The organism is Campylobacter sp. JMF_06 NA1 (assembly GCF_027737785.1).
Classification (GTDB): Bacteria; Campylobacterota; Campylobacteria; order Campylobacterales; family Campylobacteraceae; genus Campylobacter_B.
The window spans coordinates 1-57,305 of the sequence record NZ_JAOVUA010000005.1; the positions used below are offsets into that span (position 1 = coordinate 1).

52 protein-coding genes, 6 tRNA genes and 1 other RNA gene (1 of these 59 running past the window's edge) are annotated in these 57,305 nt (G+C 41.8%); 31 read left to right on the forward strand and 28 right to left on the reverse strand.

Annotated features, from left to right (window positions below; translation table 11 throughout):
- Window positions 1–302: 302 nt before the first annotated feature.
- Complete coding sequence (locus OFO07_RS05980; protein ID WP_270871301.1) at window positions 303–1,277, reverse strand: DUF475 domain-containing protein; 975 nt, start codon at window positions 1,275–1,277, stop codon at window positions 303–305.
- Window positions 1,278–1,360: 83 nt separating this feature from the next.
- Between OFO07_RS05980 and OFO07_RS05985 the strand changes: the two genes are divergently transcribed.
- Window positions 1,361–2,701: a Na+/H+ antiporter family protein gene (locus tag OFO07_RS05985; RefSeq protein WP_270871302.1), complete on the forward strand. Its 1,341-nt coding sequence runs from the start codon at window positions 1,361–1,363 to the stop codon at window positions 2,699–2,701.
- A gap of 218 nt (window positions 2,702–2,919) precedes the next feature.
- The gene (locus OFO07_RS05990) at window positions 2,920–3,891 is read left to right on the forward strand and encodes an alpha/beta hydrolase (RefSeq protein ID WP_333720488.1); all 972 of its coding nucleotides are present in this window, start codon (window positions 2,920–2,922) and stop codon (window positions 3,889–3,891) included.
- A 38-nt stretch (window positions 3,892–3,929) separates the two neighbouring features.
- Here OFO07_RS05990 and OFO07_RS05995 read toward each other — a convergent pair whose 3' ends face one another.
- From OFO07_RS05995 to ruvC, 3 genes are read right to left on the reverse strand one after another with little or no spacing between them, the layout of a single operon-like run.
- Window positions 3,930–4,457 carry a cysteine hydrolase family protein gene (locus OFO07_RS05995; protein WP_270871304.1) on the reverse strand — a complete coding sequence of 176 codons (528 nt, stop codon included), beginning with the start codon at window positions 4,455–4,457 and terminating at the stop codon, window positions 3,930–3,932.
- Complete coding sequence (locus tag OFO07_RS06000) at window positions 4,454–5,215, reverse strand: nitrilase-related carbon-nitrogen hydrolase (RefSeq protein WP_270871305.1); 762 nt, start codon at window positions 5,213–5,215, stop codon at window positions 4,454–4,456. The genes OFO07_RS05995 and OFO07_RS06000 overlap by 4 nt, the downstream gene beginning before the upstream one ends.
- A 13-nt stretch (window positions 5,216–5,228) precedes the next feature.
- Window positions 5,229–5,708, reverse strand: coding sequence for a crossover junction endodeoxyribonuclease RuvC (gene ruvC, locus OFO07_RS06005; protein WP_270862630.1), 480 nt, complete (start codon window positions 5,706–5,708; stop codon window positions 5,229–5,231).
- A gap of 110 nt (window positions 5,709–5,818) precedes the next feature.
- Here ruvC and dnaA point away from each other — a divergent pair, with 110 nt between their 5' ends.
- The 6 genes from dnaA (at window position 5,819) to OFO07_RS06035 (ending at window position 13,791) form a co-directional block, all read left to right on the forward strand.
- Entirely contained in the window at window positions 5,819–7,156 is a 1,338-nt protein-coding gene (gene dnaA, locus OFO07_RS06010) for a chromosomal replication initiator protein DnaA (RefSeq protein WP_270871306.1), read from the forward strand.
- A gap of 151 nt (window positions 7,157–7,307) precedes the next feature.
- Window positions 7,308–8,390, forward strand: a complete 1,083-nt coding sequence (gene dnaN, locus OFO07_RS06015) for a DNA polymerase III subunit beta (protein ID WP_270862632.1) — start codon at window positions 7,308–7,310, stop codon at window positions 8,388–8,390.
- A gap of 20 nt (window positions 8,391–8,410) precedes the next feature.
- The gene (gene gyrB / locus OFO07_RS06020; RefSeq protein WP_270871307.1) at window positions 8,411–10,726 is read left to right on the forward strand and encodes a DNA topoisomerase (ATP-hydrolyzing) subunit B; all 2,316 of its coding nucleotides are present in this window, start codon (window positions 8,411–8,413) and stop codon (window positions 10,724–10,726) included.
- On the forward strand, window positions 10,726–12,177 hold the full coding sequence (locus tag OFO07_RS06025; protein ID WP_270862634.1) for an EAL domain-containing protein: 1,452 nt from the start codon (window positions 10,726–10,728) through the stop codon (window positions 12,175–12,177). Before gyrB ends, OFO07_RS06025 begins: the two co-directional genes overlap by 1 nt.
- Before the next feature lies 1 nt (window position 12,178).
- Window positions 12,179–12,559 carry a preQ(1) synthase gene (gene queF, locus OFO07_RS06030; protein WP_270858643.1) on the forward strand — a complete coding sequence of 127 codons (381 nt, stop codon included), beginning with the start codon at window positions 12,179–12,181 and terminating at the stop codon, window positions 12,557–12,559.
- Window positions 12,556–13,791, forward strand: a complete 1,236-nt coding sequence (locus tag OFO07_RS06035; protein ID WP_270869859.1) for an HD domain-containing protein — start codon at window positions 12,556–12,558, stop codon at window positions 13,789–13,791. The genes queF and OFO07_RS06035 overlap by 4 nt, the downstream gene beginning before the upstream one ends.
- 3 nt (window positions 13,792–13,794) lie before the next feature.
- On the opposite strand, the gene ffs is transcribed toward OFO07_RS06035, so the two are convergent.
- An RNA gene (ffs, locus tag OFO07_RS06040) (signal recognition particle sRNA small type) lies at window positions 13,795–13,892 on the reverse strand.
- 47 nt (window positions 13,893–13,939) lie between these two features.
- On the opposite strand from ffs, the gene OFO07_RS06045 reads away from it, so the two are divergent.
- From OFO07_RS06045 to OFO07_RS06060, 4 genes are all read left to right on the forward strand, one after another.
- Entirely contained in the window at window positions 13,940–14,359 is a 420-nt protein-coding gene (locus OFO07_RS06045; protein ID WP_270871308.1) for a hypothetical protein, read from the forward strand.
- Between the two features lie 60 nt (window positions 14,360–14,419).
- On the forward strand, window positions 14,420–16,228 hold the full coding sequence (gene typA, locus OFO07_RS06050; RefSeq protein WP_270865702.1) for a translational GTPase TypA: 1,809 nt from the start codon (window positions 14,420–14,422) through the stop codon (window positions 16,226–16,228).
- A gap of 591 nt (window positions 16,229–16,819) precedes the next feature.
- Window positions 16,820–17,407 carry an HAD-IB family hydrolase gene (locus tag OFO07_RS06055; protein ID WP_270871309.1) on the forward strand — a complete coding sequence of 196 codons (588 nt, stop codon included), beginning with the start codon at window positions 16,820–16,822 and terminating at the stop codon, window positions 17,405–17,407.
- A gap of 56 nt (window positions 17,408–17,463) precedes the next feature.
- On the forward strand, window positions 17,464–18,060 hold the full coding sequence (locus OFO07_RS06060) for a hypothetical protein (protein WP_270871310.1): 597 nt from the start codon (window positions 17,464–17,466) through the stop codon (window positions 18,058–18,060).
- A gap of 154 nt (window positions 18,061–18,214) precedes the next feature.
- On the opposite strand, the gene nikR is transcribed toward OFO07_RS06060, so the two are convergent.
- The 3 genes from nikR to OFO07_RS06075 form a co-directional block, all read right to left on the reverse strand.
- Window positions 18,215–18,634: a nickel-responsive transcriptional regulator NikR gene (nikR, locus tag OFO07_RS06065; RefSeq protein WP_270871311.1), complete on the reverse strand. Its 420-nt coding sequence runs from the start codon at window positions 18,632–18,634 to the stop codon at window positions 18,215–18,217.
- Between the two features lie 10 nt (window positions 18,635–18,644).
- The gene (locus OFO07_RS06070; RefSeq protein ID WP_270864646.1) at window positions 18,645–19,916 is read right to left on the reverse strand and encodes a hemolysin family protein; all 1,272 of its coding nucleotides are present in this window, start codon (window positions 19,914–19,916) and stop codon (window positions 18,645–18,647) included.
- Window positions 19,917–20,088: 172 nt separating this feature from the next.
- A complete protein-coding gene (locus OFO07_RS06075; protein ID WP_270871312.1) occupies window positions 20,089–20,904 on the reverse strand; it encodes a M48 family metallopeptidase in 816 nt (271 codons plus the stop codon).
- 93 nt (window positions 20,905–20,997) lie between these two features.
- On the opposite strand from OFO07_RS06075, the gene OFO07_RS06080 reads away from it, so the two are divergent.
- Window positions 20,998–21,693 (forward strand): thiol:disulfide interchange protein, encoded by a 696-nt coding sequence (locus OFO07_RS06080; protein ID WP_270871313.1) that lies wholly within the window; start codon window positions 20,998–21,000, stop codon window positions 21,691–21,693.
- The gene (gene dsbI, locus OFO07_RS06085) at window positions 21,686–22,318 is read left to right on the forward strand and encodes a protein-disulfide oxidoreductase DsbI (RefSeq protein WP_270871314.1); all 633 of its coding nucleotides are present in this window, start codon (window positions 21,686–21,688) and stop codon (window positions 22,316–22,318) included. Before OFO07_RS06080 ends, dsbI begins: the two co-directional genes overlap by 8 nt.
- Here dsbI and OFO07_RS06090 read toward each other — a convergent pair.
- Window positions 22,315–22,908 (reverse strand): Crp/Fnr family transcriptional regulator, encoded by a 594-nt coding sequence (locus OFO07_RS06090; RefSeq protein ID WP_270871315.1) that lies wholly within the window; start codon window positions 22,906–22,908, stop codon window positions 22,315–22,317. The genes dsbI and OFO07_RS06090 overlap by 4 nt on opposite strands.
- Window positions 22,909–23,041: 133 nt before the next feature.
- Between OFO07_RS06090 and OFO07_RS06095 the strand changes: the two genes are divergently transcribed.
- Together OFO07_RS06095 and OFO07_RS06100 are read left to right on the forward strand one after the other, a co-directional pair.
- Window positions 23,042–23,626 carry a cytochrome C gene (locus OFO07_RS06095; protein WP_270871316.1) on the forward strand — a complete coding sequence of 195 codons (585 nt, stop codon included), beginning with the start codon at window positions 23,042–23,044 and terminating at the stop codon, window positions 23,624–23,626.
- A gap of 10 nt (window positions 23,627–23,636) precedes the next feature.
- Window positions 23,637–26,153 (forward strand): molybdopterin guanine dinucleotide-containing S/N-oxide reductase, encoded by a 2,517-nt coding sequence (locus OFO07_RS06100; RefSeq protein WP_270871317.1) that lies wholly within the window; start codon window positions 23,637–23,639, stop codon window positions 26,151–26,153.
- Between the two features lie 523 nt (window positions 26,154–26,676).
- Here OFO07_RS06100 and OFO07_RS06105 read toward each other — a convergent pair.
- Window positions 26,677–27,174, reverse strand: coding sequence for a DUF805 domain-containing protein (locus OFO07_RS06105; protein ID WP_270871318.1), 498 nt, complete (start codon window positions 27,172–27,174; stop codon window positions 26,677–26,679).
- Window positions 27,175–27,183: 9 nt separating this feature from the next.
- Window positions 27,184–28,230: a TM2 domain-containing protein gene (locus OFO07_RS06110; RefSeq protein ID WP_270871319.1), complete on the reverse strand. Its 1,047-nt coding sequence runs from the start codon at window positions 28,228–28,230 to the stop codon at window positions 27,184–27,186.
- A 117-nt stretch (window positions 28,231–28,347) separates the two neighbouring features.
- Here OFO07_RS06110 and tpx point away from each other — a divergent pair, with 117 nt between their 5' ends.
- Complete coding sequence (gene tpx / locus OFO07_RS06115; RefSeq protein ID WP_270862651.1) at window positions 28,348–28,845, forward strand: thiol peroxidase; 498 nt, start codon at window positions 28,348–28,350, stop codon at window positions 28,843–28,845.
- Window positions 28,846–28,900: 55 nt separating this feature from the next.
- Here tpx and OFO07_RS06120 read toward each other — a convergent pair whose 3' ends face one another.
- Genes OFO07_RS06120 through OFO07_RS06155 form a run of 8 tightly spaced genes read right to left on the reverse strand, consistent with a single transcriptional unit; the run spans window position 28,901 to window position 37,979 of the window.
- Window positions 28,901–30,418 (reverse strand): hypothetical protein, encoded by a 1,518-nt coding sequence (locus OFO07_RS06120; RefSeq protein WP_270871320.1) that lies wholly within the window; start codon window positions 30,416–30,418, stop codon window positions 28,901–28,903.
- Window positions 30,406–32,208, reverse strand: coding sequence for a hypothetical protein (locus OFO07_RS06125; RefSeq protein WP_270871321.1), 1,803 nt, complete (start codon window positions 32,206–32,208; stop codon window positions 30,406–30,408). Before OFO07_RS06125 ends, OFO07_RS06120 begins: the two co-directional genes overlap by 13 nt.
- Window positions 32,208–32,540, reverse strand: a complete 333-nt coding sequence (locus OFO07_RS06130) for a hypothetical protein (RefSeq protein WP_270864658.1) — start codon at window positions 32,538–32,540, stop codon at window positions 32,208–32,210. Before OFO07_RS06130 ends, OFO07_RS06125 begins: the two co-directional genes overlap by 1 nt.
- A 9-nt stretch (window positions 32,541–32,549) precedes the next feature.
- Window positions 32,550–33,146, reverse strand: coding sequence for a 4Fe-4S dicluster domain-containing protein (locus OFO07_RS06135; RefSeq protein ID WP_270871322.1), 597 nt, complete (start codon window positions 33,144–33,146; stop codon window positions 32,550–32,552).
- A 1-nt stretch (window position 33,147) separates the two neighbouring features.
- Window positions 33,148–35,406, reverse strand: coding sequence for a molybdopterin-containing oxidoreductase family protein (locus OFO07_RS06140; protein WP_270871323.1), 2,259 nt, complete (start codon window positions 35,404–35,406; stop codon window positions 33,148–33,150).
- Entirely contained in the window at window positions 35,403–36,533 is a 1,131-nt protein-coding gene (gene nrfD, locus OFO07_RS06145) for an NrfD/PsrC family molybdoenzyme membrane anchor subunit (RefSeq protein ID WP_270871324.1), read from the reverse strand. The genes OFO07_RS06140 and nrfD overlap by 4 nt, the downstream gene beginning before the upstream one ends.
- Window positions 36,530–37,075 carry a molecular chaperone TorD family protein gene (locus OFO07_RS06150; RefSeq protein ID WP_270871325.1) on the reverse strand — a complete coding sequence of 182 codons (546 nt, stop codon included), beginning with the start codon at window positions 37,073–37,075 and terminating at the stop codon, window positions 36,530–36,532. Before OFO07_RS06150 ends, nrfD begins: the two co-directional genes overlap by 4 nt.
- Window positions 37,065–37,979, reverse strand: coding sequence for a sulfurtransferase (locus OFO07_RS06155; RefSeq protein WP_270862659.1), 915 nt, complete (start codon window positions 37,977–37,979; stop codon window positions 37,065–37,067). The genes OFO07_RS06150 and OFO07_RS06155 overlap by 11 nt, the downstream gene beginning before the upstream one ends.
- A gap of 247 nt (window positions 37,980–38,226) precedes the next feature.
- Between OFO07_RS06155 and OFO07_RS06160 the strand changes: the two genes are divergently transcribed.
- The 9 genes from OFO07_RS06160 to OFO07_RS06200 all read left to right on the forward strand — a co-directional run bounded on the left by OFO07_RS06160 (window position 38,227) and on the right by OFO07_RS06200 (window position 47,540).
- Window positions 38,227–39,327: an efflux RND transporter periplasmic adaptor subunit gene (locus OFO07_RS06160; protein ID WP_270871326.1), complete on the forward strand. Its 1,101-nt coding sequence runs from the start codon at window positions 38,227–38,229 to the stop codon at window positions 39,325–39,327.
- A gap of 6 nt (window positions 39,328–39,333) precedes the next feature.
- Window positions 39,334–42,480, forward strand: coding sequence for an efflux RND transporter permease subunit (locus OFO07_RS06165; protein ID WP_270871327.1), 3,147 nt, complete (start codon window positions 39,334–39,336; stop codon window positions 42,478–42,480).
- A complete protein-coding gene (locus OFO07_RS06170; RefSeq protein ID WP_270871328.1) occupies window positions 42,470–43,921 on the forward strand; it encodes an efflux transporter outer membrane subunit in 1,452 nt (483 codons plus the stop codon). Before OFO07_RS06165 ends, OFO07_RS06170 begins: the two co-directional genes overlap by 11 nt.
- A gap of 81 nt (window positions 43,922–44,002) precedes the next feature.
- Window positions 44,003–44,090: transfer RNA gene (locus OFO07_RS06175), tRNA-Ser, on the forward strand.
- An 81-nt stretch (window positions 44,091–44,171) separates the two neighbouring features.
- Window positions 44,172–45,593: an SPFH domain-containing protein gene (locus OFO07_RS06180; RefSeq protein WP_270871329.1), complete on the forward strand. Its 1,422-nt coding sequence runs from the start codon at window positions 44,172–44,174 to the stop codon at window positions 45,591–45,593.
- A gap of 95 nt (window positions 45,594–45,688) precedes the next feature.
- On the forward strand, window positions 45,689–46,129 hold the full coding sequence (locus OFO07_RS06185) for a MarR family winged helix-turn-helix transcriptional regulator (RefSeq protein ID WP_270858614.1): 441 nt from the start codon (window positions 45,689–45,691) through the stop codon (window positions 46,127–46,129).
- A gap of 16 nt (window positions 46,130–46,145) precedes the next feature.
- Entirely contained in the window at window positions 46,146–46,676 is a 531-nt protein-coding gene (locus tag OFO07_RS06190; protein WP_270871330.1) for an ester cyclase, read from the forward strand.
- A 19-nt stretch (window positions 46,677–46,695) separates the two neighbouring features.
- Window positions 46,696–47,082 (forward strand): cupin domain-containing protein, encoded by a 387-nt coding sequence (locus OFO07_RS06195; protein WP_270864667.1) that lies wholly within the window; start codon window positions 46,696–46,698, stop codon window positions 47,080–47,082.
- Between the two features lie 113 nt (window positions 47,083–47,195).
- Window positions 47,196–47,540, forward strand: a complete 345-nt coding sequence (locus tag OFO07_RS06200) for a phenylpyruvate tautomerase MIF-related protein (RefSeq protein ID WP_270871331.1) — start codon at window positions 47,196–47,198, stop codon at window positions 47,538–47,540.
- An 80-nt stretch (window positions 47,541–47,620) separates the two neighbouring features.
- Here OFO07_RS06200 and OFO07_RS06205 read toward each other — a convergent pair whose 3' ends face one another.
- The 6 genes from OFO07_RS06205 to OFO07_RS06230 form a co-directional block, all read right to left on the reverse strand.
- Entirely contained in the window at window positions 47,621–48,160 is a 540-nt protein-coding gene (locus tag OFO07_RS06205) for a hypothetical protein (RefSeq protein ID WP_270871332.1), read from the reverse strand.
- A gap of 121 nt (window positions 48,161–48,281) precedes the next feature.
- A tRNA-Ser gene (locus OFO07_RS06210) sits at window positions 48,282–48,369 on the reverse strand.
- A gap of 6 nt (window positions 48,370–48,375) precedes the next feature.
- Window positions 48,376–48,528, reverse strand: coding sequence for a hypothetical protein (locus OFO07_RS06215; RefSeq protein WP_270858610.1), 153 nt, complete (start codon window positions 48,526–48,528; stop codon window positions 48,376–48,378).
- Between the two features lie 18 nt (window positions 48,529–48,546).
- Window positions 48,547–48,620, reverse strand: a tRNA-Cys gene (locus OFO07_RS06220).
- Between the two features lie 18 nt (window positions 48,621–48,638).
- Window positions 48,639–48,728 (reverse strand) — tRNA-Leu (locus tag OFO07_RS06225).
- A gap of 24 nt (window positions 48,729–48,752) precedes the next feature.
- Window positions 48,753–48,827: transfer RNA gene (locus tag OFO07_RS06230), tRNA-Gly, on the reverse strand.
- 115 nt (window positions 48,828–48,942) lie between these two features.
- Here OFO07_RS06230 and OFO07_RS06235 point away from each other — a divergent pair.
- Window positions 48,943–49,018, forward strand: a tRNA-Ala gene (locus tag OFO07_RS06235).
- Between the two features lie 237 nt (window positions 49,019–49,255).
- On the forward strand, window positions 49,256–49,708 hold the full coding sequence (locus OFO07_RS06240) for a type II secretion system protein (protein WP_270862674.1): 453 nt from the start codon (window positions 49,256–49,258) through the stop codon (window positions 49,706–49,708).
- Between the two features lie 59 nt (window positions 49,709–49,767).
- Here the strand turns inward: OFO07_RS06240 and OFO07_RS06245 are convergent, their stop codons facing one another.
- Window positions 49,768–50,574, reverse strand: a complete 807-nt coding sequence (locus OFO07_RS06245) for a transporter substrate-binding domain-containing protein (protein WP_270858608.1) — start codon at window positions 50,572–50,574, stop codon at window positions 49,768–49,770.
- 224 nt (window positions 50,575–50,798) lie between these two features.
- Here OFO07_RS06245 and OFO07_RS06250 point away from each other — a divergent pair, with 224 nt between their 5' ends.
- Together OFO07_RS06250 and OFO07_RS06255 are read left to right on the forward strand one after the other, a co-directional pair.
- The gene (locus tag OFO07_RS06250; RefSeq protein WP_270871333.1) at window positions 50,799–51,797 is read left to right on the forward strand and encodes a putative transporter; all 999 of its coding nucleotides are present in this window, start codon (window positions 50,799–50,801) and stop codon (window positions 51,795–51,797) included.
- A 1-nt stretch (window position 51,798) separates the two neighbouring features.
- Complete coding sequence (locus tag OFO07_RS06255) at window positions 51,799–52,935, forward strand: Mbeg1-like protein (protein WP_270871334.1); 1,137 nt, start codon at window positions 51,799–51,801, stop codon at window positions 52,933–52,935.
- A 77-nt stretch (window positions 52,936–53,012) separates the two neighbouring features.
- On the opposite strand, the gene OFO07_RS06260 is transcribed toward OFO07_RS06255, so the two are convergent.
- Window positions 53,013–55,388 (reverse strand): ribonucleoside-diphosphate reductase subunit alpha, encoded by a 2,376-nt coding sequence (locus OFO07_RS06260; RefSeq protein ID WP_270871335.1) that lies wholly within the window; start codon window positions 55,386–55,388, stop codon window positions 53,013–53,015.
- A gap of 186 nt (window positions 55,389–55,574) precedes the next feature.
- Window positions 55,575–56,903, reverse strand: coding sequence for an adenylosuccinate lyase (gene purB / locus OFO07_RS06265; protein ID WP_270871336.1), 1,329 nt, complete (start codon window positions 56,901–56,903; stop codon window positions 55,575–55,577).
- Window positions 56,904–56,973: 70 nt separating this feature from the next.
- Here purB and OFO07_RS06270 point away from each other — a divergent pair, with 70 nt between their 5' ends.
- On the forward strand, window positions 56,974–57,305 hold the 5' portion of the coding sequence (locus OFO07_RS06270; RefSeq protein WP_442868075.1) for a pseudouridine synthase family protein. It continues 574 nt past the right edge of the window; 332 of the gene's 906 nt are visible here — the first part of the coding sequence; its start codon is at window positions 56,974–56,976; its stop codon lies beyond the right edge, outside the window.

Sequence of the window (57,305 nt, forward strand, 5' to 3'; positions counted from 1 at the left end):
GCCACTTCTAAGGTTTTACAGGGGTGGGGGTTGGTAAGGGGGAGGGTAGCGTCTCCTAAAAAGCGCGCCCTCCCCCTTACGAGAAAAGCAAAATTTCGCCTAAAATTTACAAAATCGTTCAATGCTAAATTTAGGTTGAATTTTGAATTTAAATTTCCCTGGATTGCTTCGTTCGTTACACTCGCTCGCAATGACAAATTAGGCAAAATTTACGCTTGATTTGTCATTGCGAGAATTTTGCGTAAGCAAAATTCGTGGCAATCTACAAGTATAAAAATCAAGGTCAGTATTTTTGCGGAATTTTACCCATTTTTTCTGTTATACAAAATCGAGCAAACAAAGGCAGAAAAAATAAAAAATATCCCCAATGTGCCGGTTATTACCTCGCTGATTTCAAATTCGAGCTTGATAAACATAATCACTGCAAGCGTGCCAATCGCATAATGCGCGCCGTGTTCTAAAAAAATAAACTTCGCCAGCGTGCCACGCTCGACCAAATATATCGTGAGTGAGCGCACAAACATCGCCCCAGCCCCAAGTCCTAGCATGATAATAAAGATATTGTTGCTTAGCGCAAACGCCCCAATCACGCCGTCAAAGCTAAAACTAGCGTCCAGCATTTCGAGGTAAATAAAGCCGTTTAGGCCATTTCTCACGCCACCAGCACTAAAAATTTTATCAAACGACTTTATCAAAATAAACAAAATTATCGCGCTAAAATATGCAATAATCGCCGTTTTTGAGGGGATTAAAACAGCCAAAACTGCGCCTAAAACCACAGCGAGTAAAATTTCAAATTTTGGGAAATTTTTGAGCCTTCTTACCAAAGCATTTTCTTCTAAAACCCGTATCCAAGGCTCTCTGTCCTCATCATCAAAGAAAAAGCTCAAAAACACCATCATCAAAAACGCCCCGCCAAAAATGTAAATGCCGTCTTTGTTTTCTTCTAAAATTTCACTATATCGCGCAGGGTTGTTTAGTGCCAAATTTAGGCTCTCAAAAAGCCCCAAATGCGAAGCAACGCTTACGATGATAATCGGAAATGCGAACCTCATACCAAAAACCGCCACAGGTATGCCCCACACGATAAACCTTTTGCGCCAAATCGCGTTCATATCCGTTAAAACCTTGGCATTTACCACGGCATTATCGAAGCTAAGGCTGATTTCTAAAATAGATAGTAGCGCGCAAATATACGCCCCAGCAAATCCACCTAACCAAAACCCGACCAAAACAGCTATAAATAATATAAAAAATGATGAATAAAAATAACGCAAATTTTTCCTTTTTTTGAGCGATTTTAGCGTAAATTTGCCTTGAATTTAATATAATTTGCCCAAATTTCACACAAAGGCAAAAAATGTTAAGCAACCCAGTGTTTTTAAGCATACTTTTGATGAGTATTTTGTGTTTGCTTCGCTGTAATGTCATGCTAGCTATCCTAATCAGCGCGATTTGCGCGGTGCTGACTAGCCATATCCCGCTAATGGACGCCATAGGCTATTTCATCAACGGCAACCCGCAAACTGGCAGTGTCGGCATGGGCGGAAACTTGGAAACTGCGCTATCGTATATCCTGCTTGGCGTCATCGCAAGTGCCGTAGCACGGACAAATTTGACGGCGATTTTGGTGCGAAGCGTGGCTGGATTTATCAGCGATAAAAAATTTATTTTCATCGCTATGATTGCCTTTATTTCGTGTTTATCGCAAAATTTAATCCCTGTTCATATCGCATTTATCCCGATACTAATCCCGCCACTTGTAAAGATTATGAACTCACTAAAACTCGACCGCCGCGCCATAGCCTGCGCGCTGACATTTGGTTTGCAGACCCCGTATATGGCGTTTCCTGTGGGATTTGGTCTGATTTTTATGGGAATTATCCAAAAAGAGATGAGCAAAAACGGCATGGATGTGGGTATCAGCGATATCGCTGGGGTCATGTGGATGAGTGCCATACCTATGGTAATTGGCCTTGTTTTGGCCATGCTTTACTACCGCAAGCCACGAAGTTACACTCAAACCAAAGAGAGCATTGAGGCGCATTTTGAAGAGTTTAAAATGCAAAAACGAGAATGGGGCGTGCTAGCTGGGATTATAGTGTGCTTCATCGCTCAACTTATCCTTAGCATGGTAATCCAAATCGACGCTGGTTCAATGCCCTTTGCCGCTCTGGCTGGAATCCTTACAATGCTACTTTTAGGCGGTATTCCATGGGGCGAGCTAGATAGCATTTTCGACCAAGGCGTGCATATGCTAGGATACATCGCGTTTTTGATGCTTGTAGCTGGCGGATTTGGCACGATTATCAAAGAAACAGGCGGCGTGGGCGAGCTAGTAAGCGCAGTGGCTAGCCTAAGCGGTGGCAAAATCGGCGGTGCGGTGCTAATGATAGGCATAGGGCTTCTTGTAACAATGGGAATCGGATCTAGCTTTGGCACGATTCCAATTATCGCGACGATTTATTGTCCGCTAGCAGCCGAGCTTGGATTTAGCGTGGCTGCGACGATTTTTATCATCGGTGTGGCAGCGGGACTTGGGGACGCTGGAAGTCCAGCCAGCGATAGCACGCTAGCCCCTACTGCCGGGCTAAACATCGACGGCGAGCATAACCATATCTGGGATACTTGCGTGCCGACATTTATATTTTTCAATATCCCGCTAATCATTTTTGGCGTAATTTTTGCGATAATTTTATAAATTTTTAGGGTTAAATTTCAAAATTTAACCCTAGATAAATTTTGAAATTTGCAGAATTAGGCAATAAATTTGGATAATCTTTCTAACTAAAATTTCTTAAATTTGCTAAAATTTTCTCACTAAATTTCAATCAAGGAGAAAATATGAAAAAAGTCCTAATTTCACTAGCTCTCGGGGCTGTTTTGGCCACCACTGCAAGTGCCAAAGGCGAAGTGGATATGCCAAAAAATGTAGTGAGCGCGTGGGATAAAACCTTTGCAAAAAGCGACAAAGTAAATCACAAAAAAGTAGCCTTCAAAAACCGCTACGGAATTGTAATCGTTGCGGATTTATACACTCCAAAAAATATGAACGGCAAACTCCCTGCAATCGCCATTTCTGGCCCTTATGGCGCAGTCAAAGAGCAATCTAGCGGACTTCACGCGCAAACCTTAGCCGAGCGAGGATTTGTAACTTTGGCGTTTGATCCAAGTTTCACAGGCGAGAGCGGTGGCGATGTGCGCGACATTTCCAGCCCTGATATAAACACAGAAGATTTTAGCGCAGCTGTGGATTATCTGGGCGTGCAAGACTTCGTCGATAGAGAAAAAATCGGAATTTTAGGCATTTGTGGCTGGGCTGGATTTGCGCTAAATGCCGCTATCAGCGATACTCGCATAAAGGCCGTCGCAGTTACTACGATGTATGATATGACACGCGTTACGGCAAAAGGATACAACGACAGCGTGGGTGAAAACGAGCGATATGAAGCCAAAAAAGCTCTAAATTTGCAACGCTGGATGGACTTTGAAAAGGGCGAGGTAGAGTATTTGCCAAGCGGAAATATCGACCCTAAAACCATTACCGAGCAAACACCAAAATTTGTCGCTGATTATGCGCTGTATTATAAAACACCTCGCGGTTACCACGAACGCGCAATCAATTCAAAAGAGCATTTTTGGAGCAAAACAGACGCATTAGCGCGTATGAGCGATAAAATTTTGACCTACGCTAATGAGCTTCGCGCCCCTGTTTTACTAGCGCACGGCGAGATTGCGCACTCACGATATTTTAGCGAGGACGCATTTAAGGAGCTTGGAAGCAAAAACAAAGAGCTTTTTATCGTTCCGGGGGCAAGTCATACGGATTTGTATGATAAAAAAATTCCGTTTAATAAATTTGAAGAATTTTTTAAAGCAAATTTGAAATAAATTTGGCAAATTTGGCGCGAATTTGCGCCAAATTTAACTTAAATCACCAAAATTCCAGCATTTCTCATTAAATCTAGCGCGCACTTTTCATAATACTCGCGCTCATGATTTGGCGCGTCGTATGTCGCCACGCACTCGCTAGGCACCACGATGTCTTTGTTGATATCATTTTCGTTGAAATATGTGCGAAGCGCAAGGGCAAATTGCAAAACGCAAATATCCGTGCAGCACCCCGTAATCACAAATCTATCAAATTCGGCCAAAAGCCCCTTATCAAAGGCATAAAAGCCGTTTGTCGAGCGTTTTTTGGTAGTGTTTTGGGGGGTGGCAAATTCGGCAAGTTCATCGATTATTTCGGCCTCTGGCGAGCCCTCGATACAGTGCGCTGGGTAGCGTTTCATCTCCAAATCCCGCTCGCCGTGTGCGTCGCAGATGAAATGCACGCCTGCGCTTCTGCGGATTTGCGAAGCGATTGCGGGTGCGATTTTAGCGATGTTTGGATCTGCCATTGCGCCAAATTTCGCAAAACCATTTACCATATCGATTACAAAAACTAAATCCTTCATAAAATCTCCTTTAAAATCTCTTTTCTCTCATCTTTTAAAATATCCATTTTAGCCCGAACTAGCGAAATTTGGGCTAGATTAATACCGCAAATTTCACTTTCTTGCCCCACTCCAAGCTCGCACAAAATCTCTCCCTCAGGGCTAATCACGCACGAATGCCCGCCAGAGGCGCTATTTATGGCTACTAAAAAACACTGCGCCTCAATCGCCCTAGCCCGCGCGAGAGTGCGGAAATGCTCTATGCGAGAGTGCGGAAACTGCGCGATGACAAAAATAATTTGCGCGCCATTTTTGGCAAGGTAGCGGAAAATTTCGCCAAATCGCAAATCATAGCAAATCGCAAGTCCGATTTTTAGGGGCTTTCCGCCCTGCGAAATTTCACAAAGCCCGAATCTATCGCCAGCGCGGACAAATTTATTTTCACCTGAATTTGAAAAAAGAAAAATTTTATCGTAATGATAAATTTCACGCCCATTTTGATACACCAAGGCACGGTTGTAAATTTCGCCATTTTCGCTAAGTGCAAGCCCAGCGATTGCGACTTTTTGCGCTGAAATTTCGCGTAAAAATTCGCGCGCTTTTTCGTTTTGTTCTGACGGAATTTCGCTAAAAATTTCAGGCGCAAATCCGCTTAAAAATGTCTCAGGAAGCACGATAATATCGCAATCCCTCGCCTGCGAAGCCAAATTTCGTGCATTGGATAAATTTTGCTTGAATTTTAAAATTTCGCTTTTAATCTGCGCTAGTGCGATTTTCACTTTTTTACCCCTTTTATTTTTCCAGCCCTCTCATAGCGTTTGCGTGAGTGAGCGCAACCGCGATAGCATCGGTTATATCGAGCGGTTTGATCTCGCCTTTGAGCCCTAGTATTCGCTTGACCATGAAGGCGACCTGCTCTTTTGCGGCCTTTGCCTTGCCGGTTACGGATTTTTTGATTTGAAGTGGCGTGTATTCGGCGAAGTTGCCATAAACTTGCAAAATTTTTAGCCCCAAAGCCCCGCGAAACTGCGCTAGTTTTAGCACGGATTGGGGATTATAGGCGTAAAACATACTCTCGATTGCGACCTCGTCGATTTTGTGTTGCGAAAATATAAGATCAATCGCCTCCGCCATTTGTGTCATCTGAAACTGCACATTTTCGGCCTTCATTTTCACTAAACCTGCTTCGACGAGCGAAATTTTATTCACATTTTTTTCTAAAATCGCATAGCCTAAATTTCTAGTTCCCGGATCAATTCCTAAAATTTTCATCACAATCTTTCACTTTAATTCACGCCTTATTCACTTGTGAATTACTTTATAAATTTAACACAAATTTAGCGAAATTTTGCTAAAATTAAGGATTAAACAAAGGAAAATTTATGGCAGAAACTCAACCACAAGAAATTTTATTAAGTTTAGCGGGCGAAATTCCACCGCTTGATTACGAAAGATATATCAAAAATTTAAAATTTAATGAAAAAAACTCTACCTTTGAATTCTTTGTTTATCACGCAAGTAACGAGCTTGTGGCTAGATACATACAGACTAAATACGCTGAGAGGATCAAAAACGCGCTAGTTAAAAAATTTGGCGTTAGCAATATCACGGTCAAAATCACTTCAAAAGCCAAAATTTCCCCAAAAGAAATTTCAAAAATGATCCCACAAGACAAGCCAAAAAGCACGATTGTCAATGATAATTACACATTTGAAAATTTCATTGTGGCTGATTCAAACAAACTCGCATTTTCTAGCGCAGTCAGTGCCGCCAAAAACCCCGGAAACAAAATGTATAATCCGCTGTTTTTATACGGACCGAGTGGGCTTGGCAAGACCCATTTGCTCCAATCAATCGCAAATCATTGTATCAAAAAAAATCTAAGCGTCATTTGCGTAACCAGCGAGCAGTTTGTAAATGAATTTATCTCAAATTTAGAAAATCAAACAATGGATAAATTCAAGCACAAATACCGCAACTGCGATATTTTGCTAATCGATGATATTCAGTTTTTGGTAGGCAAAAGCTCGACGATTGAGGAGTTTTTCTTCACTTTCAACGAACTAAGAGAAAAAAAATGCCAAATCGTCCTAACCAGCGATATCGCGCCAAAATACCTAAAAGGCTTTGAGGAGCGTATGATTTCGAGGTTTAGCGACGGGCTAATCGCTGATATCATGCCGCCAGAGTTAGAAACCAAAATCGCAATCATCAAACGCAAAAGCGAAGAAAATAATTTTTATGTCCCAAACGATGTCATACAATACATCGCCGCGAATATGGGCGATAATATCCGCGAAATCGAGGGCGCACTAAACAAACTAAACGCATTTTCATCGCTTGTAAATGCCAAAATAGATTTAGCATTTGCCAAAACCACGCTTCAAGATCAGATCAAAGAACACTACCAAAATGTCGATTTAGAGCAGATTATAAGCGTGATTTCAAAAGAGCTAAATGTCAAACCAAGCGAGCTAAAAAGCAAAACAAGGGCCAAAAATGTCATCGAAGCGCGTCAAATTTGCATATATTTAGCCAAAATTTTAACCAAAAATTCAATGCCAAAAATCGCATCGTATTTCAATCTCAAAGATCACAGCGCGATTAGCAAAAATATCAAAAAAATCAACGAAACAATTGAGAAAGATGAATTTTTTAAAATCAAAATCGAAGAGTTAAAAAACAAAATAACCCAAAAGGAAAATAATGAAAAAATATGAAATAAAATCAAGATTTGTGAATAATGGTGAATAAAATGGTAAATTTAATTCACAAAGTAAATTTCGCTAAATTCAGCATTTGCGCGGGGTATTCACTAAATCCCACACTCTACTATAACAAAAACAAAAATTTAAAATTTAAAGGACAGCTATGAAAGTCATAATTGCAAAAAAGGTTTTAGAAGACATTGTTTCAAACACCAATCCTTACCTTGACAAAAAGGATTTAAGCTCGATTACTTCTCACATTTTAATCAGAGCTAGAAATGGCGAGCTTAGTATCAAGGCCACAGATCACGAAATTGGCCTTAGCTATGTTTTGCCTTATGCTATGATTGAAGAAGAGGGCGAAGCCACAGCCAATGGCTCAAAACTTCTTAGCGTAATCAAGGGTTTAGGGGACGAAAATGTCACATTAGAGACAATGAACGGAGCGCTTTTTGTAAAACAAAAAAAGTTAAAATACAAACTCCCTATGTTTGACTCAAAAGATTTCCCAAATTTCCCTACAATCGAGGGCAAAAACAGTTTTAATGTAAATGCTTTGGTGCTTGGCAGAAGTCTTAAAAAAATATACTCTTCAATCGATACAAACAACCCAAAATACGAGCTAAACGGAGCTTTGATTGATGTAAAAGATGGGTATTTAAATTTAGTCGGAACCGATACTAAACGCCTTAGTGTCTTTGTGCTAAATACAAATATGGGCGAATTTGCCAAAAAAGATACCCAAATTTTAATCCCTAAAAAGGCAATTGGCGAAATTCAAAAGCTATTTTCAGATAAAATTGAAATTTATTATGATGAAAATGTCCTTTTGGCAGTGAGCGAAAATTTCGAATTTTTCACAAAACTAATCAACGGAAAATTCCCAAATTATGAGCGCGTAATCCCAACTGAGACAAATTTTAAAGTAATTTTACCACGAGATAAATTTGTCGGCGGCGTAAAAGCAATCAACGCAATGTGCGAGGAAATGAAGGTTACGATTAAGCCTGATGGCATTATTTTTGAGAGCATTAACGAGGATAATTCTGAGGCAAAAGCCGAAATCGAGGCAAATATCGCAGTTTCATCAAATTTGATTTTTGGCGTTAAAAACAGATTTTTACTCGATTTTCTAAACAGCGTCGAGGACGATATGTTTGAGCTAGATTTTAACAACTCAGAAACAGCATTTGTGCTAAGCTCAGGCGAGCTAAAAACGGTCGTAATGCCGATCAATAAAATTTAAGAAATTTAAGGGAAAATTTAATGGAACAACAAAATTACGGTGCAGGAAATATTAAAGTTTTAAAAGGTCTTGAAGCGGTTAGAAAACGCCCAGGAATGTATATCGGCGATACAAATATCGGAGGACTACACCACATGATTTATGAGGTTGTGGATAACTCTATCGACGAGGCTATGGCTGGGTATTGTGATACTATCGATGTAGAAATCACGCGCGAAGGTAGCTGTATCGTCACAGACAATGGCCGTGGAATCCCAGTAGATATGCACCCCACAGAGAATTTGCCAGCAGCGACTGTGGTTTTGACCGTTTTGCACGCTGGTGGTAAATTTGACAAAGACACTTACAAGGTGAGTGGCGGACTTCATGGCGTGGGTGTTAGCGTCGTAAATGCGCTCTCATCAAAGCTTGTGCTTACAATCAAACGCCAAGGCAATGTTTATCGTCAAGAATTTGCAAAAGGTAAGCCAACTACCGATTTAGAAATCATAAAATCCACAAACCGCACTGGAACGACTGTGGAATTTTGGCCAGATGGCGAAATTTTTGAAATTTTAGAATTTAATGCCGATACTTTGTCAAAAAGATTTAGAGAATTAGCATATTTAAATCCAAAAATTACCATAAATTTTAAAGACCAAAGAGACGGCAGAAATGAGAGCTTTCATTTCGAGGGCGGATTAGAGAGCTTCGTAACTGATATGAACAAAGCAACGCCTGTTAGCAAGGCAGTTTCATTTAGCGATACCGTCGAAGATGTCGCTGTGGATATCGCGCTAATGTATAATTCAACCTACGATGAAAAATTATTAAGCTTTGTTAATAATATCAAAACCCCAGACGGCGGAACGCACGAAGCTGGATTTAGAGCGGGACTAACTCGCGCTATTACAAACTATATCGCAGCAAACGCAGCCGCACGCGAAAAAGACACCAAAATCACCGGCGATGATGTCAGAGAAGGTCTAATCGCAGTCGTAAGCGTAAAAGTGCCTGAACCGCAATTCGAGGGTCAAACTAAGGGCAAACTTGGTTCAAGCTATGTCAAACCAATCGTGCAAAAAATGACCTTTGAGGTGCTTTGCAAATATTTCGAAGAAAACCCAAATGAAGCACGCGCGATTATGGAAAAGGCTCTTTTAGCAGCCCGTGGTCGCGAAGCAGCGAAAAAAGCGCGTGATTTAACGAGAAAAAAAGATAACATAAACTCAGTCGGCACACTTCCAGGAAAACTCGCTGATTGCACTAGCAAAGATGCTAGTATGAGTGAAATTTTCCTTGTCGAGGGCGATAGTGCGGGCGGATCTGCCAAAGGTGGTAGAGATAGGGAATTTCAAGCGATTTTGCCTTTGCGCGGTAAAATTTTAAATGTCGAAAAAGCGCGCTTGGATAAAATTTTACAATCAGAAGAGATTAAAAACATGATAACCGCCTTTGGTTGTGGCGTGGGTGAGGAATTTAACGCCGATAAACTTCGCTATCACAAAATCATCATTATGACAGATGCCGATGTCGATGGTAGCCATATCCAGACCCTGCTTTTGACATTTTTCTTCCGCTATTTGCGTCCGATTATCGAAAATGGCTATGTTTATATCGCTCAACCGCCACTTTTCAAATACAAAAAGGGCAAAAAAGAAATTTATCTAAAAGATGAGCGCGCACTGAGTGAATTTTTGATCGAAACTGGTATCGATATGGGCGAATTTGAAGGAATTGGCAACCAAGATTTAATCGATTTTCTAAAAATCGTTTCAAACTACCGCTCACTTTTAAACGAGCTTAAAAAGCGTTTTAGCGTCATTTCTGCGATTAGGTATCTAATCGAAAATGACGAAGCGCGCTCTATGGAATATTCTGCGCTTTTTGAAGTGATTAAAACCCGTTTAGAGAGCGAGGGATTTAATATTTTAAATTCAAATGTCAGCGAGAGTGAAATTCGTATCTATGTCCAAACTCCAAATGGTTTGGAGCAACTAAATATCAACGAAGCCTTGCTTACAAATCATATTTTTGCCGAAGCGATCCGTGTGTATGGGCTAATCAAAGAGCGTGAGGTCGATTTTGGCAGGGATTATATCGAGGTTTTGGACGAGATAGAGCGAAATTCGAAAAAAGGTGCGTATATTCAACGCTACAAAGGTCTTGGCGAGATGAACCCAGATCAGCTTAGAGAGACCACGATGAGCAAGGAAAATCGTCGTTTGCTTCGCGTGGGTATAGCTGATGCGCAAAGCGCTAGCGATACATTTAACCTTTTTATGGGTGATGAAGTGGAGCCTAGGCGAAACTATATCCAAGACCACGCAAAAGATGTTAAGAATTTGGACATTTAATGGGTAAATTTATCGAAAACGAAGTAATTCTAGTCTCAGAGCAAAAAGAGCGCGAAACCAGATTTATAACGGCACTTAAAATTTCAGTGCCTTTTACACTCCTGCTTATTGCTTTTGGATATACGATGTTCAAAAACGGTGAGTTTAACAGCGACGATGTGATACTTTTTTCGTTACTTTTGATTTGCTATGTGTATTATGTAATTTATCAAATTTACTTTGGTTTTAAAAAGACGCTAATCGATCCAGTCAGCCATGTATTCGTGCGTGATGAGATCGAGCGAATTTTAAAAAAACAGATGAAAAAAAACAAAATCAACCATGTGGTTTTGCTTCGTATCAAAAATATCGCCGATATCAACGATAGATATGGTTATCAAAACGGCGACGATATTTTGTATAATTTTTGCAAAGAATTTGCGAAATTTATGGCAAATCAGGGCTTTAAAAATTTGCATATTGGGCGTTTTATCAACGGCCACTTTATCTTTGGGCTTAATGGCAAAATGGCGAATTTAACGCACATTTTGAAAATGTTCGAGCATAAAATTTCAAACCAAAGTATAAACAATATCGAGATTAAAACCGAATTTGAAATCATGCCTACTTCGTATGACAAAAATCTCAGCAATATCACAAACGCGCTATTTTTTAAGATAAATCGCAAAGAGGTCGAAGAGGAAAAATCCAGCGAAAATATTGATTTAAATAAAATTTTGCTCGATGATTTTAACAAAGATGTCGTTGATGCGATTGACAATGAGAGTTTTAGCTTTAAATTTCAATATGTCGCCGATAAAAATGGCGTCAAATCGCATATAAACTTAATCCCAAAACTAGATCTCAGAACCGGCGATAAGGTTACAAAAAGCCGAATTATTGATATTTTGCACTTTAATAATTACGATATCAAATACGATATTGCGATGATTAAGCAAATTTCGCGCATTATCTATTTTAAGGATATCGAGCATAAAATTTTCATCGAAATCATGCCTCAGACACTGCGAAATGCCGAGTTTCGCAACGAAATTTTAAAGCTAATTGACAATAATTTAATCGATCCAAGCAAGATTGTTTTGGAGTTTAACGAAGAAGAAATTTACTCTGAAACAAAGCGATTTGCCGAAATTTTGCTTAAATTTAAAGAGCTAGGATTTAGCTTTGGACTTAGCCAGTTTGGCGGTGCGAACGCGAGTTTCGAGTATTTTAAATTTTTCGATATTGATTTTGTGATTTATGATATCGAGTATAATAAAAATTTAGGCAACGAAAAAATAAAAAATGTTTTTATGAAACTAAACGAAATGTGCCAGAAATCGGGCATTAAAAGCATTATTCGCTTTGTAGATAAGCCGAAATTCCAAGACGAACTCTACGAGCTTGGGGTCGATTTCGTGCAGGGTTTTTGCGTAGGCAAACCAGAAGATATTATAAATTTAAGGAAATAAAATGCGTTATGGCGAAAAAGAGATAAAAGAATTTGACATAGAAAAAATGGAAATTTGGCCAAATAAACACGAAAATGATTATTTGATCAAAATCACGCTTCCGGAGTTTTGTTGCCGCTGTCCGCGCTCAGGATACCCTGACTTTGCGACGATATATTTAGAATACATACCGAATAAATTTGTCGTAGAGCTCAAAGCAATCAAACTCTACATTAACTCATTTATGGATCGCTACATCTCCCACGAGGACAGCGCGAACGAAATTTACGCTACCTTGCAAGAAAAATTGCAACCAAAATACCTAAAAATCGTGGCTGACTTTAATCCGCGCGGAAATGTGCATACTGTGATTGAAATAAATTCGGATAAAATTTACAAATGATAAGTTCAAATTTAGTAGAAAAAATCTTTAAAAGTGCGAGTATTTCGCGCTGGAACGACTACCCAAAAATGGTAAATTTAGTCGAGCTTGACAAACAAGCACACAAATTTATCATTGCCTATTTTATCGCTAGTTTCGAGCGCGATATTGATATGAGCTATGTCATCGAGGCTGGGATTTTTGATTTTCTCTCACGCATCGTAGTAACCGATATCCGCCCAGATGTGTTTCACCAAATTCAAAAAAGTAAAAAAGATCAAATTAACAAATGGGTTCTCTCACAGCTTGAAAACGACCTTTCTAGCGTGCAAGATGGCGAATTTTTGAAACGATTTATAGCCTATCAAAACGGCTACTCGCACGAAAAAGAAAAACTCATTTTAAAGGCGGCAAGTTATCTGGCTACGAGGTGGGAATTTAATATCGTTTATCAAACTAGCCAGTTTTTAAACGATATCGAAGAGCTTAAATTTAAGGTCGAAGAGGAATTAGAGGATTATTACGAGCTAATCGGCGTGCGAAAAATCGTAATGAATAAAAAACTAGCTCGAATTGTAGATCTTAGCGGCAGATTAAGGTTTCAAAAGCGTTGGGCGCAAACCCCACGCATACCTGAGACTAGCGTGCTAGGCCACATGCTAATCGTGGCGATTTTAAGCTACTTTTACTCGCTCAAAGTCGGCGCGTGCAAGAGTAGAATTTTTTATAATTTTTACTGCGCGCTTTTTCACGATCTACCTGAAAGCCTTACCCGCGATATCATCAGCCCCGTAAAATACGGCGTGGCTGGGCTTAGCGACATCATCAGCGAATACGAAATGCGCCTAATAGATGATAAAATTTTGCCCTTTGTGCCAGAGCATATCAGAGATGAGTTTAGCTATATTTTGGGCATTAGAAACGACGGCGAGAAATTTATAAAAGATGAGTTTGAAAACAGAATTTACGAGCTTGGCGGTAAGCCAAATTTCGCAGACGGCTCGCTTGGCGCGTATAACGAGGATAAATTTCGCGCGATTGATGGCAGGGCGCTTAAATTTTGCGATAAACTAGCCGCGTTTTTCGAGGCTGGAATTTCGATAAGCTATGGCGTCAAAAGCAAAGAATTAGTCAGCGGGTATAACTCAATGCTCGAAAATTTTAAAAGAAATAAAAGCATAGAAGGCGTCGATTTTCACAGCGTTTGTGATGATTTTATAGAAAATTTTGGATTGGATAGGGTTGAGTTTTAAAACCCCTTCCCAGATGACTGCGGCACACGATAGGTAAAAGTGCTCTGCTGTGTTCCCACCCTGAAGCGGTGTTTTTAAAAACCGTTGCACAGGTCTAAGAAAGGGCGAACTGGATTATAATTAAAAGTTTCTTAAAATAAGGTTATAAATGAATTTAAAAGATTATATTTTTTCGGTTTTTCGTGAAATTTCGATTTCTCACCACCGCTCTATCGAATTTAGAGCGAAAATTTTCGCTGCAATGTTGCTTGCTAAAAAGAAGCAAACCGATGAGGATTACGAAAATCTGCGCGAAATCGCAAGCGAAATTTACAGCGACGATTCGCGCAGAGTGGGGGTTTTGGTATCGATTGTGAGCGAATATATCCAAAAGGCCCACACCTACAAAAGTCTAAATTTAGACTCACTTTTAGTAGAAATCGACAAAGAGATAAAAAATGCGCCTCGCTATGTCAAAAAGATCGATTTCTCGCACCTTAGACGCCTCATTAGCGATGATGAAAACGACGCTTTAATCCAGCAAAGAGTGTATGAGTTTTTGGTAAATGAGGTCAAAGAGTATTCTTAGAATTTAAGAATTTTTAGTGTATAATCATCAGTTTTTAAACATAAAATTTTGGAGTAAAATTTGGAAAATATTAGAAATATCGCAGTTATCGCCCATGTCGATCACGGAAAAACCACTATCGTAGATGAACTTTTGAAACAATCAGGCACATTTAGCGAGCACCAAGAGGTCGGCGAGCGCGTAATGGACAGCAACGATATCGAAAGAGAGCGTGGAATCACGATTTTATCGAAAAACACAGCTATTCGCTACGGCGATACGAAGATCAATATTATCGACACCCCAGGCCACGCGGATTTCGGTGGCGAGGTCGAGCGCGTGCTAAAAATGGTCGATGGCGTTTTATTGCTCGTCGATGCGCAAGAAGGCGTAATGCCACAAACCAAATTTGTCGTTAAAAAGGCCCTATCTTTGGGACTTCGCCCAATCGTCGTGGTAAATAAAATCGACAAACCAGCCGCAGATCCAGATCGTGTGGTAAATGAGATTTTTGACCTTTTTGTCGCACTTGATGCCAACGACGAACAGCTCGAATTCCCAGTCGTGTATGCTGCGGCAAAAAACGGCTATGCTAAACACAATCTAAGCGATGAAAATGTTGATATGAAGCCACTTTTCGAGACGATTTTATCTCATGTGCCAAGCCCAAGCGGAAGCGATGAAAACTCTTTGCAACTTCAAGTCTTCACCCTTGATTACGACAATTATGTCGGTAAAATCGGAATTGCTAGAATTTTCAATGGTAGAATTTCAAAAAATCAAAGCGTAATGCTTGCCAAGGCTGATGGCACAAAGGTAACGGGCAGAATTTCGAAGCTTATCGGATTTAACGGCTTGGAGCGTATTGATATCGACAACGCTGGCACTGGCGATATCGTCGCTATCGCTGGATTTGACGCGCTTGATGTAGGCGATAGTGTGGTAGATCCCGCAAACCCTATGCCACTAGATGCACTTCATATCGAAGAGCCAACTCTAAGCGTAATTTTTAGCGTAAATGACGGGCCGTTAGCTGGAACTGAGGGTAAATTTGTAACTTCAAACAAAATTGATGAGCGCTTGGCAGCGGAGATGAAAACAAATATCGCAATGCGATACGAAAATGTCGGCGAGGGTAAATTTAAGGTTAGCGGTCGTGGTGAGCTTCAAATCACGATTTTGGCTGAAAACATGCGCCGTGAGGGATTTGAGTTTTGCCTAGGTCGCCCAGAGGTCATCATCAAAGAAATCGACGGCGTGAAATGTGAGCCGTTCGAGCACCTAGTAATCGACGCTCCTGATGATTGCACAGGCACAGTCATCGAAAAACTCGGCCGCAAAAAAGCCGAAATGAAGGTGATGAACCCAACAGGCGATGGTCAAACTAGAATCGAGTTTGAAATCCCTGCTCGTGGCTTAATCGGATTTAGAAGCCAGTTTTTGACCGATACTCGTGGCGAGGGCGTTATGAACCACAGCTTTTTGGAGTTTAGGCCGTTTTCAGGCGCAGTTGAGAAGCGACAAAATGGCGCACTAACTAGCATGGAAAATGGCGTCGCGCTGGGATATAGCCTATGGAATCTTCAAGATCGTGGCGTGCTATTTATCGCTCCACAAGCCAAGGTTTATGTCGGTATGATTATCGGCGAGCACAGCCGTCCAAACGACCTAGATGTCAATCCGATCAAAGGCAAAAACCTGACAAATGTCCGCGCTAGCGGTAGCGATGACGCGATTAAGCTAGTTCCGCCAAGAAGCCTAAATTTGGAGCGCGCATTAGAGTGGATCGAAGAAGATGAGCTAGTCGAGGTCACTCCGATAAACATCCGCGTGCGCAAACGCTACCTAGATCCGACGACGCGCAGACGCATGTCAAAAACTAATTCGTAAATTTTAAAATTCGTGCGAAATTTGGCTAAATTTTGCACGAATTTGCCTCAAATTTTTTCTAAATTTTACTTTTTAAATTCCGCTATCGCAAATCCTAAGTACTGCGCCGAATTTTGCATTTTTATGCTTGTGCAAATTTTGCCCATAAATGTCATTGCGAGCGAGCGTTTTCGCTTGCGAAGCAATCCAGGGAAATCGTTGAATTTTGAAATTCAAAATTTAGTCAAATTCCGTTTTTAAGTGTCATTGCGAGCCGTGCGAAAGCACGGCGTGGCAATCTACAAAGCCGAAATTAACGGCAGGGCAAATGGCAGAATTTTGAATTTCATTAAATTTGACTTTTAAAATTCTGCCATTTGCGCGGTTAGAATTTTAAATTTTGTAGATTGCCACGCCCGCAAAGCAGGCTCGCAATGACACTTAAAAAACAAAATTTAGCGAAATAAAAATTTCGGCGCAGTGTTTAGAATTTGCGATAGCTAAATTTTGCCTGCAAAATTTGGTAAATTTCCCGTAAATTCGGCTATTAACACACCATAAAATTTCCGAATTTTTATTCTAGTTTTGTAAAATTTAGCCAAAAGGATTTTTATGAAATTAGTTTGTTTTGACTTTGACGGGACGATTACCAGAGATGATTCGTTGCTCGAATTTATCGCCTATGTCGTGGGGTTTAAGAAATTTTTTCGCGGGATTTTTAGGCTTAGCCCTATTTTGCTGGGCTACAAGCTTGGGCTGTGTTCGAATAATTTCACGCGCAGGCGGCTAATGGTGCATTTTTTCGGTGGTATGAGCGTGGATAAATTCGCCAAAATTTGCAAAAAATACTCCACCACGCACATTGAAGATATTATCAAATTTGAAGCCATGGCAAAAATCAAAGAATATATCGCAAATGGCGATAAGGTCGTCATCGTAACGGCCTCTTTGGAGGACTGGCTAGCCCCTTGGTGCAAAGAAAATGGGCTCGAACTTTTGGGCACAAAAATCGAGAAAAAAGGTGGCGTAATCACTGGCGAAATCGACGGACTTAATTGCTACGGGGCGCAAAAGGTGGTGCGCATAAAAGAAGCTTATGATTTGAGCGAATTTGAAAAAATCATCGCTTATGGCGATAGCAGAGGCGATAAAGAGATGTTAGAATTCGCAGATGAGGCGCATTTTAGAGCATTTGAGTGAAATTTTGCTAGTGCAAATTTGGGATACTGCGCCGAAAATCTAACCAAGGAGGAAAAATGAAAAAAATTTTAATCCCAAGCCTTGTGGCTATGGGTTTTGTGTGCGGATACGCGAACGAGCAGCCAAGAAGCTATGAATACTTCGCGGCAAACTTGCAAATCGCTAAGGCAAGGGTGCAAGAGTGCGCGAAAACGGGCTCTGTGGCTTATATAGACGCGGTCGAGTGCAATAATGCTAGCAACGCCGTAAGCGAAGCGAACGAAAAAATTATGGCGAAGCTCCCACGCGAAAGAGTAGAAATTTTAAATGGTTTAAGAAGGATTTCGGTCTTGCTTGATGATTTTTACGCATACCACACTGCTATGGGAAAATTTGAAAACCAAGCTGAGCAAATGACAAATATCCCAAACCCTATCGCCGTAGCTGGTAAAAACTGCGCCAAATACGCTATCATTGGCTCCCACGAAGTAGAAATCGCCATAGATAAAAATGACGAAATTTGCAAAGGGCTTGCTAACGAATTTGAGAAAAATTTCGGGCAAAAACAAGCACTTTCACGCAAAGAAAATAGCGAAAAAAGCGATATTTGGACATTTGATGTCACGAAAAAATATAGTAATTTTTACTATATTTTCTTAAACGCTGTGGAGTAACTTAGAAAAATTTCGCTTCGCAAACCTAGATACTGGTGCGGGAATTTTGAATTTGGCGATTGCTTCGAATTTTGCAAAGCAAAATTCTCGCAATGACACTAAAAAGCAAAATTTAAAAATTCCGCGCCAAATTTCAAATTTAAAATTCCAAATTTCACGCTTTCGTAATTGCAATTTTGACAAGTTGCGAAAATTTCACACCTTTAAGTCCGCCAATTTTGGCGCTAAATTTCTCGATTTCGCCCATTTTGCCACGCACATTTATGGTTTCTAAGCAGTTATCGTGATCGACATGGATATGGTTCGTGCAGACAACATCGATTTTAGCGTGGTGTTCGAGCTCGATTAGGTTTTCGAGCAGGTCGCTTTGGTGGTGCGAATACGCTATACAAATCACGCCAAGCCCCTCGCTGTCGCTGTTTTCCTCGCTCCATTTATCATTTACGATTTTTTCGCGGATTAGGTCTCTGATATACTCGCTCCTGCTAGGATAGCCCCTACTTTGCACGCGCGAGTTTAGCTCGTCAAAGAGCTCCTCTGGCAGTGAAACGCTAAATCTGATTACATTATCCATTTTCGCCCTTTTAATTTTCTTTTTTCTTGACCCTAAGCGAGGCTATCGAGGTGCCGTCCATCGCAAGCACGGTGTAATCGCAGTTTTCGTCGCTTATCTCATCGCCATTTTCTGGCAAACGACCAAAGAGATTAAAGACATATCCGCCGATCGTGAGCTGCTCGGTCTCATCGTCAAAGGCGATTTCCATTATCTCCTCGACATTTTCGATCTCGAAGCGACCTTTAAATTCGTAAGTATTATCGTCAATGCGGGTGAAATTTTGCTCTATATCGTCGTATTCGTCCTCGATCTCGCCAAAAATTTCCTCGATTATGTCCTCCATGGTCAAAAACCCAGCCGTTCCGCCGTATTCGTCGATGACAAGGGCGGCGAAAATGCGTTCTTTATTCATCATTGATAAAATTTTCGTTATCGGGGAGTTTTCTGGCACTATGATGAGTTTGCGCACGATTTTATCGAAATTTTTCTCGCCGTTTTGTTGCATGATATCGCGGATATGAATCAGTCCTAACACCGTGTCTTTGCCTCCGTCGATGTATGGGAAGCGGGTAAATTTCGACTCCAAAACTACGCGATAATTATCTTCGTAGCTTTCGTTTTTATCTAGGCAGACCATATCCTTGCGCGGAGTCATAATCTCCTTTGCCACAGTATCGCCAAAATCCACGGCGTTTTTGATGATTTCGGTCTCCACGCTATCTAGCACTCCGCCTTTTAGGCTTTCGCTAGCGATGATTTTGATCTCTTCTTCGGAGTGGGCGACTTCGCTATCTTTGACCGCGCGGATTCCAAAGAGCCTAACCACGCTTGATGCGACGAAATCAAATGCCTTAATCGCAGGCAGACACAAAACCCAAAAACAATAAAGCGGTCTAGCTATCCAAAGCACGATTTTTTCGGATTTTGCGATTGCGATTAGTTTTGGGGCTTGCTCGCCTAGGACGATATGCAGTGTCGTAATGATACTAAACGCGATGATCACAGCCACGGTATGCACGCTAGCCTCGCCTAAATTTAGGCTGGCAAGTGGCTTGCGGATTAGGCTAGCTACGGCTGGCTCGCCTATCCAACCAAGGGCGAGGGAAGCCAGCGTAATGCCGATTTGGCAGGCGCTTAGGTAGGTATCGATTGAGTTTGTCATTTTTAGAGCGAGTGAGGCGTTTGCGACCTTGTCTTTGACGAATTCTTCGAGTTTTGAGCGTCGAACTTTAACAAGGGCAAATTCAGATAAAACAAAAAAAGCATTTAAAAAAATTAAAACAAAAGCGAGAAGTAACATAAAGACCGAACGATCCGTGTCCAAAATTTAATCCTTTGAATTTAAAATAAAATGCAGATTATAGCAAAATTAAACTAATTTTCACAAATTTTTTTAAATTTTAAAAGTGCGGAATTTTGAAATTTAGCTGGTGCGAAATTTCACAAATTTCGCACCGATGAAGCTTACGAAGCTATTTTTTACCTTTTTTGGCTTGTTCGTATAGTGGCATGACGAGTGGGATTGTTTTTTCTAGGTTTTTGATACGGGTTTCATCGCCTGGGTGAGTTGAGAAAAACTCAGGCGTTTTGCTACCACTTTCTAGTTTTGCCATTTTGCGCCATACATTTGGGGCTTCGTTTGGATTGTATCCAGCGCGCGCCATAAGCTCTAAGCCCATGATATCGGCTTCTGTCTCGTGCGAGCGAGAAAACGGCAGACTAAATCCATACTGACCTAAAATCGCTAATCCAGTCGCGCCCAAATCCCCTAGCCCAGCGGCTTGCGCGCCGATTGAAATGCCTAGATTTTTTACAGACTCTGTGCTGGCTCGCTCTCGTGAGTGTTCGCGAAGAGCGTGAGCAATCTCGTGTCCTACGACAGCCGCTAACTCGCCATCAGTTAGGCTAAGCTTATTGATAATGCCTGTATAAACGGCAATGCGACCCCCTGGCATGCACCACGCATTTACGGTCGGATCTTCGATGACATTTACCTGCCAGTTCCAGTTTCGCGCATCTGCTCTAAAAACGCCTACTTGGTTAATCAATCTATTTGAGATTGTTTTGACCCTTTTGGTTTGTTTGGCGTTGGTGTTTAGCTTTTTTTGGCTTTTTGCTTGGCTGATTACTTGTGTGTATGAGCTTGCCGCTGCCTTGTCAAGCTCAGCTTCACTGACTGTGAGAAGCTGGGTGCGATTTACTCCCACAGCGCCACCTTGGGTCGTGCTAGCACAACCGCCCAAAAAAATCGTGGCGAAAATCGCCAAAATTAAGGAAAGTTTTTTCATCTTTTCTCCTTTTGAAATTTGAAAATTTAAATCTGCCAAATTTTAGCCAAAATTTTTAAAATTTCATTATAATTGAGTAAAAAAGGAAAATTTATGAAAAAAAATCTACTAGTTTTTATCCTCGCTCTGCTCGTTGGTTTGGGCGTTGGTGTGTATATGATGGGCGGGACTAACACTCACGGGGACGGCGGAAATGGCGAATTTAGCGCAGGCGAGCATTATTTGGTTTTGGATAAGCCACTAAGTGTGGATAAGGGCAGTTTCGTGGCAATTTCGAGCTATGCTTGTCCGTTTTGCTATAAATATTATCAAAATGTCCTGCCTGAAATTTTAGGCGAAATCCGTGCTACTTACGAGCCGTTTCACATGCACGCTATGGGCGAATTTGGCGTGAGTGTGAGTAAAATTTTGGCTGTGGCGAGAGTTTTGGATAAAAGAGAAAATATCGTCCCAAACTCGCCAAATTCGAAATTTAAGAAAATTTTATTTGCATATTTTGAGAGTTATCACGACAAAAAAGAGCGTCCTAGCGCGGAAGCAGACGAGATGAAATTTTTGCAAACGGGCTTTGAAGCAGGCGGTATTACGCGCGAAATTTACGAGAGCGAATTGCAAAATAGCGAAGTTTTGGATTTGCTTGGGCTTTGGGACGAGGGCTATGATGTCGCACTTATTCAGGGCGTGCCAGCCTTCGTGGTGGGTGGTAAATACCTCATAAAAACCGAAAAAATCGCCTCCACAGCCGAATTTGCGAAATTAATTGATTATTTGGCGAGCAAAAATGAGTAGAGTGCTGTTTAAAATTTGCGCGTGGCAAAACAGCGCGAAGCCTTGGATTTATCTGATTTTTGTCTGCGCGCTTTTAATCATTATCGCGCACTATTTTTTCCAAGAATACCTATTTATGGCGCCTTGCGAGCAGTGTGTGTATATTAGACTAGCATTTTTTGTGATATTTTTCGGCGCGATTTTAGGCACGATTTGCGGGGGAAATTTGCTGCTTAAATTTTGCGCTTATGGCGTATGTTTTGTGGGCGCATTGTATGGAATTGCCCGCTCAATCCACCTATACAAGGTGCATAGCGCGATTTTGGATAAACTGCCTTTTGGCGTGCATGGTTGCTCGTTTAAGCCAAATTTCCCGCTAAATTTGCCCCTTGATGAGTGGTTTGCTAGCTTTTTTAAGCCAACTGGTGATTGTGGCTTAGACGCGCCCATAGTCCCGCTAGGAACGAGCTTAGATCCTATTCAAAGCTTTTTTGTGGATTTGTATTCTAATGGCTGGTATTTGATCCCGGGCGCGAAATTTGGCACAATGGCTGAGTGCATGATTTTAGCCTTTGGCGTGATTTTAGCGGTTTTATTTGTGATGATGAGTGCGCAAATTTACGCTATGTTTTCAAAGAAAATTTAGGGCAAAATTTTAAAATTTTGATGATCTAATTTTTGGATTTTTTTATTTTTGATTAGCTTATTTACAGCCACGGAGACATTTTGGCGTGGGGCTCCGACGAAGCTTGCGATTTCGCTGACACCGCCATTGACATGTGCTATATCGCCGTTTGCGATTTGAAGTAAAAATTTATAAGTTCGAGTTTCGACACTATCAAAAACCAGCTCTTTTATCACATTTTTTTGCATTGTCATATTTTTCAAAAACGAGTTAAAAAGATAAATCGCAAAGTCTTGGTTGAACTCAAACAGATCAATCACGGTGGATAAATTTGCCTCTAAAATTTCAGCGTCTTTTGTGATTTCAAATGACGAAAAGGTATCGACTAGCACGAAAGAACCCGCCCCAAAGTAGCTTAGCACATACTCCCTGCCGCTTTCGTGGTAGGTATTTAGCTTGCCCTCGCCTTTTAGGATTATCATAAAAAGTTTTTTTTGTGCGTAAATCATCGAGCCTTTTTGATAGGAAATGCGTCTGAATTTATCCAAATCCTCTTTGCCGAAAAACGATAACTTCTCGCCCTCAAAAACCCCTGTCGTCCTAGTCCCCATAAAATGCCTTTTTATTTTTATTATCTCACAAAAAGGTTAAGTATCGATAATAAAAACTAAATTTGTCATAAAAATGACAAATTTTTATTTTTGTTTTTTATAAAATTTCGCAAATTTTAAAAAAGGAGAAATTTTGAAAATTCTAAATTTAGCTCTTTGCCTAGGTCTTTTAACCTGCGCCGCAAATGCTCTTAGCGTGGGCGATAGCGCGTATAGCGTAGCTGTTAAAAATATCAGCCTAAGCGCGGATTTAAGCGATAGTGTTGGAAGATTAATGCCGACAAATGAGATCAAAATCATCGAAGCAGATGATAAAAAGGTCAAATTTAGCCTTGAAGGCTACCAAAGCTCAAAGGCGCAAAATATCATTTATTTTACCCCTAAGGCGAGAATTATCTCGGTTGCCTTTTCAAAACAGGCGAAATTCGACGCTGAGGTTTTGGAGAATTTAGGCGAATACAACAAGGTGAAAATTACAGCCTATACTTCGCCAGACGCGCTAGAAACGGATTTGAAAGCGATTTTTAGCACAGCGAAGAAAAACCACGAAGAAAACTGCGGCACCTGCCACCCGCTTCACAGAGGCGAAACTCAGGTCGCAAATAGATGGCCAGCGCTGATTAAATCAATGCAATCACGCACGCCATTAACCCAAGATGAAATTTGGGTTATCACTCAGTATTTACAAAAACATTCAAAAGACATTAATGTCGATTAAAGGAGAAAAGATGAAAAGACGAAGTTTTCTAAAAGGAACAGCTACGCTTGGCGCAGCAAGTGCTATGCCTAGTTTTGTTTTCGGTGAAGCCGCAAATACCGCTTTGGTTAAAAACGGCGAAGTTATCACAGGGGCGCACTGGGGAATTTTAAAAGCTACCGTAAAAGACGGTAAAATCGTAAAATCGGAAGCTTGGAAAAAAACTTCAAATGTGCCAAATCCTTTGCAAACTGCGATGGACGATTTGGTTTATAAAGCAAGAATCAAAGCTCCAATGGTTCGCAAAAGCTACCTTGAAAACCCAGATAGCCCAAAACCAGAGCTTCGTGGTAAGGACGAGTGGGTAGAAGTAAAATACGAAGACGCTATCAAACTAGTCGCAAAAGAGCTTAAAAAAACACGCGAACAAAAAGGTATGAATAGCATTTGTGCAGGAAGCTACGCTTGGCAAAGCTCAGGCGCACTTGGTATGGCAAGAACGCTTCTTCATAGATTTATGAATATGACGGGCGGTTTTGTGGGCGTTACGGGAGACTTTTCAACCGGTGCTGCGCAAGTGATTTTGCCACATGTCGTGGGATCTAGCCAAGTTTATGAGCAACAAACCGTTTGGCCTGTGGTTTTAGAAAATTCAAAAGTCGTTGTGCTTTGGGGTATGAATCCAATCGGCACTTTGCGTTTGTCATTTACGGTTTCTGATGAAGGCTCATTTAAATATTTTGAAAAATTGCGCGATAGCGGTAAAGAAATCATCATCATCGATCCGCTCAAAACAATCACAACTAAATTTTTTGAAGGCAAAGCTACTCATATCAGACCTACTCCAAATACCGATGTAGCGATGATGTTGGCTATGGCAAATCACTTGCTAAAATCAGGCAAATATGATAAAGAATTTTTAAGCACTTACACCGTTGGCTTTGATAAATTCGAGCAGTATTTACTAGGCAAAGAAGACGGCGTAGAAAAAACACCTGAGTGGGCAGAGAAAATTTGCGGAATCGAAGCAAAAGTTATAAAAGAATTAGCTGAAAAATTCTTTGATAATCGCACTATGATTATGGCTGGTTGGGGTATGCAAAGAGCGCATCACGGCGAACAGGTTCATTGGATGATAGTAACTCTTGCTTCTATGCTAGGTCAAATAGGGCTTCCTGGTGGCGGATTTGGTTTTAGTTACCACTATGCAAACGGCGGAACGCCAAGTTGCGTTGGTGGCGTGATTAAAACAATCAACGCAGGAAGCGTAGGCGTTATCAAAGACGGCAAATATATGGGTCCTGCTAACGCTGATGGTGCAAAAGAAAACGCAGCGCAATCTTGGCTATCAAATACTGCTTTGATGTCATATCCTGTCGCTAGAAATGCTGATGCTTTGCTAAATCCGGGCGCAACGCTTGATGATAACGGAAATAAAATCACATATCCTGATATGGATTTTATCTACTGGGTCGGTGGAAATCCACTAACTCAACAACAAGATACAAATAAAAATGTTAAAGCTTGGCGAAAACCGCGAACTATCGTCGTAAATGAAATTTACTGGACGCCGACAGCGAAAATGGCTGACATCGTGTTCCCGGTAACTAGCTCGTATGAGAGAAATGACATTTCTATGACAGGGGATTATACAAATATGCATATCGTCCCGCAAAAACAAGTCGTAGAAAAACAATTTGGCGCAAAAGATGATTATCAAGTTTTCGTTGATTTGTGTAAAGCTTATGCAGACGGTCTAGCCGAAGCTTATACAGAAGGCGGCAAAACCGAAATGGACTGGATAAAAGAGTTTTATGAAACAGCGGCAAATCAAGTAAATGCAAACGAAGCGCTTGGAATAAAAATGCCAAGTTTCGAAGAGTGGTGGAACAAAAACGAACCGACTGAATTTTTCCCTACAATGGAGAGCGAAAGCTATGTAACTTTTGCAGATTTTAGAGAAGATCCGATTTTAAATGCACTTGGCACACCAAGCGGACTAATAGAAATTTACTCTGAAACTATCGAAAAAATGGGCTATGATGACTGCAAGGCTCACCCGACATGGTTTGAGCCAATCGAGTGGCTAGGTATGAAGGATAAACCAGCCAGATTCCACATGATAAGCCCACACCCAAATGATCGTTTGCACTCACAACAAAACCAAACTAAGCTAAGAGATAGCTATGCAGTAGCAGGTCGTGAGCCGATTTTCATCAACGAAGAAGATGCAAAAGAGCTAGGTATCAAAAACGGTGATTTGGTAAGAGTTTTCAACGCTAGGGGTCAAATTTTAGCAGGTGCGGTTGTCAATGACGATACGCCAAGAAATGTCGTAAAACTATGCGAAGGTGCTTGGTATGATCCAAACGAAAACGGACTTTGTAAAAACGGCTCGGCAAATGTGCTTACTATCGATATTCCGACAAGCAAACTAGCCAACGGAAATATCTCTCACACTTGCCTTGTAAATATCGAACCTTACAAACCAAAAGACGGCGAAGACATCACGCTAACTGCGTTTATGCCGCCAAAAGGCGCTAAATAACCCAAATTTAGCCAGAGAAATCTGGCTAAATTTTTACTTTTTTAAATCTATGTTTGATTTGTCATTGCGAGAAACTGCGTAGCAGTTTCGTGGCAATCTACGAGTAAAAATTCCTTACGCTAAATTTGCTGTCATTGCGAGAAAACGAAGTTTTCGAAGCAATCCAGAAAAATTTAAATTCAAAATTCAACCTAAATTTAACATTGAATTATTTTTTGAATTTAACCTGCGCCGTGCTTTTCTCGTAAGGGGGAAGGGGGCTTAAATTACTCTGCTTCGCTTCGCTCGCAAGAAATGCCGGCTGTCGCCGTCGCTACGCTCATTTTGCGAGGTCGCGCCCCTTTCCCCTGCATTTAATTCGCACGCAAAAGCGCTGTTCGCGCCTTTTGCATCGTGCGAATTTCCCCCGACGACGCTTTACAAGGTGGCTAAATTTAGCTGGTTTTATTTTTACGGAAATGCTTTGCGTTTCTTTGCGAAGTAAGTTAAATTTCGGCGCAGTGTTTCCGTGAATTTCTCAAATTCACGGAACGAAAATATTCCCGCCGGCGCGCGGATTTAGCGGATCGTCGCCGTATTTGTTAGGTCCATCGCTGCCCTTTAAAATCGTAGAGATAAAAATATAAATTATAAGCCCCACAGCAACAAATAAAAACAGCATAGCCAAAATTCTAATTCCATCAGCAAACATTATCCCAAGCACGCACAAAAGAAAAATTGCGCCAAAATACCACCCGCTGATATCTCTATCGTGCAGTCTTCTCCACAAAACCGCAAATGAGGGCACAAGCAAGCCAAGAGCAACCACGCTAGCTACGATTCCTATGACCTCTGGGTTGCCGTTTTTGTCAAACCCCAAAACGATATTTGTGCCAAGCACAGCGTCGATTACGGCGGTTGCGACATTTACTAAAACGCTAAAAAGGTAAAACCACCAATACTCACTTCTGCTAGCCCTGCCAGAAAATGTGGCGTATTTTTGTTTGAGGCAAACGCTAATCGCCTCGCCAAAACTCATCATTTTTTCTCCTTATGATTTGATTTTGTTAAATTCGCTAATGTGAAATTTCAAATTTGAAAAATAATAGTTGTTTTTCGAAATTTCGAAATTTCGGCTATCTTTGGCACAAGCAATGATAAAAAGCGAATTTATAATCGAGCAAATTTGCACCGCGATTATCGCTAAAATCGGATTAAAATAGACTAAAACTAGCCCAATCACGCACGAGAGCGCATATACAAAAAACGCCTTAACGAAAATTTCGCACCCGCTCGTCTGGAAAAGCTCTTTGTAAATCAGCAGAGCAAAGCATGCGCCAAGCCCCGTAAATACTGCGCCGAAAACAAATACAACCAGGCTTTTATCCCCAAACATCATCATCAAAAACGGGATTAGCGCAAGGCCGTCAAATACGACAAAAAGGGTTAAATTTCGCAAAAGCGTCTTTGAACAAATTGTGCTAGCGATGAAATACGCGCTCATTGCTAAGCACACTTGCCCCGCTGTTGAGGCGAGTTCGGCGCCGTTAATCTTGGTGCCAAAAATGTTTAAAACTGCCATTAAAATCAAAAGTCCGCACCCAATGTAAGCTAGCTGTCTAGCCGAGGCTAAATTCGCGCTTTTTTCTTCGAAATTTAGGCTTTGGCTGGGATTTTCGCTGGGGTTTTCGCTGGGATTTTCGATCTCGCACCCTGCGCTAAGATTTGCGTTATCTACCATTTTTTCTAAATTGAAAAAATCATAAATAATCCACGCCAAATAGGCTAAATTTGGCAGTGCAAAGACCATAATCGGTTTTATTAAATTTTCCCTAGCCCTAAGTGTATCTTGGTCGTCAAATTCGAGGCTTGGCCTTATTGAGCGCAAAATTTCGAGCGCGCTATCGTTTGATATCAAAGCATACGCCACCAAAAAGCAGACAAAGATGATAAACCCAAATCCGCCAAGAAGTTGGAAAATCGCGCTTACATTTCTTTTCAAATAAAATCTGTGCGCGCTAAAAACCCCTAGCGTCAAATATAGCGTGTAGGCGGTGTTGAGGTGAAATTTAGGCGCGTTTTGCGGGAGGGTTTGCATGGATTTCCTTTTTTTAAATTTGGGCGAAATTATAGCCAAATTTTAAAATTTTGCGCCAAAAAATAATCTGTTAAATTTTATGAGATAAAATGTGTTTTATTTTTACAAGGAGAAAAAATGCAAGTAAAATTTTTAGGAAACCCCGTAAATTTGGGCGGAAATGAAGTAAAAGTCGGCGAGGCTGCGCCAGAAGTCGTAGTCGCTGGCAAGGATTTAGAAGATATCGTAATCGGAAAAAGCGAAAAAAAACAAATCATCGTAGCCGTTCCGTCGTTAGATACGCCAGTTTGCGCTAGCGAGGCTCGCAAATTCAACGAAAAAGCAGCAAGCCTGCCAAACACCGAAGTAATCGTGGTTTCAATGGATTTGCCGTTTGCAATGGGTAGATTTTGCACGACAGAGGGTATCGAAAACTTGCGCACAGCAAGCGATTTTAGAGCGAAAAAATTCGCCAAAAGCTATGGAATTTTAATCGAAGATAGCGCACTAGCTGGGCTAAATGCAAGAGCGGTTTTCGTCATCAGTGGCGGCGTAATCGCATACAAAGATATCATGGCTGAAATCACCGAAGAGCCGAACTACGAAGCAGTTTTAGAGGCTGCAAAAAACGCATAAATTTTTAGCTTCCCCCTTAAAAATACAGCGAAATTCCGCAAAATTTGCGGAATTTCTAATTTAGATTTAAAATTTCCTTCGCTCTTGTTTTTTTGTATAAAATTGACTTCAAATTTTGCATTTCACGCTCGTTTAAAGGGCTAGCGTCAAGCAGTTTGGCGCAGTTTTTTTGCCTAGGATTTTCGCAAAATTTAGGCGCGAAAAGCTCGCTAATACCGCCGTGAGTCTCTCTGCTTTGGAGCGGATTTTCGTGGCAGGCTTCGCAGGATTTGCCGATTTTTTGCACGCTATGAGGCGAAAACGGCTTCCAAGCCTCGAATCTCTCGCCACTCTCGCCAAATTTAGCCACGCTAGCATTTTCATTTTTTATGCCAAGATTGTAGCCAAACACAGGACGCGCAAGGGCGATTTTGCCGTTATTTTTGCGCACTAAAAGGACATTTTCGAAGCGTTCTAAACTAAACGCGCTATGCCAAATGCCAGGTTTTCTCTCGCCTCCAAGCGTGCGCGAAAACGGCGCAGGGTGTGTATTTTGGCGCAGGGCGCGTGCGTTAAATCGCTTAGTGCTCGCGTCAAATTCGATTAAATTTTGCCAGTTTTCGTAATCCTTGCTAAAATCAAGCATAGCATTTAGTTCGTAAAAACTCCCGCCCCATGCGCTGTGGCAGGTGGCGCACTCCAAATTTTGGTGGAATTTATGCGAGGTGTTATTTTGCGCGGCGGTTTCGTGGCAAGCCTCACAGCTTTTGGTTTCGCTCATTTTGTGGCAATCCGCGCACACTAACCCCGCGCTAAAATGTGCGTCAGGGCGCAAATTTGCGTATGTTACGCCATGCCGTAGCCCTGGGAAATTTCCATTTTTTTGCAACGGCGTGCGGTAGTCTTTGTGCGTGTTTTGTGGGAAAAGCCCCATAAAATCGGCGCCGATGAAGTATTTGTTGTGGCAAGAGGCGCAAACTTCATTATCCGCGCGCGAGAGCGTGTGAGTGCGCGAGTGAGGGCGCGCGCTAGTATTCGCGTCGCTGCCGCTGTATTGCGCGCTGGGTGCGTAGCTAGCGTGGCATGCCATGCAGCCCTTTCCGTGAGCCGAAAACAAGGAACTCTCGCCATTATCATAGGTGTGGCATTTGAGGCATTTGCGCTCCACGAAGTCCGCTACCACGCGCTCTTTTGCGCTTAAATTTGGCAAATTTTGGCTTAAAAAATCTTGCAAGCTGGGATTTAAATCCATGTTAAATGCGCTAAAAATCGTTTTTATCTCGTTTTTGTGCGTGAAATGGTTGCTTTTTTCAAATTCGCTGATTTGCTTCGCGTGACAGCTGCCGCAAAACTCGCCATAATGCGCGGGGCTGGCTGGGTGAGCGATGATATTTTCGTGCGAAAATCCGCCAAATTTGGCTAAGCTTTGCGGGAAATCCGAGGGTGAAATTTTGCTTTTATGACAACTTTCGCATGAAAAATTGTGATTTTTAGGCTCGAATTTTTCCACGCTGTGGCAGTTTTCGCAGGATAAATTTTGAGAAAAAGCGAAATTTAAAAACGCAAAAAATATCAAATTTATCACTCTAAACATTTCGTCTCCCCTGCCCTAAATTTCGCTTTTGAGGCGTTAAAATCGGCATAAATTTTATCATCATAGCGATCGTGGCAGATAGCGCAGGCATAGGCGTCAAGGATTTTTTTCATTTGAGCTAAGCTTAGCGTGGAATCGTTTTTAGAAATGATTTGATTTTGCGCTCCTTTTGGGCTAGCAAAGGCGTCAAGGGCGAAATTTAACTCGCCAAAATTTGCCAAATTTGGACTAAATGAAATCTCACCGTTTTTATAGCCCAAAACTCCGCGCCCAAGCCCAAGCGCAGTAGGCGAGAAGTGGCAAGAGACACAGGTTTTGCTCTTGCCAACGCTGTGTTGCGCCCAGCTAGCTAGGCTAAGGGCGTCAAAGTGCTTCGTGGCGCCATTTTCGTAGATACTAGCCACGACCTGACAGCCTGGGGCTAGGTTTGCGTTTTTGCCGTCATTTCTCACGCCCAAAGCGGGGTCTTCGAAGCGCAAAAAACTGCGCATTTCGCTCCACGCACCCTCGCTGTATTCGCCCTTTTGCCACTCAAACTGCTTTGCGCCCGCAAATCTTTGCTCGTGGCAACCAAAACAGCTTGCTACGCTTTTTTCGTGGCAGGCTTGGCAGGATAAATTTGCGTGCAAAGGCTCGTGTGCTGGGTGTTTTAGCGCTGAAATTTCAAATTTTGCTCCGTCTTTTTTGCGCGTAAGAACTGCTTTTTCGCCTACTTTGGTGACATTGTAAAGTGGGAAATTTCCCTTTTTTGTGTAGGCGATGAGCGCGCTATCTGGGATATTTGGATTTGTTTTTGCTAAATTTCGCGCCGTCTCGTTTGGCGTGGCAAAATTTGGCGCGTGGCAGTCCTCGCATGCGATAATCACGGCCTCTCTCATATTTGCGTGGTTTTTTTTATCGCCCATTACCCCAAGGCTAGTATGGCAATCCACGCACTCTAACCCTGCCCTTTCGTAGTGAATATCGGCGCGCAAATCGTGGAAATGGCGCCCGTCAGAGAGTGTGTGCTCACGCTCAAACGGAGCTTTGCTTCCCTCGCTTTCGAATTTTCCATAATACGCAAAACCAATGCGAGCCGAGCGGTTGTGGCAGGCTAGGCAGTTTTGGCTAGGGATTGCGGTGGAAAATCGGGTGTGGGTTTTGGGCGCAGTGTTTGGGGAGGTTGCGTGCGCGCTGGAATTTACACTGGAATTTGCGCTTAAATTTGGCGCAGAATTTGCATTTTTGCTAGCAAAAAATGGCGAGAGCAAGAAATTTTCATCTAAATTCGAAGCCTTATGACACGCCCCGCACCCGCCACCTTTGGCGATATTTTGATTTATAAAAACCTCTTTTTCTTGCGAGATATGACAACTAGCGCAGGCTTTGGCGTAGTGGTCCTTGGCGAATTTTTCGATTTGCTCTGCGCTAAAATCAGAGCTCGCGCCCTGCTTCGCCCACTCGCCTAGCAAATTTTGCTTGATTGGATTTTGGGTTTGCATTACTGTGGTGCTAACGCGGGCGATTTGGTCCTTGTGACAGCGCGCACAACGGCTTTTGGCGTTTTCTAGCGTGGCTGGATTTGGGATTAGGGCGATGTGAGCGAGCGATTTTTCGTTAGCAATCTCGTTGCCCCCATGGCAGCTCTGACAGGCAACCTCATCGTGTGAGGGGCTTAGTGAGCCGTAATTTTCGTGGCAAGCGGTGCAAGAATTTGGCTGCGAAAATGCACTTAGCGAAAAAAACAAAATAGCAAAATTTGCGAAAATTTTAAAATTTAGCCCTTTTAAAATTTCGCAAATTCTTCTCACTAGCAACCCTCAAACTGCGCTGGTGCGCCACTGGCTTTTGGTGCAGCGGCTTCGCTTTCATCGGCTTTGGCGCCAAATTCGTCTATCATACCTTCATCGGCTAGGCGCTGAATAACATCATCATAGCTTTCCCATGCTTTTTTGTTGTAAGCGTCTGCTTGAATCGCCTTTTTTGCGTATGCCCTAGCAAGTGTGAGATTATTTTTTGCCACAGCTTCGCGAGAGAGATTTACAAAATGCTCCGCCTGCGCTTTTGAAGTATTGTAGCTTTGCAAATTCTCAGCAAAGCCAAAACTGCAAAGTAAAACCATGCTTAAAATTATCTTTTTCATCATTTTCTCCTATGAATTTATCGTTACATAATAAACATTTGGTTCAAGTCCGTCGCTCTCTTTTAGGCGAGTAATGGAGGTCGCGCGCGCCAAAATTTGCGAAACATCGCTATTTGGGTCATTTAAATCGCCAAAATTTCGCGATTTTCCCACGCAGGTGGTTACACAAGCCGGAAGCAAACCTTTATCCACTCTTGGGGCGCAAAATGTGCATTTATCGACACTTTGTTTGTGTTCGTCGTAATATCTGGCATTATACGGACAGGCTACCATACACGCCTTGCAGCCTATGCAAAGGGACGGATCGACGATGACGATGCCGTCTTTTTCGCGCTTGAAACTAGCTTCTGTCGGGCAAACTGCCACGCAAGGGGAGTTTTCGCAGTGGTTACAAAGCACAGGCAAAAAGTTTAAAATCGGATTTCCTGCGTTGTCTTCGTTTTCTACTTCAAAAACCCTTGTGCGATACGCTTCTTTGAAAAGCGGCACTTCCCACTCGGTTTTACACGCTACATAACACGCATCGCACCCGATACAGCGATCGCCGATAATCACCATAGCTAGGTTTTTTTCTTTTTTGTGATTTTTATTTATTAGTGAGTTCATCTTACGCCCTTTCAAGTCTAACAAAGCCGTTGTTTAAGCCACTACAACCACTAACAGGATCGACGCTATTACTACAAAAATAAACATCGCTAATGCCTTTATCAAAGCCGCTCTTCCACTCTTTGCTAACATGCCCAAAGCCGTGGTGGATAAAGACATTTCCCTTGGTTATTCGCTTTGTGATTTTTATATTTTGCGGTTTTGATTTAAGCCCTGTTTTAGCATTTATCATTATGACTTTGTCATTCGTTTTTAAACCTAAATTTGCCGCGTCATCAGGATTTATCCAAATCGGGCTATCATCTTCAAGTTCAAGTAAGAGCTTGTTATTTTGGCTTCTTGCATGTGAGTGAGCTGGACCCCTACCAAAAAGCAGTCTAAGCTCGCCGTCTTTTGGCTGTGGCGGTGCTACCCAAGTAGGCAGTGGCGCACAGACATCGCCATATTCTTCATACATTTTTTCCATATCAGGATTGTATAGATGAATTTTGCCCGTGCTGGTAGGGAAGCTTAGTGGTTTTCCGCTACTTTGCGGATACGCATCGGCTAAATAATCACACAAAATGCCGTCTTTTTCAAATTTTTCTTTATCTTCGGGGCTAAGCGAATTTACGAAATTATTTATCGCGTCGCTTGGCGAAATGGTAAAATACTCGTCCATATCAAAGCGTTTGCAAATCCCACGCACTATGTCAAAAACATGCTTAGTATCGTATAGCGGCTTAATCGCAGCTTTTCTCACAGCCACAAACGGCACATCGTATTTTTGGATATATGGGCCGTCGTCTTTTTCTAAATATGTGCTTTCAGGCAAAACTATGTCGCAATACTGACAAAAATCGTTCATCTGCGTATCAATTGCCATTAAAAAATCTAGCTTTTCGATCGATTTCATAACGCCGTTTGCTTCGACTGCCGTGTGTCCTAGCGGATTTGTATCGTAGGTCAGCCACGCTTTTATCGGATATGGCTGTTCGCTTAAAGTCGCGCGATAAATTTCGCCACTTAGCCCTAAATTTGGCGGATTAAACGGCCACCTAACCCCAACGCCATCAGCCCTTGGCTCCCTTACAGCTGGTGCTTCATCATCTTTTGGGAGCTTGGCTAAATTTATACTTTGATTTACCCAAGTTCCGCCCTTTACGCCGTAATTTCCCATAATCGCATTTAATATTGCAATCGCTCTTGCTGTTTGCGTGTCGTTTGCGTATCTTGAAAATCTACGCGGTGCGATAGCTAGGACATGTGGGGCAAATTTGGCAAATTCCCACGCTACTTCTTCAATAGTTTCAGCCTTTATACCGCAAATTTCTTCTGCCCATTTTGGGGTGTATTGTTTGACATGGCGGGTAAGTTTGTCAAAGCCGTAGCAGTATTTATTGATAAATTCCATATTTGCTAGATTATCTCTTATAATGACATGAATTAAAGCTAGTGCTAGTGCCATATCGCATCCCGGTTTTATGCGAAGCCATTTGTGCGCTCTAATCGCACTTTCGCTCTGGCGTGGATCTACATAGACGAGTTTTGCGCCGTTTGCCAAGCCCTCCATAAAATCTCTTGCTTCTCTAACCTGAATCGCTCCTGCCATATTTCTACCAAATAAAATCATATATTTGGTGTTTGCCATGTCGTAGTTTTCATGACCCCCGATACCGCCACCGCCAAATGTCAAAGACCAGCCAATCGCTCTACTGCCACGACACTCAGAAAATGAAGCATAGCTTACATTTGGAGTGCCAAGTAGGCTAGCAAATTTGTGAAAATAAGAAGAACAGCTTCCATGAGCAAAGGCTGCAATGCTTTTTGCGCCGTATTTGTCGATGATTTTTTCTAAATTTTCATGCACGAAGTCAAATGCTTCGTCCCAGCTGACTTTTTTCCATTTGCCTTCGCCCCGTTTGCCGACTCTAATCATCGGGTATTTTAAGCGATCTGGATCGTAAGTAGAATAAACCCCCGCATTTCCCTTAGCACAAATCGTACCGTAATTGTATGGATTTAGCTTGTTTCCTTCGATTTTGTGAATTTTGCCGTCCCTTGTAAAAACATTTACGCCACAATTCCAAAAACACATTTCGCAGTAATTTGGAGTTTTTACGCCCTCGTCGTATTCTAATAAATTTGAAAGCTCGGGCGAATTTTTATGAGTTTTTGCCATTAGCGGATTTGGAAGCCCTGTGATACCTGCCGTGCTGGCAACTGCGACACTAGAAGCCATTTTTAGGAAATTTCGTCTTGTTATTTTAAGCTCTCTCATTTTTCACTCTCCAAATTTAAAAATGTTTTTCCAAGTGCGTAAATAAAGAGCATTACGCCAATGCCCGAGATAAAAATCGTGATTTCTGCCACGCTTGGGCAGTATGAGCCAAACTCTATCTTGCCTAAAAATTCGCTCTCGACTCGGACGAGCTGACCGCCCACAATGCCGTCAAATCTAGCAAAAAATACGCCGATAATGGCTAAAATTCCAGCCAAAAATGAAATTTTTAAATTTTGAAATTTAGACAAAATTAATAAAATCATCGGAAGCAAAATTCCAACTAAAATTTCGAAAAAATAGAAATTAAACGACAAATTTCCGTTTGTAAAAACTTCGAAATTTTTTGTCAAATAACTTCCTGCGCCATAGCTTGAAATTACCGCGTTCCAAAAATTTATAAATAAAACAGCCAAAAGAAGCAAAAACATAAAAATATTCAAATTTCGCAAAATTCGCTCATTTAGGCTCTTTTTTGTCAGATAAATAAAGGCAAAAATCACGCTCACGCCACAAATCAAAGCTCCAAAAATAAATGAAATAGTAAAGCTTGGCGTATTCCAAATCGGTCTAGCTGCATTTACGGCAAAGACCATTGAGAGTGTGCTAAACGCGATTATTCCCATTATAAATGCGACAATTCCTGCGTAAAACGAAGCTTTTTCGCTGTTTTTTAGCATTAAAATTAGCTCGATTATTAAAAGCGGAGTTTCGATTAGATAAAAAGTGCTCATCCACCAAATCGGGCTTTCTACCGCGAAATTAAAATAATACCTTACGAAGCGTAAAACTTGCAGTTTAAACGGGCTTCCAAGCTCCCAAAAAATCAGCCAAAACGCCGCTAAAAGCGCAGCAATAGCCAAAAGCTGTAAATGGCGTGAAATTTTAGAAAATGCGTGAAATCCAAAAAGATGATCGGCCGTAGCGATTGTGGCAACTCCTACGCTAATGCCCACAAAAAAGGCATATCCCATAAGCAAAAGCCCAAGCGGAACCTCGCGGCTGACATTGTAGCTAGCCTCTTGGCCGTTTAAAAACACGCTACAAATCCCCACGAGCCCCACTGCGCACAGCGCAAGCGATAGAAAAAGAAGCCCAAATTTCGGGGTTTTGGCGACTTTTGTCATCTTTGCTCCTTTAAATTTGATATTAAAAATTTGGCAAAATTTAAAATAAACTCAAATTCTTTTAAATTTTCAAAATTTGCTAAATTTTTACTCAAAGGCTCTAAAAAGTCCAAAAATTTAGTAAATTTCAAAAATTTCTCCCACTCGCCCTGCTCTGCTAAAATCGCGCAAAATGCGAGTAAATTTGAGGCGTGGTCGCAGTTTTTTTCCACCACAAAACCACAAAATTCGTAAAATTTGCAAATTTCATTATAACTCTCGCCAAACATTTTTTTATCTAACCAAACCCCAGCTAGAAGCGAAGTGCCGAATTTGGCTGAGTTTAAATCAAAATAAAAAATGTAATTGCTGATAATTTCGTCTAAATTTGGCGTTTTTAAATCGTTAAATTTGAAATTTGAAAATTTATTGAAGCGCTTGGCGAATTCGCCGTTTGCAAATTCGCCAAGCGCGCAGTATTTCTCGCGCCAACCCTCCGCTGGAAAAGCGAGCAGGTCGGCGCATAAGTCTAGGCAATCAATCGAAATTTGATTATTTTTCATCGCCTTTTAGCACTTTTCTTTTTGGCAGGTTCGAATACTCGACCATGCTTGCTTCGTAGTTTTTGACTTTGTCATTTCCCATGATATATTTTGTCGCAAACCAGCCGCCACTTGCGTGCCAGCCTGTGTTGCAATACCAAATTTGTGGTGCGTTTGGATCTAGACCAGCTGTTTTAAATAGCTCGCCAACAGCTTCTTTATCGGTGTTGATATAAAAAACGCCGTCATTTTCTTTGGCAAGTTTGCCGATAAAGATATTTCCATCAACGCCCTCTAAGTGCCCTGCTTTGGCTGCTTTTGGGTGAGCTTTTTCGCCAGAGTATTGAGCTTCGATTCTGCCATCGATTAGTGCTACGCTGTTTGTAACCACAGCCTCGTCGATATCGTAAGCAGTCGCAACGATGTCTTTGTTAAATTTAGTGATTTTAAAATCGCTTTTTTCTGGTGTGGCGGCCTCTGTGCTTAGCTCGCCACCAGCTTTTTTCCAAGCGTCAATTCCGCCGTTTAAAATCGCTGTGTTTGTAAGGCCGTAGTATTCAGATACGAATAGAGCCAAAGTTGAAAGCGTATAATCAGGAGCCGCTTTTGCGTCGTTGTAGAAAACTACTGCGCTAGTATCTTTGATACCGCTTTTTTGAAATAATCTCTCAACCGTAGTCGGAGAAGCGATAAATCCTGGCATTTCGCCTCTTGCCTCTCTGAAATCAGCCTCTTTCCAAGCAACTGCGCCTTTGATATGACCTGCGCCATATCCTTCGCCTTCTTGAAGGTCGATTAAAACTAGGTCTTTATCAGCCAAATTTGCTTTTAGCCACTCGACATCTACGACCTTGTTTTGTGGTAAATCTAGGGCAAATGCGCATGTGCAAGCAGCCGCTAGTAATGATGAAGTAAGTAATTTCATGATATCTCCTTAAAAATGAAATTGTTGCAAAAAAAAATTGTAACAAAATTTAGTAATATTAAATTAAAAATTTATCGAAATTTTATAAGTTAGATTAAAATTTTCCGTGATTTTGTCACAAAAAATGTGAAAAATTTAGAAATATTAAATTTTCATTTACTTTTGTGTTAATAATTTATTTTGCAGAATTTGGATAAAATCGACAGCTTTTTACTTTAATTATTAAAATTTAATAACCGAGGTTTGTATGAAGAAAATTTTCTCACTAATTGCGACGCTAGCACTGCTTAGCGGATGTTCGTATTTCGAAAAAAAAGAAGAGGGCGCAGGAGCGGGTGCCAAGGGCTCTGGCGGTATGCCACCGCTTCAAGTAGCTGTTTTTAAGGCCCAAAAATCCGATGTTCCAATCGCACTAAAATTTAACGGCGAAACCGCGAGCGATTTAGATGTAACGCTAAAATCGCAGGTTTCTGGCACGATAGAAAAACAACTTTTCACTCCTGGTGTGCGCGTAGAAAAGGGCGAGGGGCTCTATGAAATCGACAAATCCCGCTACCAAGCGATTTTTAATAGCGCAAAAGCTAGCCTAAACAACGCCAGCGCAGATTACGAGCGCGCTAGGAAATTAAAGGCGAGCAATACCATTTCAGCGCGCGAATTTGACGGCGCAAAATCAGCTTACGAAGTGGCTAAGGCAAATTTCGAACGGGCGAAAATCGACCTTGATAATGCCCTTGTCAAAGCCCCATTTGACGGCATTGTAGGCGATACGCAAAAAGATACTGGCTCGTTTGTGGGTGTAGGCGAAAATCTAGTCAGACTTACAAAGCTAAATCCAATTTATGTGAAATTTGGAATTTCTGATACCGATAAGATGAAAATTGATAGAAATTTAGCCAGCAGCGATTGGTATATGAAAAACACAAAGGCTACAATTTCCTTTAATGACAAAATTTATGAAGGAAATGTGGTCTTCATCGATAGCGTCGTAGATAGCGCGACTGCAAGCGTGAGTGCCAAAGCGCAATTTAACAACCTAAATTATGAAATTCAACCAGGAATTTACACTAGAATTTCAGTCGATGGTTTCGTGCAAAAAGATGGCTTCCAAATCCCGCAAATCGCAGTTTTGCAAGATTTAAGCAACTCTATCGTTTATGTCGTAGATGCAAACAACACTGTGGCTAAAAAAATCGTAAAAGTTATAGCGCAGGATTCTACGACGATGACCATTTCAGAGGGTTTGAGCGAGGGCGATTTGATTGTTTTGGATAATTTTTCAAAAATTCAAGTCGGCGCCAAGGTAACCCCGCTTCCGCCAGAAACAGACGCGACAAAGGCTAGGTAGGCAAGTATGTTTTCTAAATTTTTTATCAATCGCCCAGTTTTCGCAAGCGTTATTTCGATTATTATCGTTATTGCTGGAACGATTTGTCTATTTATCGCCCCTGTGGAGGAATACCCGCAACTCACCCCACCTCAAATTTCAGTTACAGCCACATATAGTGGCGCAGACGCGCAGACTATCTCTGATACCGTCGCTTCGCCACTAGAAAACGCAATCAACGGCGTCGATGATATGATTTATATGAGTTCATCATCTAGCTCGTCAGGTAGGGCAAATATCAGCGTGTTTTTCAAGGTCGGCACCGATCCGCAAGAAGCACTCGTAAATGTAAATAACAGAGTAAATCCAGCCCTAACCACGCTTCCAACCGAAGTGCAAAGAATGGGCGTTAGCGTTACAGAGCGTTCATCATCTATACTTTCTGCGTTTTTCTTTTATGACCCAACAGGTCAAATGAGCCCGCTTGATATCCAAAACTATGTCAGCATTAATGTCGTCGATGAGCTAAAACGCGTTAGTGGTGTGGGCGACGCGCAGGCCCTTGGCACGAAGGATTACTCAATGAGAATTTGGGTAAATCCAGGACTTATGGCCAAACACAATGTCGTATCATCTGACATAATCGCAGCCATTAGAGAGCAAAACAGCCAATACCCAGCCGGAAAGCTAGGCGAGCAACCAAACGATTTGGGTAACCCTTATGTCTATGCAATCCAGCCAGAGGGGCGTTTGAAAACGGTCGAAGAGTTTGAAAATGTAATCATTAGAGCCAGTGATGATGGTAAATTTTTGCGTGTAAAAGATGTCGCTAGGGTCGAGCTAGGGGCTGAGAGCCTTATCATCAATGGTAAATACCAAGGATACGACGCAACGCCAGTTTTTATCTATCAACAAAACGGCGCAAACGCCATTGCTACGCTTGATGCCGTAACTGCGCGTTTAGAGCAGTTAAAGCAAAATTTCCCAGGCGCGCTGACTTATAGCAACGGATACGACACGACAGAATTCGTAAAAGTCTCTATCGAAGAGGTTATTCATACTTTTATCGAAGCGATGATTTTGGTCGTTTTGGTTATTTATATGTTCTTAGGAAATTTCCGCGCGACGATTATTCCAATGCTAGCGGTGCCAGTATCGATTTGTGGCGCGTTTATCGGAATTTACGCTTTTGGATTTTCGATAAATTTAATTACCCTTTTCGCCCTAGTTTTGGCTATCGGTATCGTCGTCGATGACGCTATTATCGTTATCGAAAATGTGGAGAGAATTTTGCACGAAGAGCGAAATTTAAGTGTCAAAGAGGCCACGATTAAGGCAATGGACGAGATCGTAAGTCCGGTAATTTCAATCGTGCTTGTTTTGGCGGCAGTTTTCGTGCCAGTTGCTTTTATGGAGGGATTTGTCGGCGTTATCCAAAGACAATTCGCGCTCACACTTGTCTCATCTGTGGTTTTCTCTGGATTTGTCGCCCTTACTCTAACCCCTGCGCTGTGCGCGCTTTTACTTCGTAAAAAAGAGGCCGAGCCGTTTTGGTTAGTGCGCAAATTTAACGAATTTTTCGATTTTTCAACCCGCCTTTTCTCAGCAGGTGTTGCAAAAATTTTGCGCCATGTGATTTTATCGTTGTGCCTTGTGGGAATTATTATTTTTGTGATGTTAGAGTTATTTAAAATTACTCCTGGCGGACTTGTGCCAGCAGAGGATAAAGGCTATGTAATGGGCTTTTCGACACTTCCATCAGCTAGACCTTTGGTGGCTACTGAAAAACACATGGATTTCTTGCGTGGCACACTTTCACAAAACCCAAATGTCGAAGCAATCACCACAATCGCGGGATTTGATATGATGGCAGGTGGTGCTAGGGAAAATTCAGGCGTATTTTTCTCTAAACTCAAACCTTGGGAAGTCCGCCCTGAGGCAAACCAATCAGCCCAATCAATCGCAAACGCGCTAACTGGACAGCTTTTTGTCATGGATAGAAGCGCGATGACCTTTGCCCTAACCCCACCTCCGATCAATGGTTTATCAATGACTGGTGGATTTGAAGTGTATGCAGAAAATACTACGGGTAAAAACTATCAACAAATCGCCGATGATATGGCGCGAATAGTCGCCAAAGCTTCGCAAAATCCAGCTTTGCAAAATGTCCGTTCTACGCTAGATGTAAATTTCCCACAATACAATCTAAGCCTAGATAAGGAAAAAATCAAAATGCTTGGAATTTCAATCCCTGATATTTTTACGACGATAAATTCGACTATCGGACAATACTACATAAACGATTTTAACCTTTTGGGTAAGACATACCGCGTCTATATGAGAGCAGAGCAGCTCTTCCGCGATACGCCAAATGATTTAAGGACGCTTTATGTGCGCTCAGCTAGTGGAAATTTGGTTTCGCTTGATTCGGTTGTAAATTTAGAACGCGCCAAAGGCCCTGATATCGTCGATCGTTTCAACGGCTTCCCAGCAGCTAGACTTATGGGCGATCCTGCCCCTGGATATACTTCTGGTCAGGCAATTGACGCTATTAGAGATACGATTCTTGGCGAATTCCCTACTGGATACACTCTTGGCTGGTCGGGCACGGCTTATCAAGAGGTAAATGCAGCAGGAACTGGTGCAAAGGCCTTTGCGTTTGGACTTTTGTTTGTATTTTTGATTTTGGCGGCGCAGTATGAGAGGTGGCTAATGCCAATGGCTGTTCTTACAGCCGTGCCATTTAGCGTGTTTGGTGCGCTTTTATTCACATGGGCTAGGGGATTAAATAATGATATATATTTTCAAATCGGACTTATTTTGCTTATCGGACTTGCAGCAAAAAATGCAATCTTAATCGTCGAATTTGCTATGCAAGAGTATCAACACGGCGGAAAAAGTATCGCAGAAGCGGCGATTAGTGCTGCAAAAATGCGTTTTAGACCGATTGTTATGACATCTTTGGCTTTTGGTCTTGGTGTTTTGCCTATGGTACTTGCCACAGGAGCAGGTTCTGCTAGCCGTCACGCGCTAGGAACTGGCGTGCTTGGTGGAATTTTGGCTGCTTCGACGATAGCGATTTTCTTCGTGCCGCTATTTTTCTACCTTTTGGAGAGCTTTAATGCGTGGCTAGATAAGCGAAAAATAAAATCAGAGGAAAAAGATGAAAACTAAAATTTTACTAGGAATTTTAACTGGCGCACTGATTAGCGGTTGCAGCTTTAAGCCTGATATGCCTACTCGCCATATCGAGTATAGATCTGGATACGAGGCGACAAATGTGAGCCAAATGTGGTGGAAAAGCTACAACGACACCCAGCTAAATGCGCTAATTGATAGTGCTTTGGCGAATAATTCTGATTTAATGCTGGCTTTAAATAACATCGAGCGCGCAAGGCTAAATTTAGGTCTAAGTAAGCTTGAATATCTACCAAATATCGGAATTTCAGGCTCTGCAATGCGCCAAAATAATTATGCTAATATGCCTGATTCAAATTCTCACGCTTCTTACGCGATTTCGGCGCCACTTAGCTATGAGATTGATTTTTGGGGTAGGGTGCGAAACAGCGTGAGTGCTAGCGCGGCGCAGTATATGGGGACTAAATACGATTATGAAACAGCCAAAAACACAATCACTAGCGCGGTTGCAAGCTCGTATTTCGCACTTTTATCCCTAAAAGAGCAAGAAAGAATTCTAACTAAATCGCTAAAAAGCTACGAGCAGACGCAAAATTACCGCAAAAAAGAGCTAGAAGCTGGTGCGATAAATCAAATCACGCTTAGCCAAGCAAGTGCCGCTGTGCAAAACGCCAAAGCAAGCCTAATCGCCGTGCAAAACCAAATTTCTCAGGTGCAAACCTCGCTTGCGATTTTAGCCGGCAAAAGCTACGATGGGGTCGTAAATCCGCAAATCCTCACAGCTGCAAAACTGCCTAATGCCCCACAAATCCCAAGTGGCGTGCCAAGCGATGTTTTGCTTCATCGCCCAGATGTGGCAAAGGCCTTGGAGGATTTGCGTGCTAGCAATTTCCTAGTCGGCGTTGCCAAGGCAGGGTATTTCCCGACTATCTCGCTAACTGGGGCGTTTGGCTATGCAAGTAGCGATTTTGATAGATTGATTAGCTCGACTACTAGCTCGTGGAGTATCGGTGGCTCACTCGTGGGACCTTTGCTTGATTTTGGGCGAACTAAAAAGAGGGTCGATATCGCAAATGTCGATCAAAACTCATCTTTTATCGCTTATGACAAGGCGCTAAAAACGGCTCTTGGCGATGTCAAAGACGCCCTAACTACACTTAAAAACGCAAAAGAACGCAAAAAAGCGATGAGTGATTTGCTAAGCTCGCAACGCAAAATTTACAAAGACGCGACCGAGCTTTATAACGCTGGGTATTCTAGCCATTTAGAATTCCTAGACGCGCAACGCAATCTTTTAAACACAGAACTTGCCAAAGTGGGCGCTGATTTGGAGGAATTAGAAGCTAGCGTAAATGCTTACAAGGCGCTTGGCGGGGGATTTAGCATAAGCGACGAGGAGCTAAAAGAGATTTTAGGAGCTGATGCCGATACTGCGCCTGATATGTCTGCTGTGCCGATAGATAGGATATTTAGGTGAAATTTGCGGAATTTTAAAATTCCGCAAATTTTCAAATTTCAGCTTCAAATTTAAAATTTTAGTTATAATCCAAACCTTTTTAGACAGGTGTCCGAGTGGTCGAAGGAGCACGCCTGGAACGCGTGTGAGGTGCAAGCCTCCGAGGGTTCGAATCCCTTCCTGTCTGCCAGAATGCAAATTACAGAATAAATTTTATTTAAATCAAATTTTGCTTATAATTGCGCCTTAAATTTTATTACAAGGAGGGGTGATGTTTTCGCCTGTTTTGATTGGATTTGGTGGCGGTTTGGTCGCTATTGTAGTCATTTGTGTGCTTGCGGCTATGTATTTTAGGACCGTCGTGGAGACAAACGAGGTTCATATCGTCCAAAGCGCGCGCAAAACGCAAAGTTTTGGCAAAGACACTGGAAATGGAAATGTGTATTATAATTTCCCGGGTTGGGTGCCGATTTTAGGCGTTAGCAAGATAATTTTGCCAGTTTCAGTATTTAGTATCAAAATCGAGGCTTACGAGGCTTATGATGTGGGCAGGCTACCATTTGTCGTGGATATCACGGCGTTTTTCCGCATTGCCGATTCAAATTTAGCCGCCCAAAGGGTCAAAGACTTCGACGATCTCAAAAAGCAACTCACAGATATTATCCAAGGCTCAATCCGCTCGATTTTAGCCAAACGAGAGCTCGAAGAAATTCTCACAATCCGCTCCGCCCTAGGCGAGGACTTTACAGTTTCGGTTCAATCTCAGCTCGAAAACTGGGGCATTGCGCCTGTGAAAAATATCGAATTAATGGATATTAAGGACAAAGATGGCGAAAAGGTCATTTTCAACATAATGGAAAAGAAAAAATCAGCTATCGAAAAAGATAGCCGTGTCGAGGTCGCCGAAAACCGCAAACGAGCCCAAATCGCCGAAATCGAAGCCAAAAGAGAAACCGAAATCAAAGAGCAAGAAGCCCTAAAACTCGTAGGACTAAAAACCGTCGAGCAAGAGCGTGAGGTCGCAATCAGCAAAGAACAAGCCAAACAAGTGGTAAAAGAGCAGGAAAAAATCACCCAAGAAAAGGCAATGGAGGTCGTGCGCGTCCAAGATGTCAAAAAAGCAGAGATTAAAAAGCAAGTAGAAATTGTCCAAGCTGAGCAAGAACAGCGCAAAATCGAAATCGACGCGGAGGCCAAGAAAACAGCCAAAATCAAGGAAGCCGAAGCCCAGAAAGAAAACCAAATCCTAATCGCGCAAGGCGATAAAGAAAGGCAGTTTTTGGAGGCGGCTGCGCTTTTGGAAATCAAAGACAAAGAGAGCCAAGGTATCGCAAAAATAGGAACCGCTGAGGCTGAGGCTTTGAGATTAAAAGAGCTAGCCCCTGTCAATGCGCAAATCGAGCTAGCGCGTGAAATCGGCGAAAACGAGGGCTATCAAACATATCTAATCTCAATCGAGCAAATCAAGGCTAACCGCGACATCGGCTTAGAACAGGCCAAAGCCCTAACTAGCGCAGATCTAAAAATCATCGCAAACAATGGCAATGTAAGCGAGGGGCTAAATTCGCTTGGTGGCGTGCTAAGCACGAGTGGTGGCACAAAAATCGCCTCCATGCTAGAAGGGCTAGCCCAAAGCGAGCTAGGAAAACAGCTTGTCGATAAAATCACCAAGCCAAAAGAGGGCGAGAAATAAAATTTAACCCCAAATTTGGGGTTAAATTTTATAATACTAGACTTGACATTAATTCGAAATCTAACTATAATACGCCCTAAATTTCAGGGGCAAAAATGAAAAAAGAACGCAAAAGCATATTTTTAAGCGCACAGCTTGTAAGAGAGGCAAATGATTACATTATAAACGAATTTAAAAGGCTTGAAATTTTAGGGATTTCACCCAGCCACGGGGATATTTTTCACTATCTTTTTGGGGGTAAAATTTTAAGTCCAGCCCAAATTGCCACTAAAATCAACCGCACAAAAGCAACTGTTACAACCCTGCTTGATAGGCTCGAAATGGACGGCTATTTGGTGCGAGAAAAGGACAAAAACGACGCAAGAAGCGTAAATGTAAAACTCACGCCAAAAGGCGAGAGTTTAAAGCCGAAATTTGATGAAATTTCAAAGAATTTAAATAAAATTTTAGCGAAAAATTTTAGCGAATTTGAATTAGACGCGCTAGATACGCTTTTAAGCCGTGCGATTAAAAATTTTAATAAAAAAATTAATTAGATATCAAAGGAAATTTATGAAAAAATTTACGATTTTTGCTGTTTTTGTGAGTCAAATTTTATGCGCTAATTCAAATTTAGCCCAAAGCTTAGAGCCAAATTTTAACCAAATTTGCTACCAAAGCAGGGTCAAATCCGAGTGCAACAAAGAGGCTATGGCGCACTTCCAAACCGCCATAAATACCGCTGATACCGCCTTGGCAGAGAAGCTAATAAACCAAAACGCTACATTTTTTACCCCAGTTTCCAAAGACCCGCTTTATGGCGGCGCAGGGTATATCTCGGTGGTAAATTTCATGAGACAAAGCTTCCCTGATATCAAATGGCAAATCAAAGATATCGTCGCAAACGACGCTGTGGTGGCTGTTTTGTGGGAGTGTAGCGGCACACACGAGAGGGGCGAATTTTACGGCAAAAAGGCGGACGGAGCAAAATTTTCGTTTAGCACGATGAATTTTTACTATTTTGACGAAAATGGCAAAATCACAAACGATGTCGCAGGCGAGGGGCTTGCGGGGCTTTTAATCGATCTTGAAATTTTAAAATAATCTTATTTAAGGAGAAAAAATGAAAAACTACACTTTTGCAAGGCTCGATAGCAACGAGCGCGTCGAGTTTAAAGAGCTTTTAGGTCTAAGCGGTTGCGAGATTAGCTTAAACACCCTGCCAGCTGGCATTAGCGTGCCTTTCGTGCATGCGCATGTCCAAAACGAAGAGGTCTATATCGTGCTTGAAGGCAGCGGCAAGCTTTTCATCGACGGCGAAGAAATCGCAATCAAAAAGGGCGATATTTTCAAAATCGACCCAAGCGGCGAACGCTGTATCAGCGCAGGCGACGAGGCGATTAGATTCCTTTGTATCCAGGTCAAGGCAGGCTCTTTGGAGCAATACACCGACACCGACGGCGTTTTGCGCGAGGGGATTAAGCCAAGCTGGCTATTTAATGTAAAATAGTGGAATTTGGAAATTCCGCTTCGCAAGCTTGTAATACTGCACCCGAATTTTAAAATTCGGCGCAAAATTAGAAATTTGCGAAGCGGGGAAAATTTAAAATTTAAGGGGTTTTTATGCCGTATATCGATGCGAAATTTAGCGCGAAATTTGATGAAAAAACACTACAAAGCGTCGCGGGTGCGCTTTGTAATGCCGTAAGTGAGGCGTTTGGCAAAAAAAGTGAGAGCATAATGAGCGCGGTAGAGTGCGACAAGGCGCTTTTTATCTCGCAAAATGCGGTTGCAAATGGCGCGTATATCGCAATCTCGCTGCTAGGAATTAGCGTAGAAAAGCAAAAATGCGAGGTTTGCGTTAGGCTTGTGAGCGAGGCGTTGCGTGGCTTTGGCATAAACCCCGATGAGGTGTATGTGACATTTCACCCAATCCTGCTATGGGGCAGAGGCGAGAAGATGTTTTAGGGCGAAATGAGCTTTAAAATTTGGATTTAAATTTAGGCGAAAAATTTAGCCAAATTTCAAAATTTGGCTAAATTTTAAATTTACTTGATTTTTTCTATCTGTTCGACTAACTCTTTTGCGATTGCGACAATGGCACCATTTTCGAAATCATCGCTTCTGTTTGCGCCAGCAATCGTTTTTAGGTTGCCAAAAAATCCAGGGTTATATCGCATTTTGTTGTTTTGGGTTACGGCTCTTACGATTTCATTGTTTTTTATGATTTTGATTTCGTAAGTAAAGAAGATATTGCCGATAGAATCGGTTTTTGCAAAGGTTGCCTCCCCTACAAATTCTCTTTGATAATCTAAATCTATATGAATTTGCTCACTAGAATTTGCGTTTAAAAGATTTTTTTGTGCTAGTTGATTTTTGATTTCATTGTTTAACTTGGTTTCTACGACGCTTTTGTCTTGATAAACAACTTTTTCTGGCTGATGATTTTGTATGAAATTTAGATTTATAGCATCAAATTTATACACGCCACTTATCGGCCGGGAGGGCGTTTGTGCGCTATTTCCCACGCAACCTGTTAAAAATAGGCTAAAAATTATAGCCAAAGCAAAAGAAAATAATTTTTTCATAAGGTCTCCTTAAAATTTTCATTAGCAAGGCAGACGCCAAGCTCTGTTTGATTTTTAAATTCGAAAAATGATTTTATCGGTAAAATTTTAAAAGAAAGTAAAAAAAATTGATTTAAAAAAGTGGCCGGGAGATAGGGATTCGAACCCCAGGAGGTGTTACCCTCAACGGTTTTCAAGACCGCCGCTTTCGACCGCTCAGCCATCTCCCGATAGAATTATTCTGTTTTTTCGCTGACCCACTCTGCGCCGTTATGAACCTTTTCCTTCGTCCATTGACCAGCGTTTTTTGAGTCTTGTTTCACGCCTTGCCATGTGTTTGAACACCCGCTAAACGCCAAAACTAAAAGTATCGTAACTATATATTTCATAGACTCTCCTTGTTGTTTTGGAAGCGACACCCGGATTCGAACCGGGGATCAAGGCTTTGCAGGCCCATGCCTTACCGCTTGGCTATGTCGCCACACTAAGCCGTTTTTGGTGGTGCCCGGAGCCGGACTTGAACCGGCACGGAAGAAAAAATTCCGAGGGATTTTAAGTCCCTTGCGTCTACCAATTCCGCCATCCGGGCACATTTTCAACACATACAAAATCATGGAGCGGGAAACGAGAGTCGAACTCGCGACATCAACCATGGCAAGGTTGCGCTCTACCACTGAGCTATTCCCGCGTCAAAAACGAAAGCTGATTTTAGCAAATTAAAACTTAAAATTTTATTTTATTTGCAAAATTTCTCTTTTTTAAATTCATTATAAGCTAAAAAGTGTAAAATTACAGAGCTTTTTGGGGTTATAGCTCAGCTGGGAGAGCGCTTGAATGGCATTCAAGAGGTCGGCGGTTCGATCCCGCTTAACTCCACCATTTTATTTTAAATCCACACTCATTTAACACTGCGCCGAATTTGAAATTTCATATATTTTATCATTGTTGGTGAAGCGAAATAAGCGTGCTAATCTAGTAAAATTTAGAGAATTTTAAAAATTTGAGAATTGAAATTTGTTTGAATTTCGCTATATTGTTTGCCCGCGATGACAAACCGGCCAAATTTACAAAATTTCATCATTAAATGCTATACTCGAAAAAACAAAAGGAAATCCTATGAAAAAAGCATTTAGTATGGTTGAGCTTGTTTTTGTGATTGTGATTGTTGGGATTTTGGTTGGCGTTGCGCTTCCACGCTTACAAGCTTCGAGAGATGATGCCTTGGTCGTGGCGGCCAAAAACGACCTAAAAACCGCACTTAGCGATGTCATCGCCTATAATCTCACGCAGGGGCGGTATTCGACCAATATCAAGGACATGACGAGCGTGGATTTTAAAAACAGCGTTTTTCGCGTGAAAAAGCGGGATTGTTTGAAGTTTATTTTCCACGGCATGAGCGTTATGGAGGTGCGGATTGATAGAGCTGGGCTGTGCGGGAGAGTGCTAGAAGGCTCTGCGGTCGAACCATACCTCAAAATGGACGCAGGAGAGCTCAAACACAGCGATAGCGTATCATATATCCCGCTGGATAGTTCGACGATTTCTGCGATAAATGGAGCGAAATTTTAGTAAAATTCTGCAAATTTCAAAATTTAATGTAAAATTTTGGGCAAATTTTGCCCAAAATTTTAGAAAAACGATTTATAAACATTGTCGAGTAGGAAGTATTTTTTATCAATCGTGCCCTTGTAAAACGGCTCAAAGGTCTCGTTATAGGCTTTTGTGAAAAATCCCTCTTTGCTCAGAGCGATGATTTGCTCGTTTAAAAATTCAAGCAAACTTGTGTTACCTTTTTGGATTGCGATTGATAGAAAAACGGTGTTGCCAAGGTTTGAGAGTTTGACCTCCATTGTGGGGTCAAAAATCGGATAAGCATAGACAAAAAGGTTGTTATTGACATAGCCGTCAAGTTCGCCATTTTTGACTTTTTTATAGCAATCGACGCTGTCGTTGCAATAAGTGATAGGAATCCCCTCTTTATTCAAAAATGCTTCGCCTGTGGTTTTAAGCAATGCGCCGATTTTTTTGCCTTTTAAATCCAAGACAGACTTGATGTCGCTACCTTTTCTGGTGAGAAGACCCAAATTTACAGTAAAATACGGAGCCGTGAAGTCGGCTAAATGGGCGCGCTCTGGCGTTACAGACACAGCGGCAACTATCATATCAGCTTTATTTTCTTGTAAAAGCGGAAAACGCACATCGTTGGTAACGCCCATGAGGCTTATGTGACCTTGTTTCTCGCCAAAAATCCTTTTTGCCAAAATTTCGGCAAGCTCGACCTCAAATCCCTCGAATTTACCATTGACAAGCTCGCCAAATGGCGGTTCAGCGTCATACACGCCGATACGGATTTCACCTCGCGCTCTAATCTCATCGAGCGAATACGAAAATGCGCTTGTCGCAAGGACAGCCAATGCCAAAAGAAACTTTTTCATGGTATTTCCTTTTTGTAGTTTTGCGCAAATCTGCGCCTGGCAAATTGAAATTTGCAACTTTTGCGGGGGGGGATTTACTCCTTTTTGATATTTTATCGCAAAGAGTAGCGAAAATTTAATTAAAATTTGATAATGTAGTTACAAATTTAATTTAAATTTTACAAAAATTCCAAAATTTAATAAATTTCAGTAAAATCACGGATTAAATTTCACAAAGGCGGGTAATGTTTTCATCGTTTTTTAAAAGCAAAAAATGGCGAATTTTGGCTTGGGGCGGACTAATTTTTATACTCGGTATTAATCTTTTTCAAACCATTTTAAATGTCAAATTTAACGAGTGGTATAGGGCGTTTTACGATATGGGCGGCGAGATCGACAAGCACACGATTGACGAGTTTTATGAGGCTATGCTTTTGTTTTTGTGGCTTGCGATGTGGTTTATATTTGCGGCTGTTTCTGAGCGCTATATCACGCGCGTATGGGTGCTAAAATGGCGCGAGGCGATGACATTTTCATACATTGGCTTTTGGCGTAGGGTAGAGCGCGACATAGAGGGTAGCTCACAGCGTATCCAAGAGGACATTTATCGTTTCACAAAAACGCTCGAAGATGTGGGCATGCGAATTGTCTATGCTTTTATGACGCTATTTGCGTTTATTCCGATTTTATGGGGGCTAAGTAGCGGGATAAATTTGCCCTTTATCAAGGATATTCCAGGCTCTCTTGTTTGGATTGCGCTAGCTGTGAGCGTGGGTGGGCTTGGCGTGTCGTGGTTCGTGGGCAGGTATCTACCACGCCTAGAATACAACAACCAAAAGGTCGAAGCAGCCTTTCGAAAAGAGCTAGTTTTTGCCGAGGAGGACAAGGCGAATTACGGAAGCGAGGAGAAGCTCATTTCGCTTTTTGACAAGCTTAAATTTAACTACCACAAGCTCTTTTTGCACTATTTGTATTTTGATACATGGCTTCATACATACTCGCAAATTCTCGTCATCGTGCCATATCTGATAATGGGACCAGGTCTTTTTACCAAGGTAATCACGCTTGGCGTGCTAATCCAAACAGCAAATGCCTTTAACAAAGTGCGCCAAAGTTTTAGCGTATTTACGGAGAATTGGACGACGATAACCGAACTTCGCTCGATCCACATGAGACTTAGCGAGTTTGAGAAAAACATAGGCTACGACCCAAAACTAGCCTTGCAGGCTGAATTTAGGGCGTAAAATGGCGAATATCAACGACTATCTTTTTTGGCGCGGGGATTTGAAATTTAGCGAGCGTAAATTTAACGAATTAGACGCGCTTGTTTTGGCGCGATTTTCGTATTTGCCGTTTCATAAAATTTCGCTTTTTAATGGCGGAAATTTGGGTGAAATTTGCGAAAATTTGGCGAATTTAAGCGATGATGAGTTTTTGTGGGAGGGCGATAAAACACTCGCGCTAAATTTAGCCCAAAGCGCGCGTTTTGGGGATTTGCGCGTAAGCGATATAGAGCGAGATAACGACAAAGAGGCAATCAGGCAGTTTGGCGCGCTGTGTATTCATTTGGGCGAGGAAGAAATTTTCGTATCGTTTATCGGCACGGATAATTCGATTTTGGGCTGGCAAGAGGACTTTAATATGGCGTTTTTAAAAGAGCTTCCTTGCCAAATCTCAGGGCTTAAATATCTAGAAAAAATCGCGCAAAAATATCCGCATGCGCGCCTTAAAATCGGCGGACACTCAAAGGGCGGAAATGTGGCGATTTACTCAGCGCTTAGGGCAAATCCCGGCGTGCATGGTCGCATAATAAAGGTCTATAACTACGACGGACCGGGGTTTTTGCCGGAATTTTACGAACAAAATTTAAGTGGCGAAATTTTATCAAAAATCCAAACCTATATCCCAAATGAGAGCATTATCGGAAATCTGCTAAGCCACAAAGAGAGCATAAAAATCGTCCAATCTAACGCCAAACTTGTCTTTGCGCACGATATTTTTAGCTGGGAGGTGGGCAGGGAGGATTTTATCTACGCCGAAAATCTTAGCAATTCGAGCAAGATTATTGATAAGACTTTGAGCGATTTTATGCAAAACACTACCGCCACTCAGCGCAAAATCGCAATCGAGGCGGTTTTTGAGCTATTTAATGCGACCAGCCTCGATACCTTCGCACAAATCCCGCATAACCTGCCACTCGCGGTGCCTCAAATTTTGCAAAAATACAAAACGGTTGCAAAGGATGATAAAAAAATGATAGCAAATATGCTCTTGCAAATCGCCTCTGCCTACCTCGAAAATCTCGCCAAGCACACGAACGATAAAATCAAGGATAAAAGGCAGTCTTACAAAGATAAATTCAAGGAAAAATGGCAAATTTAGGGGCTAAAATTTAGTGAAATTTGGGCTAAATTTGGCGAAATTTTAAAATTTCGCCAAAAGGTAAATTTAATTGTGCGTTACTGGCAACCTTCGCACTCGATACTGCGATCTGCGACATCGGAGTTGAAATCATCAGTTGAAGGGCTTTCGCTTCGCAGATAATATGTCGATTTAATGCCAAGCTCCCACGCAAGGGTGTAAATGTCATTTAGCACCTTACCGCTAGCCTTATCAAGCGTGATAAAAATATTTAGGCTCTGCCCTTGATCTATCCATTTTTGGCGGATTGCACCTGCTTTTATAAGCAGTCGCTGGTCTAGTTCGTATGCCGGAACATAGGCTTGCCAAGTATCGGGGCTTAGATTTGGCACGACCACAGGAATCATACCGCTTAGATTGTGTTCGAACCATTTGCGTTTATAAACAGGCTCGATAGTCTGCGTCGTGCCTACTAAAATCGAAATGCTTGAAGTCGGCGCAATCGCCATTAAATAGCCGTTTCTCATGCCATCTTTCTTGACTTTTGCTCGAAGTGCGTCCCAGTCGCAAGAGTTATCTTCAAAAAGTCCCCCGCGACCGACTAGTTTTTTAGCATTTTCGTTTGCTAAATCGATTGGGAAAATTCCTTGCGACCATTTTGAGCCCTCAAATTCAGGGTATTTGCCCTTTTCAAGAGCTAAATTTGATGAAGCGTAAATGGCGTTGTAGCTTATGTTTTCCATGATTTTATCGATTGTCTCAAAATGCTCGTAACTTCCCCAAATAATGCCCTTTTCGGCAAGCATTTGCGCTTCGCCCATTACGCCTAATCCTATGGCGCGAGAGCGTAAATTCGTGCGTTTTACCTTTGCGTGTGGGTAAAAATTTAGCTCGATTACATTATCTAGCATTCGCACAGCGATCGGCACGACGCGTTTTATGTCTTCTTGGGTGTGAATTTTGCTTAAATTCAGACTTGCGAGATTACAAACTGCCGTTGCGCCTTCATCTACGCCCTTTTCGACGATGAAAATGTCTTTGCCATTTATCGTATCAAGTGCCGTGATTTTTTTGGCTTTTTTGGTGATTTTGCCATTTACGAGCACTTCTTCATTTTCTTCGAAAAGCTCTTCGCTTCCGTCAGCGTAAATCACTTTTGTTTTGTAGTGGTTTGCCTGTGTGTTTTGGAAAATCTCGGTGCATAAATTTGAGCTTCGAATTAGCCCTTTGTGCGAATTTGGATTAACCCTGTTTGCGTTATCTTTAAAGCACAAAAACGGCATTCCCGTCTCAAAATAGCTAGTTAGGATTTTTTTCCAAAGCTCTTTTGCTAGAACGGTTGATTTGCTGATATTTGGGTCGTTTTCGTAGGCGATATATTTTTGCTCGAACTCTTCGCCCCACACATCGCACAAATCAGCCACATCGACAGGGTCAAAAAGCGTCCATTTTTCGTTGTTTGCTAGGCGTTTCATAAACAAATCATTTATCCACAAAGCAGGGAAAATTTCATGCGCTCTACGGCGTTCTTCGCCTGAGTTTTTACGCAAATCCAAAAAGTCGTTTATATCCATGTGCCACGGCTCTATATACACGGCGATTGCGCCTTTTCTGGTGCCTAGTTGATCGACCGCTACGGCTATGTCGTTTGTGATTTTTAGAAAAGGTATTATGCCACCTGCAGCGTTTTTGTGCCCGTCGATACTACCGCCCATTGCGCGGACTTTGCACCAGTCCCAGCCGATACCGCCGCCGAATTTCGATAAAAGCGCCATTTCTTTGTAGCTATCAAAAATTCCTTCGATATTATCTGGCGTGCTTCCCACATAACAGCTTGAAAGCTGGTGGCGCGTGGTGCGAGCATTTGAGAGTGTCGGAGTGGCGAGCATGACTTCAAATTTGCTTATTAAATCATAAAATTTTTTCGCCCAGCCTTGGCTGTCTAGTTCGTTTTGGGCTAAAAACATAGCAATCGCCATAAACATGTGCTGTGGAAGCTCAATTGGCTTTGCTTGTCTGTCTTTTATGAGATAGCGATCATAAAGCGTTTTAATGCCAAGATAGGTAAATTGCAAATCGCGCTCTGGCTTAATGTAGGCGTCTAAGTCGTCTAGGTCGTATTTTTCTTTTAGCCCTAGCATGATGCGACCCTCGCTCTCACCGCGCTCAAAGTAGGTTTGAAGCGATTGATAGCCGGTGAAGCCCGATACTTTGTGATACAAATCATAAAGGAAAAGTCGCGCTGCCACAAATGTCCAGTTTGGGCGGTCTATGTCGATTTTATCGACGGCGGTTTTGATAAGGGTTTGCTGGATTTCCTCCGTGGTAATCATATCGCGAAACTGAATTTTCGCATCGACTTCTAACTCGCTAAGGCTGACATTTTCTAGCCCTACTACCGCGTCCCCTGTGAATTTTTTGATTTTTGAAATATCGAGTTCTTCGGTTCTACCGTTGCGTTTAATAACTTTCATTTTTGCGTCCGTTTCTAAGAAAAAATAATTGTGCGATTGTATCTTTTTAAAGCTTATGATTTAAGAAAATTTATCCAAATTTTGCTTTGGAGTTTTGCTAAATTTTAAGGTAAATTATTATGGGAAAATTTGGGTATTTTTTGATTTTATATATAGAAAATTTAGCCCAAAATGGGCTAAATTTATTTACCCAAACACCCTAGCGAAAATTTTATCCACATTTTTGGTGTAATATCCATAATCAAAGCAAGATTTAATCTCATCTTCGCTCAAAGCTTTTCTTAGGTCGTCGTCGGCTAGTAAATTTTGCAAATACAAACTAGCCCCGTTTTCGTCGATAGCTTTTTTGCCTTCTTGCAAGTCAGCCCAAACTTTCATCGCATTTCTTTGCACGATTTTGTAGGCTTCTTCGCGGCTCAAACCTTTTTTAGGAAGTTCTAGCAAAACTCTTTGCGAAAAAACTAGTCCGCCTGTTAAATTTAGATTTTTCATCATATTTTCAGGATAAACGACCAAATTTTCTATCAAATTTGCAAGGCGATTTAGCATAAAATCAGCCGTTACAAAGCCATCTGGCAGTATAAATCTCTCAACCGAACTATGACTTATATCTCTTTCGTGCCACAAAGCGACATTTTCCATAGCAGGGATCGCATAGCTTCGCAAAACTCTGCAAAGCCCCGTTACATTTTCGCTAAGCACCGGATTTCGTTTGTGTGGCATAGCTGAGCTTCCTTTTTGTCCGGGAGCGAAATACTCTTCGCACTCATAAACTTCGGTTCTTTGGTAGTGGCGGATCGCAACGGCGATTTTCTCGCAAGATGAAGCCAAAATCGCTAGTGCGTTCATCACTTGCGCGTAGCGATCTCTTTGTATGACTTGGTTTGACGCTGGGGCCGGTTTTAAGCCTAGATTTTGGCAAACTAGCTCTTCAAGCTCTAATGGAGCGTGAGCGAAATTTCCCATTGCACCGCTGATTTGACCCACACTTATGACGCCGTAAGCGTGTTTTATCAGCTCTAATGCGCGGTTAATTTCATCATGCCAAATCGCCAAAACTAAGCCAAAAGTTATCGGTTCGCCGTGAATTCCATGACTTCTGCCGACCATAAGCGTATTTTTGTGCTTCATCGCTTGATTTTTGATTGCCGTTTTTAGGGCTTCGATGTCGGCGATAATCAAATCCAAGCTATCTTTTATCTGCAACGCCACAGCCGTATCGATACAATCGCTACTTGTCATACCATAATGCACAAATCTGCTCTCTTCGCCCAAGCTCTCGCTCACGCTGGTTAAAAACGCAATCACATCGTGCTTTGTCGTTTTTTCGATTTCGTCTATGCGTTCGACGCTAAATTTAGCGTTTTTGCAGATTTTTTCGCAGTCGCTATCTGGGATAAAGCCAAGCTTGTTCCACGCCTTAACTGCTGCCAACTCCACTTTTAGCCAAGCGTCGTATTTGGCAAACTGCGTCCATTTGTCTTTCATAATTTTTCGTGCGTATCGCTCTACCATTTTTGTGCCTTTATTTGAAATTTGATATAATCCAAAATTATATTAAAAAAGGGCTGAAAAGTTAGTTAATATGGCGTATGAGAAATTTAGTTTAGGTAAATTTACAAATCGGCGAATTTTTGAGATTTTACTGGGCTTGGGTTATGATATGAAAACTGCACAAAGGCTGTGCGACAAGGGCAGGGTGCTAAGTGCGGACGGCGTGGTTTTGGCAAAAAACAGCGTTGCAAATGGCGAAATATTTTTGATAGATTATAAATGTGAGCCAAAAGGACTGCGCGCGATTTTTGAATGCGAAGAATTTGGGGTTTTTGACAAACCTAGCGGAGTGCTTTCTCACCCAAACGGCAGACACTGCAAATACTCGCTTTATGATGAAATTTGGTCGCTTTATGGTCGCTC

Bases quoted from the DNA above. Each gene is read 5' to 3' on its own strand.
- OFO07_RS05985 (WP_270871302.1), top strand. From the start codon at position 1,361: ATGTTAAGCAACCCAGTGTTTTTAAGCATACTTTTGATGAGTATTTTG.
- OFO07_RS05990 (WP_333720488.1), top strand. From the start codon at position 2,920: ATGCCAAAAAATGTAGTGAGCGCGTGGGATAAAACCTTTGCAAAAAGC.
- OFO07_RS05995 (WP_270871304.1), bottom strand. From the start codon at position 4,457: ATGAAGGATTTAGTTTTTGTAATCGATATGGTAAATGGTTTTGCGAAA.
- ruvC (WP_270862630.1), bottom strand. From the start codon at position 5,708: ATGAAAATTTTAGGAATTGATCCGGGAACTAGAAATTTAGGCTATGCG.
- dnaA (WP_270871306.1), top strand. From the start codon at position 5,819: ATGGCAGAAACTCAACCACAAGAAATTTTATTAAGTTTAGCGGGCGAA.
- dnaN (WP_270862632.1), top strand. From the start codon at position 7,308: ATGAAAGTCATAATTGCAAAAAAGGTTTTAGAAGACATTGTTTCAAAC.
- gyrB (WP_270871307.1), top strand. From the start codon at position 8,411: ATGGAACAACAAAATTACGGTGCAGGAAATATTAAAGTTTTAAAAGGT.
- OFO07_RS06025 (WP_270862634.1), top strand. From the start codon at position 10,726: ATGGGTAAATTTATCGAAAACGAAGTAATTCTAGTCTCAGAGCAAAAA.
- queF (WP_270858643.1), top strand. From the start codon at position 12,179: ATGCGTTATGGCGAAAAAGAGATAAAAGAATTTGACATAGAAAAAATG.
- OFO07_RS06035 (WP_270869859.1), top strand. From the start codon at position 12,556: ATGATAAGTTCAAATTTAGTAGAAAAAATCTTTAAAAGTGCGAGTATT.
- OFO07_RS06045 (WP_270871308.1), top strand. From the start codon at position 13,940: ATGAATTTAAAAGATTATATTTTTTCGGTTTTTCGTGAAATTTCGATT.
- OFO07_RS06055 (WP_270871309.1), top strand. From the start codon at position 16,820: ATGAAATTAGTTTGTTTTGACTTTGACGGGACGATTACCAGAGATGAT.
- OFO07_RS06060 (WP_270871310.1), top strand. From the start codon at position 17,464: ATGAAAAAAATTTTAATCCCAAGCCTTGTGGCTATGGGTTTTGTGTGC.
- nikR (WP_270871311.1), bottom strand. From the start codon at position 18,634: ATGGATAATGTAATCAGATTTAGCGTTTCACTGCCAGAGGAGCTCTTT.
- OFO07_RS06070 (WP_270864646.1), bottom strand. From the start codon at position 19,916: ATGTTACTTCTCGCTTTTGTTTTAATTTTTTTAAATGCTTTTTTTGTT.
- OFO07_RS06075 (WP_270871312.1), bottom strand. From the start codon at position 20,904: ATGAAAAAACTTTCCTTAATTTTGGCGATTTTCGCCACGATTTTTTTG.
- OFO07_RS06080 (WP_270871313.1), top strand. From the start codon at position 20,998: ATGAAAAAAAATCTACTAGTTTTTATCCTCGCTCTGCTCGTTGGTTTG.
- dsbI (WP_270871314.1), top strand. From the start codon at position 21,686: ATGAGTAGAGTGCTGTTTAAAATTTGCGCGTGGCAAAACAGCGCGAAG.
- OFO07_RS06090 (WP_270871315.1), bottom strand. From the start codon at position 22,908: ATGGGGACTAGGACGACAGGGGTTTTTGAGGGCGAGAAGTTATCGTTT.
- OFO07_RS06100 (WP_270871317.1), top strand. From the start codon at position 23,637: ATGAAAAGACGAAGTTTTCTAAAAGGAACAGCTACGCTTGGCGCAGCA.
- OFO07_RS06105 (WP_270871318.1), bottom strand. From the start codon at position 27,174: ATGATGAGTTTTGGCGAGGCGATTAGCGTTTGCCTCAAACAAAAATAC.
- OFO07_RS06110 (WP_270871319.1), bottom strand. From the start codon at position 28,230: ATGCAAACCCTCCCGCAAAACGCGCCTAAATTTCACCTCAACACCGCC.
- tpx (WP_270862651.1), top strand. From the start codon at position 28,348: ATGCAAGTAAAATTTTTAGGAAACCCCGTAAATTTGGGCGGAAATGAA.
- OFO07_RS06120 (WP_270871320.1), bottom strand. From the start codon at position 30,418: ATGTTTAGAGTGATAAATTTGATATTTTTTGCGTTTTTAAATTTCGCT.
- OFO07_RS06130 (WP_270864658.1), bottom strand. From the start codon at position 32,540: ATGAAAAAGATAATTTTAAGCATGGTTTTACTTTGCAGTTTTGGCTTT.
- OFO07_RS06135 (WP_270871322.1), bottom strand. From the start codon at position 33,146: ATGAACTCACTAATAAATAAAAATCACAAAAAAGAAAAAAACCTAGCT.
- OFO07_RS06140 (WP_270871323.1), bottom strand. From the start codon at position 35,406: ATGAGAGAGCTTAAAATAACAAGACGAAATTTCCTAAAAATGGCTTCT.
- nrfD (WP_270871324.1), bottom strand. From the start codon at position 36,533: ATGACAAAAGTCGCCAAAACCCCGAAATTTGGGCTTCTTTTTCTATCG.
- OFO07_RS06150 (WP_270871325.1), bottom strand. From the start codon at position 37,075: ATGAAAAATAATCAAATTTCGATTGATTGCCTAGACTTATGCGCCGAC.
- OFO07_RS06155 (WP_270862659.1), bottom strand. From the start codon at position 37,979: ATGAAATTACTTACTTCATCATTACTAGCGGCTGCTTGCACATGCGCA.
- OFO07_RS06160 (WP_270871326.1), top strand. From the start codon at position 38,227: ATGAAGAAAATTTTCTCACTAATTGCGACGCTAGCACTGCTTAGCGGA.
- OFO07_RS06165 (WP_270871327.1), top strand. From the start codon at position 39,334: ATGTTTTCTAAATTTTTTATCAATCGCCCAGTTTTCGCAAGCGTTATT.
- OFO07_RS06170 (WP_270871328.1), top strand. From the start codon at position 42,470: ATGAAAACTAAAATTTTACTAGGAATTTTAACTGGCGCACTGATTAGC.
- OFO07_RS06180 (WP_270871329.1), top strand. From the start codon at position 44,172: ATGTTTTCGCCTGTTTTGATTGGATTTGGTGGCGGTTTGGTCGCTATT.
- OFO07_RS06185 (WP_270858614.1), top strand. From the start codon at position 45,689: ATGAAAAAAGAACGCAAAAGCATATTTTTAAGCGCACAGCTTGTAAGA.
- OFO07_RS06190 (WP_270871330.1), top strand. From the start codon at position 46,146: ATGAAAAAATTTACGATTTTTGCTGTTTTTGTGAGTCAAATTTTATGC.
- OFO07_RS06195 (WP_270864667.1), top strand. From the start codon at position 46,696: ATGAAAAACTACACTTTTGCAAGGCTCGATAGCAACGAGCGCGTCGAG.
- OFO07_RS06200 (WP_270871331.1), top strand. From the start codon at position 47,196: ATGCCGTATATCGATGCGAAATTTAGCGCGAAATTTGATGAAAAAACA.
- OFO07_RS06205 (WP_270871332.1), bottom strand. From the start codon at position 48,160: ATGAAAAAATTATTTTCTTTTGCTTTGGCTATAATTTTTAGCCTATTT.
- OFO07_RS06215 (WP_270858610.1), bottom strand. From the start codon at position 48,528: ATGAAATATATAGTTACGATACTTTTAGTTTTGGCGTTTAGCGGGTGT.
- OFO07_RS06240 (WP_270862674.1), top strand. From the start codon at position 49,256: ATGAAAAAAGCATTTAGTATGGTTGAGCTTGTTTTTGTGATTGTGATT.
- OFO07_RS06245 (WP_270858608.1), bottom strand. From the start codon at position 50,574: ATGAAAAAGTTTCTTTTGGCATTGGCTGTCCTTGCGACAAGCGCATTT.
- OFO07_RS06250 (WP_270871333.1), top strand. From the start codon at position 50,799: ATGTTTTCATCGTTTTTTAAAAGCAAAAAATGGCGAATTTTGGCTTGG.
- OFO07_RS06255 (WP_270871334.1), top strand. From the start codon at position 51,799: ATGGCGAATATCAACGACTATCTTTTTTGGCGCGGGGATTTGAAATTT.
- OFO07_RS06260 (WP_270871335.1), bottom strand. From the start codon at position 55,388: ATGAAAGTTATTAAACGCAACGGTAGAACCGAAGAACTCGATATTTCA.
- purB (WP_270871336.1), bottom strand. From the start codon at position 56,903: ATGGTAGAGCGATACGCACGAAAAATTATGAAAGACAAATGGACGCAG.